Origin of the sequence: Aliivibrio sp. 1S128, from assembly GCF_001691065.1 — a bacterium.
Lineage (GTDB): Bacteria > Pseudomonadota > Gammaproteobacteria > Enterobacterales > Vibrionaceae > Aliivibrio.
In genome coordinates this window covers 173,015-230,685 of the sequence record NZ_MAJV01000058.1, presented here as the reverse complement: position 1 = coordinate 230,685, position 57,671 = coordinate 173,015, and the positions used below count along the sequence as shown (strand labels likewise).

Genomic DNA, 57,671 nt, shown 5'->3' with positions numbered 1-57,671 from the left:
CATTGCAGCAATACATGGTGGAATTTGAAGATGGGCGTATTCAATTAATTCCATTCGCGTGGGATTCAAGAGAAAAGAAAGAGGGTGGCCAACGTTGGTATCACCTTTACCCGGATATGGAAAAAACCGATGAGTTTTATTGGACTAATACAGGCCAAAATTGGAACTTTATGTGCGCCGATTGCCATTCAACCGATGTAAAGAAGAATTACGACGCAAAAACAGATACCTATAACACGAGTTGGTTTGAAATTAATGTCGGTTGTGAAGCCTGTCATGGCCCGGCAAGTGAGCATATTGCATGGAGTGAAAACCAAGAGAAAACCACCAACCTCTATTATGGTTTTGAACGTGATTTAAGCAAATCAGTAAAAGAGTGGGTGTTTAAAGAAGGGCATACAACGCTTCAACCAAAAGAGATTACACAAACCGACCAAGTCGCGGTGTGCGCGCAATGCCATAGCCGTCGAGTTCAAATTAATGAAGATCAAGCACATGTAGAAGGATCTTTATTAGACAGTTATTTACCGAGCTTAATTACTTCTGATTTATACCATAACGATGGTCAGATTTACGATGAAGATTATGTATACGGTTCTTTCATGCAATCGAAAATGGCGAAAAAAGGCGTCACTTGTACTAATTGCCATAACCCGCATTCAACCAAATTAGATATTCCAGAGCAAGCCGTGTGTAGTCAATGTCACATTGCCTCAGAATATACACCAGAAAAACACACCTTCCATGAAGCCAATACAGAAGCATCACAATGTACGACGTGTCACATGCCAGAAACAACGTACATGGGCGTAGACGCAAGGCGAGATCACAGTTGGCAAATACCAAGACCCGATTTAAGTAAAAACATAGGCACACCTAATGTGTGTACTCAATGTCATGAAGAGAAAGACGATGTGTGGGCAGATAAAAAAGTCGGTGAATGGTTCCCTGATTCAGCCTATCGAAATCAGCAACATTTTGCGGTGGCATTTTATGCCTCGGACATTAATTATCGCGGAGCAGGAGATGCACTTTCATATACCGCGCAAGATGCGAAGCAATCTGGGATTATTCGTGGTTCTGCTTTGCAACGTTTAAGCGCGTTCCCAAGTAAGAATACCTTAGTGGCATTGGGACGAGCGGTAAAAAATGATGATGAATTAATTCGATTAGGCGCTATTCAAGGATCGGCAGGGTACCCATCTCATGATCGTTGGCAAATATTATCGCCGTTATTAACAGATAGTGTGTTAGGTATTCGTGCCGAAGCGGCGGGAGCATTAGCGGCGTACTGGCCGGAATGGAATCCATTGCAACGTGAGCAGTTATCTTCAGCTTTAAATGAATACATGAATGTTCAATTGTTTAATGCAGACAGAGGTTTTGGGCGTACCAATTTAGGTAATGTTTATCGTTCTCAAGGTCAACTTGAAAAGGCAGAAGAAGCCTATTTAGGGGCGATTAATGTAGAGCCGTACTTTGTGAACAGCTACGTAAATCTTGCGGATTTGTATCGTTCACAAGGCGATGAAATGAAAGGTCTTTCGTTGATGCAACAAGGGATCAAAGCACAACCTAAGTCTGGAGCATTACGCTACAGCGCAGGATTAGCACTATTGCGTTTAGGTAAAAAAGCAGAAGCAGCTAATTACTTTAAACAAGCAACTGAAACTGAAGCTCAAAATGCACAATATTGGTATGTGTACGGCTTATCACTTGAAGGTATTAATCTTAATCAAGGTGCGACTGCATTAGCAAAAGCCTTTAGTTTAAGCGGTAATCCTCAGCATTTATTTGCACAGTGTGATCAATTGTTAAAAGCCAAATCAGCACAAGCAAAACAATGTATTACCCAATTGGAGCAATATGCTCCTAAAAATGTGATCGAAGATCTTAAAAAACGGCTTTATTAATGAGCACTATAACCAATAGTTATGATGGATTTAACTAGAATATTTTATCGATAAAAAACCAGATAAGTGGACTTAAGGAGAAAACATGAATCAAACACAACAGGCCATTACTTCGCTCATTTCTCAAGTGGAGAAATCAGTGATTGGCCAATCCCATGTGGTTCGTTCACTTGTTATTGGGTTATTAACTCAAGGACACGTTTTATTAGAGGGCTTACCGGGAACGGCCAAAACGCGCTCGGTAAAATCACTGGCAGACAATTTACATACGTCGTTTGGGCGTATTCAGTTTACGCCCGATTTACTGCCATCCGATGTAACGGGTACAGAAGTGTACCAAGAACAAAATGGCAAACCTCAATTGCATTTTCAACCGGGTCCTATTTTTAACAGCATTGTATTAGCGGATGAAATTAACCGTGCGCCAGCCAAGGTTCAAGCTGCGTTGTTAGAAGCAATGGCAGAAGGCACCATTACCGTTGGCGATCAAACCCATACATTACCAGAATTGTTCATGGTACTGGCAACCCAGAACCCAGTAGAGCAAGAAGGGACCTATCCATTGCCTGAAGCGCAAATGGACCGATTCATCATGAAGGTGTCTGTTGATTACCCAAACGATGACGCTGAATTGGATATTATTCGCCTTGTGCGGGGGGAAGAGTCCGGCAATAAAAAACATCAAGCAGAACCCTCAGAAGTAGAAGCATCAATTCAGTTAGATCCTTCAATTGTTATGCAAGCCAGATCTGAACTTTCGTCTGTCGAGGTTTCAGAGATCTGTGAGCGTTACATTGTTGCTTTAGTCATGGCAACGCGTAAGCCTGAACGTTATCCCGACTCTAGTCTTTCTCGTTGGATAGAGGTAGGTTCAAGCCCCCGAGCATCGATTTCATTGGATAAGTGTGCTCGCGCCTATGCATGGTTACAAGGTCGAGATTTCGTAGAACCGGATGATATTCGAGCAATGGCTCACGCTGTATTAGGTCATCGTGTCACTTTGAGCTATGACGCATTAGCAGATGGTGTGACTCAGCAACAGGTGATTGACGAGTTGTTGGATCACGTTGTTATTGGGTAGGGCTTTTTATGAATAAAAAAAGCACAGATACACGCATACACAGTGAGTATAGCCAGCTAGTTAAACTTCAAGCTCAAGCGAGAGCGTTCAGTTTATTGCCGAATTTAAAATCAGGTACGGCGTTGTCTGGGCGTCATTCCTCTATTTTTCGTGGTCGTGGATTAAATTTTGAAGAGTTAAGACATTATCAACTCGGAGATGATATCCGTAATTTGGACTGGAAAGTCACAATGCGAACAGGCAAGCCACACGTACGGTCATATACCGAAGAAAAAGATCGTAATTTTATCGTGTGTGTTGATCAACGTAGCAGTATGTATTTTTCTTCGGTTGATACGATGAAATCAGTCGTTGCAGCAGAGCTTGCCGCGTTAACCGCTTGGCGAATATTACAAGACAGTGATCGCGTTGGTTTTGTTATTAATGCCACAGAAAAAATGCATTGGCTTAAACCTAAGCGATCTCAAGGTGATTTACTCCACCGATTGCAATTGTTAGCCAATATAAATCAATCGTTAGATGTGAGCAGTAAAGATGAAGAGGCGGTAAGTTTTTCTCAATTTGTAACCTTACTTGGGCGATTAAAACTCAAAGAAGCGACTATTATTATCTTTAGTGATTGGCATGGTGTAAGCGAAGGTGAAATAACGCACTTAAAGCACCTACAAAAACACAATGATGTATTAGGAGTGCTTATATCTGATCCTTTTGAATCTAATTTCCCTTCTCAAAACAGTGATTGGGTGGTGGGTGATGGCTCATATCAACTAAACTTGAGCGATACAAAGAAGTTTGATTTGGCCAATAAAGGGTTAAGTGAACATCAAGCACTTAAAAAAGATCAATTGATTCAGTTAATGGCAGCGAAAGGGCTTCCTATAATTGAAGCTGATACGTCCGGTCATCATATTGAGCAATTTAAACGCGCAATAGGAGGAAGACGATGAGTATTCATGAGCCACCAAGCAGTTATATGCTTCGTAAAATCAGTGAAGTGACGGTGCCAGATCATGTCAGTTGGTTTCCTCAGACGATTGGTTGGCAGATTTTAGCGTGTATATTAATGGCCTTTATTTCCTATAAAACAGTGTTGTGGGGAAAAGAATGGTGGGCAAATCGTTATCGTCGAGAGGCTCTTTCTTTAGTACTATCGATGCAAAAATCTAGTCTTAGTGCAGAGAGTCAGAATTCGCAAATTACGCTTGATTTGTTTGAAGTAATGAAAGCGGTGGTGACCTATCTAAACCCCAAAAAAGCGAATGCTTTTGGACATGCATTTCTTATTGAATTAGATGATTTCTTACCTCAAGAACAAGCGGAATTTACTAATGAAATTGGACAGCATTGGATGCGTGCATTAGTCCAAAAACGCCATGCATTATCGACTCAAGAATTGAAGCAATTATTCGTTATGTCTGAACGTTGGTTGAGAGAGCATGATCGTATAATTAAAAAAGAAAAAGGGGACAATCATGCAGTTTAGTCAACTTGAATTGGCCAATCCGTATTGGTTATGGATATTGCCATTACCTATTATTATCTATTGGTTAATTCCAGCGTACCGAACTCGTCAATCTGCAATAAAAGTGCCTTTTTTCGACGTATTAGTGCAAGCTTTAGATGAAACGCCATCTGAGGGAGCAAGCGAACTGACTGCAAGTGTGTGGCAAAAGGCCTTTCTCGTTATTTCATGGTCTTTATTGATTTTGGCGTTAACGAAACCAACAATTCTAGGAGAACCTCAAACTCGTGAAAGGTTAGGTAGAGATGTCATGGTAGTGGTTGATCTATCAGGTTCGATGGCCGAGCCTGATTTTGTCTCAAAACATGCCTCGGGTAAAGAATCTGATGTTGGTGAAATAAAAAAAATATCCCGCTTAGAAGCCACAAAAGAAGTACTGGCTGATTTTGTCAAAACGAGAAAAGGTGACCGTTTAGGTTTGATATTATTTGGGGATGCTGCTTTTGTTCAAACGCCATTCACGGCTGACCAAAAAGTATGGTTAGAGTTATTGAATCAAACTGATGTTGCGATGGCAGGGCAAAGCACACATTTAGGTGATGCTATTGGTCTTGCTATTAAAGTTTTCGAGGACAGCTCATCAGAAAATAAGGCACCAAAAGAGCATTCTGGAGATGAAAATTCAAAGAATAAAAAACGAGAAAAAGTGGCCATTGTGCTAACCGATGGCAATGATACTGGCAGTTATGTTGAACCCATTGATGCAGCCAAAGTCGCAGCCGCGAAAGATGTGAGGATTCATATGATAGCGATGGGCGATCCAAGAACTGTTGGAGAGCAAGCGTTAGATATGGACGTCATTAACCGAGTCGCAGAAGCATCGGGTGGAAAAGCCTTTCAAGCAATAAATAGAGACGAATTAGAGCAAGCCTATGAAGCGATTGGTGAATTAGAACCTCAATTGTATGAGAGCACAACGTATCGACCAAAAGAGTCAGTACATCAATATCCTGTGATGTTAATTGTTGCAATGTATTTATTGGCATTTGGTTTTGCAACCATTAAGCGTCACCTTAAATCGTCAACAGTAAAATCAACCAAACAATCTACTAACCAATCAGGAGAGAGAAATGTTTGATTCCCTGATGTGGCAACAAATCATCGTTCAGTTTCATTTTATTCGACCATTGTGGCTATTAGTTATGGTGCCATTTGGTCTGGTTATTTATCTGCGTTGGAAACAAGACTCAAAAAATGAATGGCAGAAAGCATTACCTAAGCATTTACGGTCAGCATTGACGATTAACGATGCCGGGTGGAAAAAACAATTGCCATTAAAATTGCTTGGTGTTGCCATGTTTGTGGCGATTATTGTGTGTGCAGGACCAACTTGGGAGCGTGAAGCGTCCCCTTTTGGTGAAGACAAAGCTGCGTTGCTTATCGTGTTAGATAACAGTCCATCTATGCTACAAAAAGATCTTGCACCAAATCGACTCGAGCGTTCAAAGCAAAAGATCCGAGACTTAACCGCATTGCGAAAAGGCGGGAAAACAGGTTTAGTGGTATTTTCTGGTTCAGCACATCTTGCGATGCCATTAACCAAAGATGATTCTGTATTCGCTCCCTTTCTAGCGGCTATTCAACCCGATATTATGCCTGTTGAAGGAAAAAGTGCAGAAACGGCGCTGCCTTTGATTTCGCCACAATTAGGTAAAGAAAATGTAGGTACCGTTTTGCTCATTACTGATGGAGTGAACCCAACTACGATTACCACTTATCAAGATTATTTTGCCGACAGTCGACACCAATTATTGGTATTAGCTGCGGGTAATGGGGATAGAGCCAGTGAAAATCCGATGGATTTATCATCATTAAAAACATTGGCAAGTAAGAGTAAGGGCAGCGTGGTAGAAGTTACGATTGATGATGCTGATATAAAAAGCATAAACAGCAAAATTGAACGTCACATGCAATTGAATAACGAATCAGCAATGCCATGGCGAGACATGGGGTATTTCTTATTATTTCCAGTGGCATTATTTATGTTGTCCTGGTTTAGAAAAGGCTGGTTAGTAAAGTGGTGTTTGGTTGCTTTGGTTGTATTTCCTAGTTTTTATTCACAACCCACTTATGCTGAAACCGTGAGTTTGAAAGCAAAAACAAATGAACCACTTAAAGAGGTGACTTTATGGGAAAAAACAACTCAGTTTTGGATGAACTTATGGTTTACGCCTGATCAACAAGGTCAATGGTACTTTAATCAATCGGAATATCTTGAGGCCGCGAAAGGATATAAAGACCCGCTTAAAAAAGGCATTGCGTATTACTATGCTGGTGAATACAAATTAGCTCACAGTACTTTTTTACAAGTGAAATCAGATTTGGGTTTGTTTAACGCGGCTAATTCTCTTGCTAGGCAGCGAGAATATGTTGCAGCGCGTGATGTATACCAGTTGCTGTTAAAAAGAGAACTTGATGATGAACTGAAAAAAAAGGTCGAAATTAACTTAGCAGTAATGCAAGGCATTGTTGATGAAGTCAATCGGATGAGTGAAAGCCAGAAAGGGACAACAGATGGCCCAGAAGAGTCTTTTGAACTAGGCGACGATAAGCCCAAAACGGGCGATGGTGCTGATGAAGAAGTTGATGCTTCAATGATGAAAGAAGAAAAACTAAATGCGAATGAGATCTTAGGAAGCCAAGAGTTAGCCGATAAATGGTTACGTCGTGTAGAGGCGGATCCTAAGTATTTTTTACGCGCAAAATTTCAATTACAATTGCGAGCTCAATCTTCTACAGAACAACCTAAGAAAGAAGAGGTGAAATAATGTCTCGACACAATGATAACCGCAGAGGTATTCATCTTGTTATCTTCATGCTTGTGTTACTTATGACCGTGAGTTTCAGTTCTCGATCCGATGCAGCAGAAAAACTGACGAAAGCAGATCAAGTGACAATTAAGAGTTGGTTAAGTGATTCAAAAATCAATCAAAGTGGTGATAAAAAAACGCCAACGTATTCAATAAATCAGCAAGTTATCTTATATATAGAGGTGGTGACGCCTAGATGGTTTACCGGAGGGACTCGAATTGCTCCGATTGAAATTCCTAACGTGGTCGCAAAACAGCGTAACCAATTGGCCACTAACTTTACGGAAAGACGAAATGGAGTCACCTGGACTCATCAGCGATGGGAGGTGACATTATATCCGCAATCGGAAGGGACATTTGTTATTCCACCAACGGCAGTAAAAGTACAGGTTTCGCGTGAAGGTGTTGGTAATGTATCTGGTGTGCTTTATACCGATCCACAGAGGTTTAGTGCGATTACGCCTTCTGGGCTTTTGAGTGATGATATAGAATGGGTAGCAGGACGTAATTTCACGCTAGAGCAAGAGTGGGAAAGTTCGAACGAGGATCTAAAAGTTGGAGACGCTATCACTCGTACTGTCATTATCAAAGGTGCCGATACATTAGCAATGCTGATCCCTGAGCTAATTGAATTAAACTCAAATGATGGGTATCAAACTTACGCCCAACCGAATCAATTGAGAGATACGCAAACTCGAGGCGATTATTTATCAGAAAGAAAAGAATCGGTTGTGTACGTATTGCAAAATGGAGGAGAGGTAACGTTTCCTCCGATAACGCTTACTTGGTGGGACAACGAAACACAACAGTTGAAAAGCAGTAAATTAGAAGGAAATACTTTTGCTGTTACACATACCTTTAGTTCTTGGTTAACTCAATATTGGAAAGCATTAGTTATCGTTTTTGGGCTATGTTTTGTATTGATAGTACTGGTAGTTAACGTTGTGCGTTATTATCAAACTCATCCATTACCTGCTTGGTTTATTTATTCTAAAGCGGTGAAAAATCAACAATGGGGCAAAGTGAGAGTATTGCTTTACCGGTCATTGAGATCAAATTATCAAATAATGGAATTAAAGCAGTACAAGAAAACAACAGAATGGCAGCAGGATGTTAAAGAATTTCAGACCAATAATATAACCAAATCATTATCGACACGAGTATGGAAAGGGATGACTCAACCATTAACGCTATTTACTTTTATTTTAGCAAGGTTTAAACCAGATGATGTCTTTCCTAAATTAAAAAAGAAAAAAGAAAAATATAAGAAAAAGCAAGATAATCAACACAAAAGTAGCTAATTGTTGTTGTTTCAGGCTGTCAATTCTATACAGTAACGTTAAAAGCAATAAACCATGTTGGTGATAATGAAAAGTACAGAACTCAATTTAATTCCAATCTTTGTTGCTATTTATGAAGAAAAAAATCTGTCTAAAGCCGCGGCAAGGATGAGTATTAGTCAGCCCGCTGTAAGTAAAGCGTTAAAACGACTTCGTGAAATTTATGATGATCCACTTTTTTATCGAAATACATCAGGGGTAGAACCAACGGTGTTCTCCTCTGATATTTATCCTGCGATGTCAGCGGCGCTTAAAAACTTTACGTCAACGCTATCTGCATCGAGAGAGTTTGATCCAAAAACATCGAATCGTATTTTTTCTATTGCAGTCGTTTCTACAGTAAGTTATTCGCTTGTTCCGAAATTAGTTAAGCAAATAAGAACGGTTGCTCCTAATATTTCATTGGAAGTCCACCCTCAATTTACTGAAGATCTTGAGGCTGATTTACGCTTACAACGATACGACCTTGTGATTGATATGGCAATAAGGGGCCGTTCGCTCTTAAAATCAGAAGTCATTTATTCTGAAAAACTAAAAGTGGTGTGCGGTAAAAGTCACCCACGCATAGGTGATACGATTTCCCTTGAAGAGTTTTTAAAAGAAGAACACGTTGCGGCTTCTCGTTGGCATAGCCGTAGCAGCTTGCTTAATGCTGAAGATATAGGTGAATTGGATGCTCGTAATATTGTGATACGAGCCGCAGGGGCTTTTGAAATGATGCCAATTATCGCTTCAACGGAAATGATTGGTATTTTGCCACAATCATCGATTGATGATTTAGGGGCATATTATAACTTAAAGTCGATGGACCTTCCTTTTGGCCAGCATCAACATGATTTATGTTCTATTTGGCATCCAAGCAGAACGTCAGAAAGTGGACATCGTTGGTTACGTCAGCAGATTCAAAAGGCTGTGAAATCAGAACTTACTCTTAGTCCCTAGAATTAACTATATTTTGGGTAAAATACGAATAAAAAAGCAGCGTTAGATTTCTCTACGCTGCTTTTTTGTTGGTGCAAGTTTATACTTAATTGTCAAAAACTTCGGTTAAGATCTTTCCTGTTGCCCCACTTGGTTGAGTTATCCCTAAGATACTTGATAGGGTTGGCGCAATATCATATGGCGTTACTTCTCGACTGACTTTTTGGTCATCAATATTGTATCCTGCGAAAATGATCGGTACATAGGTATCATAACGCCATGGGGAACCATGAGTTGATGCGATAGTTAACCCATCCATATCATTGATAAAGTTACGAGGTTCATAAACCACATACACATCACCAGAGCGAAGCGGGTGGTAGTTGTTTTTCACCAATTGCATCGTGTGAGTCTTTGGAACTTGATTTTTATCTATGTCAGAACTTGTGACTGCATATGCAATCCCTTTAATTTTTAGCAGCTCTTTGGCAACGGTTTTTTGTACTTCTTCAAGGGAGGCTCCCTTTTTCTTAATTACGTCATGATTTAAGTAAATATAAGGCTGAGCGTATAAGCGTATCGCGTCTTCACCTAATCCAAACTCTGTTTTTAAACGGGTTAATAGTTGAGGAGAGATTAGTTTTTTCTGATCAAAGAGTGCAGGTTGCTGAGCGCCTAATGCATTGACTACCGCAGGTGCTTCGGGCGCACCGTGGTCGGCAGACAGTACAATCAGAGTGTTTTCTAACCCAACGTGCTCGTCGACATTTTTCAACAGCTTTGTAATGGTTTTATCCAACCTAATTAAGTTGTCTTCCGCTTCTAAACTTGTAGGGCCATACATGTGGATCACGTAATCATTTGCTGAAAAGCTGACGGCTAAATAATCAGTAAACTTTCCTTTTCCTAAGTTTTCTTTTTTAAGTAAGGTACTCGCAAAATTCTCAGTTAATTCATCACCCGCAGGGCTTAATGTCAGCATGGTACTGTAATATTTATAACTTGCAGGGCCGTATGGGTGAGGGAAAGTACGTTTAAAGCCCGCTAAATCGACTTTATAATCCGTGTTGCCTTCTTTTAAGGTGTATTTTTCAGGAGGAAGAGATAACTCCCAACGTTTCCCTGAATATTGATTAGGTAGCTTTTTTTCATTCCATGTGGTTACCCATTGAGGGTATTCGTCATAGTAGTAATTGCTGGTAACGAATTCTGATTCTGCTTTTGAAAACCAGAAGGCTTTGCCTGAATGCCCCCCAAGAGAAATAGCGCCTCTGTCTTTAACTGAAACCGAAAATATTTTTGATTCGCCGTTGCTTGAAATCGCAAGTTCATCGCTAAATGTGGTGGCTAAAATAGGATCAGGAGAGCGACCATCTTCTGTTGCAACTTTTTGTGTAGGGTCAATCTCGGTAGATTTATTTACCCCAGCCCCCGAAGTTAGCATGCTGTAATTGCCATCTTCAACGTTATATACCAAACGTTCTTTGTTTCGGTCGTACCACACGTTTCCTACCATGCCATGGACACTAGGCGGCGCTCCTGTTGCAAGTGATACGTGTCCGACAATGGTTTCCGTATTGCCATGTTGAAAATACGCATTGGTGTAATAAGTGCCATCGTCCATGAGATAGCGAAAACCACCATCCCCAAAGTTTGCTTTGTAGCGTTCGAGTAGATCGCCTCTGAGCGCATCAACCGTAATTTGTAATACGAGCTTTGGTTTGCTCTCGGCTGAGACTGAAGTCATTGGCACTATAAGCACGCCAGCTAACGTCATATAATGTAATGTTTTACTTTTCATTATTTGCTTCCTTGCTAAAGTTAAACGGGGTTATTTTATATCTTTTACTAAACGTAGGCCCATATCAGCCATAATGATGGATTGACTTGCAAAATCTCGGCGGTAATTTTCTGATTCGTTTGCATTATAAGAAAAACTACTACCACGCACCGATTTATGCGCTAAACCACTCGCTTCATTACGTGCATTGTTTGGATTGTCTTTTGGTGAATAACGATAAAAATTAGCATCATAAGCATCACTCACAAACTCACCAACATTTCCTGTCATGTCATATAAGCCTAGTTCATTGGGCTGTTTCATTCCAACGGGATGAGCTTGATTATTGGCATTTTGTGAATACCATGCGACATCATCAATGTTATTTGATCCACTGTAAGCATAACCTTTACTTTCATTCCCACCACGAGCAGCATATTCCCACTCAGCTTCAGTTGGTAAACGATACGTTTCACCTGTCATTTCATTTAGCTTTTCAATAAAGAAGTTTGCTTGTTGCCAACTTAAATTATTTACTGGGATATTTGGTGATTGGAAATAACTCATTGATGAGCCCATAACGGCTTCAAAAATTTCTTGGGTTACTTCAAATTTAGAAATGTAAAACCCATTAACCGTGACTGGGTGCGCTGGTTTTTCTGCTTTTTTAGCTTCAGGAGCATCAGACCCCATTACATATTCACCGGGGTCAACTCGCACCATATTGTTATCTATTTTTAAGGCGATGGGGTGAGGGGGTGTACTCGCGCATCCGACTAATGCGGAGCTAAGAATAATCGTGGTGAGTAATGTTTTTGTATTGCTTAAAAAAGACACTCTAAACATGATGCTCTCTACAGTAATGATTAAGTATTTATTATATAGTGAAAACACTTTCTAAAATGGAATAACGTATATAACTAATTCGTTTGTTCTTTTTGTTTATTATGAGGTTAGAACTTATCTTTGCCGCGTCTCTGGGTGGAGAAGCATTTGCTTAGTTAGTTCTTTTTTTGAATATATTTAAGTTATAGGAATCAATATGATTATTACTCAAGGTCCTCAATTTCAAGGTAAGGCATCAAAGCGATTGCATGTTATGGCAAAGCCAATTGGGGCTGTATGTAATATTGATTGCACTTATTGTTATTACTTGAGTAAAGAAGATTTACTTGAATATAAAAAAGGCTGTTCGCCGCAAATGGACGACGAAACTCTTGAAATCTATATTCGTCAATATATTGAAGGCCAGAATACACCGGAGATTATCTTTTCATGGCAAGGCGGAGAGCCGACTTTACTGGGGTTAGAATACTTTGAAAAAATTGTTCATTTTCAAAAAAAATACCAGCCTGATGGGATCGTAATTTCAAATGATTTGCAAACCAATGGTACGTTATTAACGGATAAATGGTGTGAGTTTTTAGCTGAGAATAATTTTCTCGTCGGTTTAAGTATTGATGGGCCTGAGTTATTACATAATGCATATCGTACAAATAAAGCCGGTCGCGGTACGTTTAATCAAGTAATGAAAGCGGTGGATTTATTACATAAGCATAACGTGAAATTTGCGACGTTAACCTGTGTAAATAACCTAACCAGTCGTAACCCTCTAGAAGTTTACCGATTCTTACGTGATGTAGTTAAATCGCCTCAAATGCAATTTATTCCTATCGTAGAGCAAAAAACATTCAGAACCGTTGCGCCACAAACAGAACAAATAACAGCGCAGTTACGTCAAGGCGACAAACGTTTAATTCCTGGTAATAAAGAATCCATTATGGAACCGTGGTGTGTATCAGACGAAGCGTGGGGTAATTTCTTAATTGCAGTGTTTGATGAATGGGCACAACATGATTTAGGTAAAGTGTTTGTTCAATACTTTGAAGCCAGTGTTGAAACGTGGATGGGGCGTAAAAATCCATTATGTACACTCGGTGAGATTTGTGGGAAAGGGTTAGCAATGGAACATAACGGTGATGTGTTTTCTTGTGACCATTATGTCTATCCTGAATATAAAATTGGCAACATTCATGAGCAAGAATTAGATGAACTGGCATACAGTAGAAAGCAGCAAGAATTTGGCTTTGCTAAAGCGAAAACCCTAACAACGCAATGTCAGAAGTGTGAATATAAATTTGCCTGCCATGGAGAGTGTCCTAAAAACCGTTTTATTAAAACTCGTGATGGCGAACCTGGCTTGAATTATTTATGTGCTGGTTGGTACAAATTCTTCGCTCATGCCGATAAATCCATTGCATACATTCTTAAAATGCTAGGTAACCCGGTGCAACAAGGAAAGTACAGCGATGCTAAGGTAATGGAAGCTCAGAGAGCCGCTATTTTTCCGACCAAATTTTAAAGTGTGCTCCTAAATAATGATTATTTATTACCAATCTAACAGGGCATCTAGTTAGGGTGCTTTAGCTACCTGCTTAGGTTGGTATGATTGAAAAAGTGAATGAAGAAATTGGGGGGTGTTTGTGAATAATGCAGTAAAAAAATATGCAGCAATTGGGTTAGTGAGTTTATTAGGTTTTTCGATGCCATCTTATGCAGCAGAAGGGGCTGAACCTGTTAATCAGGCGCAAAAATTAAGTCCTGAACAACAATTAGCTTATACCGCTCAAAATAAAAATGAGAGTGTAGAAAAAAGAGCCGACGCCTTACGTCAACTCGCACGTTACCCAAATCAAAATAGCCTAGTGGCTGTTGCTAGAGGCTTGAAAGAAAGCGATCCACAGTTACGTGAGGCGGCGATTATTGGGTCAGACTTATATCAGTTTGAATATCGTTGGCGCATGATTTCCCCTTTACTAACGGATTCAGACTTAACCGTTCGTATGACTGCGACGACTAATTTATTGCGCGAATACAGTGCGATGACGGCAGAGCAGCAACAGCAAATAGAACAACCTTACAATGAAGTGGTTGTTTATCTTTCTGAACAACTGGAAGAGCCGAAAAATACAGATTCTCAATTGTTATTAGCCGACGTTTACCGTTGGCATAAAGAATGGAAAAAAGCAGATTCTTTATATCAGCCTTTAGTTAAAAATTCGCCTAACAATAGTCAAGCATGGTTAAATTTATCGGATAATTACCGTGCGCAGAATAAAGATATAGAGGCGTTAGAGGTATTAAATAAAGGCATCGCTCAATTACCCAAAGAGGCAAGTTTATATTACTCAAAGGCCTTGACTCAGGTTCGTCTAAACCAAAAAGAAAGTGCGGCTAACGCGATAAAAATAGCAGCAACATTGGCTGAAAACAATAGCTACTATTGGTATTTAACCGGTGTGTTACAAGAAAATATTGATATAGATTTTGCGACGGAGTCACTAGAGAAAGCATACCTGATTTCGGGTTCTCCAGAGCAATTATACGCCGTGTGTGATATTTATGTTCGTCATGGTAATGAAAAAGCAGACGCTTGCTTGGTAGAACTGGCGAAGATAGCTCCAGAATATGTCATTACACAATTGAAAGAAAAGCAAACACAATCAAAATAGTCCATGGCATAAAAAGTTATGTTATAAAAAAAGCCCAAGACCTAATGCCTTGGGCTTTTTAATTTATAGCGTTTTTGAATTAATGCATAATTTGCAGTTCATCAACTTCCATATTAATGTGTGTTGGATTTTTATGTAACCAGCGTAAGCGTATACTTAATAGTACGGCTGATGTAGTTAACCCACCAATAAAGCCAAACCAGAAACCGTAAACGCCCATTGGTTCAACAATCCAATCTGTCATGCCTAGAATATAACCCGCAGGCAAACCCACAATCCAATAAGAGACAAAGGTACGCTTAAAGATCGCATTCATGTCTTTATAACCACGAAGTGCGCCAGCAGCAACGACTTGTACAGCATCTGTACATTGGTAAATCGCAGCAAGTAGCATCAAGCTAACAGCAAGTTCGACAACTTCTTTGTTATCTGAATATAAGTACGCAATTTGCTCACGGAATATCAGCGTTAAAACGGCCGTGCAGCATGCCATTAATAAACCAAAGGCAAGACCACAGAAACTAGCAATTCTTGCGCCTTCAAGATTGTTTTCACCTAATTGGTGGCCAACACGGATACTAACCGCAATGGCGATGCTCATTGGTACCATAAAGATCAATGAAGAGAAATTAATGGCGACTTGGTGAGCAGCAACAACGATAGAACCTAATGGTGAAACCAATAGGGCAACGGCCGCAAATAGGGTGACTTCAAAGAAGATAGAAAGAGCAACAGGTAAACCTAGTTTGAACAAACGGTAGATCTCTTTAGTTTGTGGTTTGCTCCAGTTTTCATATAAGTTTACGCGGCGTAATTTTGGTGCGATAAACGTATAAATAACCATTGTGATGAACATTAGCCAGTACACAATCGCAGTTGCTACACCACAACCTACGCCACCAAGAGCAGGAGCTCCCATTTCGCCATAGACAAACATCCAGTTTAATGGAATATTTGCAGCAAGACCGATAAAACCAATGATCATCGCTGGCGTTGTTAGAGATAACCCTTCACAGAAGCTACGTAATGCTTGGAAGAGTAAAAAGGCAGGAGCCGCCCATAAAACAGCGTGTAAGTACCCTTGTGTTTTTGCAAAAAGTTCAGGCTCTACATCCATGGCTGCAATGATAAACCCTGCATTGTAAAGGATAAGCATAATAGGGATAGAAACTATTAGGGCTAAATAAATACCTTGATGGATCTCAAAAGGAACTTTTTTTGATTTTCCTGAGCCATTTAATTGCGCAACAACGGGAACAAGTGCCATTAATAAGCCAACACCAAATAATACTGATGGAAGCCAAACACTTGCAGCAATAGCTACGGCAGCCATGTCGGTTGCACTTACGCCACCAGCCATAACTGTGTCCACAAAACCCATGCCTGTTTGAGCAACACTAGCAATAAGGACTGGAGTGGATAATTTTATTAATCGAACGATTTCTTTCTGGTATCTGTGCACTACGTCACCGTATAAATATATATGTAAATAAGGATTATAACTGTCGATTCATTATTACGATGGTCGTCGTAATAAGAATAAAAAAGGTCTGATTGAGTGCTTTAAACAGAGAAACTGTTAAAGGTAAGCAGTAAGTCGACAGTATATAGAAGTCATGGCACTTCACAAAAGGAAATATTAGACGTATGGTGGATATTTTTTAAGAAGTAAGTAATATTACTCTTGAATTATTTGCATTACACTTATTGGAGACGCGGATGTTTACTGGGATTGTAGCTACTACGGCAAAAGTTATTGAGATCATTAAAAAAGAGAGTTTTCAAACTCATGTCATTGAGATCCCAACACCTTACCAGCAAAACTTAGAGATTGGTGCATCTGTTGCTCATAATGGTTGCTGTCTGACGGTGACTAAAGTGGATGGTAACCATGTTTGGTTTGATTTAATTGAAGAAACATTGCGTTTAACTAATCTTGGCTTACTTGACGCTGGACAACTGATCAATATAGAACGTGCCGCTCGTTTTGGTGATGAGATTGGGGGGCATTCAATGTCTGGTCATATCGTCGGTGTAATGACGGTACGTCAAATTAATAAAACAGAAGAAAACTGCCAAATTTGGTTTGATGTACCGAATGAGTGGTCTAAGTACATTTTACATAAAGGTTATGTTGGTGTTGATGGGATCAGTTTAACCGTTGGTGATGTTGATGAATGCGGTTTTAATGTGAACCTAATTCCTGAAACCTTAGAAAGAACAAATTTAAGTCAACGCAGTATTGGCGATAAAATTAATTTAGAAATAGATCCGCAAACACAAGCAATTGTAGATACTGTGGAACGTGTGCTAGCGAATCAAAATAAAGCATAAATGTTAAAACAACCCGTCTTCAACGCTATCAAAAGTTAAGTTAACTGATTGATTTGACGGGTTAACGACCATTTTCATTTCAATGGCACGATGACAAGATGGACAGTCATCATAGATTTGTTGACTCGACTGATTTTCAGCGATAACTAACCCAATTGTGTATTGGCAGTTGGGGCATTTAATATCCTTCTTTATGTAATTCATCACAATAACTCCTTATTTATATCGGGTGAATACTATTCACTTTAAATTGTAGTTAATTCAAAGTGAGTCACTTTGTCTAAAATGTAGAATTTAAAAGAGACAACGATGTAATACGTAAATAATAAGAAAAAGAGTTCGTTTTTGAAGTGAATTAAGTGAAAAAGTAGATCAATGGTTAATTTATGAAATTGTTACAATGATAAGGTAGACATTCATCTACCTTATCAACCTGCTTTATTTTTGATTTAGATTTAATTTATCAATAAGTTGTTCGGCGTGAAACATATACTCTCCACCAAACATAGTGCAATGATTAAGTATATGGTAGAGGCTATATAGGTGTTGACGGGTTTCAAATCCTTCAGAAATAGGGGAGATAGATTCATAACCTTCAAAAAAGCTGTCTTGAAATCCCCCAAATAATTCTGCCATCGCAAGATCGCATTCAGGATCACCCCAATAAGATGCGGGATCGTAACTGATTGGGCCTTTTACGCTTAATGCAATATTTCCATGCCAAAAATCACCATGCAATAATGCAGGTTTTGGTTGGTGATTGTGTAAAATACGTTTTGTATTTTGAACGAGTGTTTTTATATCACCCAATTCCATGCCTTTTTCATGCAATAATTGCAATTGCCATCCGATACGTTGCTCTGCAAAAAAACAATCCCATCTTCTATGCCATGTATTTACTTGTAATACATTACCTAAATAGTTATCGCAATCAAATCCGTATTCTAGTTGGTCTCCCCATAAATGATGGTTTGCCAAGCTGACACCAAGGTCAAACGAAGTGGGTGGACTCATCGGTTTAGTTGGTAGAAAGTTCAGTACTAAAAAAGAGTGGTCTTTTGTGGTTCCGACATGAAGAGGAGATGGCACAAACATATGGTCTGATTGGTCAAGTTGATTCAGGCTTTCTACCTCCGTTTCAAAAATAGGAAGTTCTGCCCGTTCATTCACTTTAACGAAGTAACGTTGGTTTCCATCACTGATCATATAGCAATCATTAATCTCACCACCATTGACCGTTTCACGTTCAGAAATGATAAAAGGGCGCCCAGTTACATCAGAGATTTGTTTTGCGATAGCTTGCCACATAATTACCTCTCTTTAATTATCTGAAAAATTACTTAATTAAGAATAGTGTATTCTTAATAAATATCTGTGAACTAAGGCTAAAAATTACGCGGATTTTTAAGGAATCAGGTAAATGATTGAGTTTAAAGGTCTGAAAGCGTTAGATTTAGGTTGTCAATATAAATGGAAAGTATTTGAGAGTTATTCTCTATTTTGATAAATTAACGTTAAGAGCTTATATAAAATAAGCATTTATCATTATTATGAACCATTACAGAACGGACAGATTATGATTGTCAATACAGAGGGTTACCATGCACTTATTGAATATCTTACCGAACATTTAGTTATTTTTGCTAATCAGCAAGGTGATACGGGAGATGAAACGGTAGAAGATATCGTAAATGATTTAGTTGCTTCTAACTTAATGGTCGTATTTCAGCAAAATCCTGAGTTGGATGCCGATGTTAGATTTACGTTATTGCGTGAAGCTGATGCTGTAGTGGATGATTTAGGGGAAGTACTTGCTGGTGCTTGGGTTCAAAAAGCAACCAATGAACAAGTTATGTTTTTAGATGATTATATTGGTCTTATTAAAAACTTATTCGATAGTGCATTTAAATAACGTAAAGCTATTGTACTTGTAAAGCCAAGTAAAATAAGAGACACATCGCTATTATTTTACTTGGTTAATTTTCCTTCCTATAACACTCGTCTTACTTGCCAAAATGCTTTTTTCCAATAAGGGTTATCTAAACTGGAAATGATTACCCCTTTTGAGGTTGATGCGTGCATAAATTCTCGATGACCAATATACACACCAACATGCCTTACTTTTACGCTGGTTTTAAAGAAAACAAGATCCCCTTTTTTTGCGTCAGCTAATGGGATTTTGATGCCTTTCGACGCTTGATATTCAGTGGTTCTAGGTAATGATAGCTGATGAAGACTGACAAGTGCATCTTGAGTAAAGGCGGAGCAATCAACGCCGGTCTTAGTCGACCCACCGTATTTATAAGGGACGCCTTGCCACTCTTGATAATAGCTTTGATAGTCATCTGATTGTGATAATTGTGGGTGTTTAGCTTTAATCTCTTGTTTAGTTAATTGTGACGATGGGGGTGAAGAGGCACAGCCAAATAAACTGAGTAGTACAAAAATATAGACAGACTGGCGAATCATAATCAACCCTAGATGATAAAAACAATATGACTATTTTTACCGATTATAGATAGAGAAAGCAATATCAATGCTAACTTGATGAAATAATCATTCATATTGTAATTAATTATCGGGATATCTTGATTTAAAGTGTTAGTTTTAAATATATTTCTGGCTATAAAATCTACAAGAGAAACATTTTGTGACATTTTGAACTATTAATGAATTTTACAATCATGTAACCTTTGCGTGAATTTTGGATGTACTTACTTTTAACTCATGTGCTCATTATTTAACTATTTGTTCGATAATAGTGTGTGGGATTATAAAAAAGGTAAGACAAAAACAAGGAGTTACAGATGAGTTCGTCTGCATCGCAACAACAGAACCAACAACAGCCAAAAAGGCCGTTGTTCACACGTTTTCTTGATTCAGTAGAATATTTAGGAAACCTATTACCACACCCAATTACTCTGTTTGCAATCTTTTGTGTGGCAATTTTAGTTTCATCAGGCATTGCTGGCTACTTTGAACTATCAGTAATGGACCCTCGCCCAGAAGGGGCAAAAGGCCGAGCCGCTGATGGTATGATCCACGTGGTTAGCCTTTTCAATGCTGAAGGTTTACAGCTTATCGTTACTAACCTAGTGAAAAACTTTGTCGGTTTTGCACCATTAGGTACGGTTCTTGTTGCAATGCTTGGTGTTGCAATCGCTGAGCATTCAGGCATGTTATCTGCTGCAATGCGCGGCATGGTAATGGGCGCGTCTAAGCGTATGGTTACAGTAACGGTTGTATTTGCAGGTATTATTTCAAATACAGCATCTGAGCTTGGTTACGTAGTACTTATTCCATTAGCTGCAATGCTTTTCCACTCACTAGGTCGTCACCCGTTAGCAGGTCTTGCGGCGGCGTTTGCTGGTGTATCAGGTGGTTATTCTGCAAACCTTCTAATCGGTACGGTTGATCCACTGCTTTCTGGTATTACAGAAACAGCAGCACAAATGATTGACCCAACTTATACAGTAGGCCCTGAAGCAAACTGGTACTTCATGTTTGTTTCTACATTCTTTATCGCAATCACTGGTGCTTTTGTAACAGAGAAAATTGTTGAGCCAAAACTTGGTAAATATAATGATGAAGAAGCGTCAGAAGATTTATCAAACGATAAGATGGGTAAGCTGACTGCACTTGAGAAGAAAGGTCTTAAATTTGCAGGTCTTGCTGTTCTTGTTGTGAGTGCATTACTTGCATGGACGATTGTTCCTGAAGATGGCGTATTACGTTCAGCGACAGGTACGGTTGCAGGCTCTCCATTCTTGAAAAGTATTGTGGCATTCATCTTTGTATTCTTCGCGGTTCCTGGCTTTGTTTACGGTAAAATTACTGGTTCAATGAAGAATGATCGTGATGTAATCAATGCAATGGCAACATCAATGTCTTCAATGGGCATGTATATTGTTCTTGTGTTCTTTGCTGCACAGTTTGTTGCTTTCTTTAAGTGGACTAACTTTGGTCAAGTGATAGCAGTAGGTGGGGCGAGTTTCCTACAAGATATCGGCCTTACTGGCCCTATGTTGTTTTTCGCATTTATCTTAATGTGTGGCTTCATTAACTTAATGATCGGCTCTGCATCTGCACAGTGGGCAGTAACCGCACCAATCTTTGTTCCAATGTTAATGCTAGTAGGTTACGCACCAGAGACAATTCAAGCAGCTTACCGTATTGGTGATTCAACAACGAACATCATCACTCCAATGATGAGCTACTTCGGTCTTATCCTTGCGGTAGCGACACGTTACATGAAGAACCTAGGTATCGGTACACTGATTGCAACCATGCTTCCATACTCAATGGTGTTCATGTTTGGTTGGAGTATCTTGTTCTACCTATGGGTATTCGTATTCGGCTTACCAGTAGGTCCAGGTGCGGCAACATTCTACACGCCATAGTAGGCAATAGAATAAGTACTTAGTCCTGAATATATAATTAGCTCTAAGCATATAAATAAAAAGGCGATCTTCGGGTCGCCTTTTTTGATCGTTCGTTTTTGTAATGCGATTGCTTATTTGAATAGAGCAAGGATAATGACGTTATGATGAGTGGTAATGTGTGGTCCTATGCGTCTTGATAAGTTTATTTGTAAAAGTACAGAACTAACGAAAACCCAAGCGGTTGAGTTGATTGTTGAGGGAAGGGTAAAAGTAAATAGTGACACTGTCACATTAGAGTCAACTCAAGTTCATGAGAATAATGACATTACTCTTGATGGAAAAGAGTTAGTCGCTCGACCTTTCCGTTATCTGTTAATGAATAAGCCAGCCGATACTATTTGCTCGAATATTGATGAAGTTTATCCCTCTTTGTTTAATTACATCAATGAAGGGAATAATGCAGAGCTTCATATTGCAGGGCGCTTAGATGCAGATACGACAGGGTTAGTGTTAATTACCGATGATGGCCGTTGGTCTTACAATATTATTACTCCAGCGAAGAAGTGTGAAAAAGTGTATCGAGTAGGTTTACGTAAACCCATAATAGAGACTGAGAGTGTGATTGAGCAATTTGCACTAGGTCTTCAGTTACAAGGTGAGGTAGAGCTTACTCGTCCTGCGCAATTAGACATAGTTGCACCACAGGAAGCACTGCTGACAATTACCGAAGGAAAGTTTCATCAAGTAAAGCGCATGTTTTCAGCCATTGGTAATAAAGTAATTTCTTTGCATCGAGAAAAAATTGGAGAAATAAGCTTAGATGTTGGCGTTGGTGAATGGCGTTATTTAAGTGAGGATGAAGTGAAGTCATTCATAAAGTAAAATAATGAGGTGTTATAAACACCTCATTATAAAGTCTATTTCTTTCTAAATGGTTGAGTAAGCATTTTATCTAATCGTTGCTCTTTCTCACTTCTAAATCGACCCAATCCAATTTTCATTTCTTCATGGCCATCTCGTGGCTTTACTAAATATGTTTTACCGAAGTGATCCCAAATCGATAAAAAGAACCCATAATTATTATGCATTTCAGAAATATGAACGGAATGATGAACTCGATGAAAATCAGGTGTAACCACCAATACTCGCACATAGCGATCTAACCACTTTGGAATAAAGAGATTACTGTGATTAAACATCGCGCTTACGTTTAAAATAATTTCAAATAAAATGACCGCTTCAACAGGAATACCTAACAATCCAATGGCTGCAATTTTAATTAACATAGAGAAAATGATTTCAATAGGATGAAAGCGTGTGCCTGTAGTGACATCAATATCCTGATCGGAATGGTGCATTCGATGTAAGCGCCATAACAAAGGAACACGATGAAATGCACGATGTTGCCAGTAGATCAGCCAATCCAATAACAAAATGGATAAGAGTCCTGTTAGGAAAGGAGGGGGCGGTAAGTAGTTAAATAATCCCCATTGTTCTTGCTCTGCGATCAACGCGGCATCAACCGCCAGTAAGGGCAGTGTAAGACGAAGAATTAAGCTGTTAAAAAAGACCAATCCAATATTACTGAACCACCGTGTGGATTTTTGTTGAGTTAAGGATTTTCGTGGCCATTTGTATTCGGCTAAGGCAAAAATAGTGAATGCAATGATAAAAAAGCCAAGGCGGATCGTATCACTTTGTTCAATCCAGTTATTTTCCATAAGGAATTCTCTTGTAGAACTTGTTATTACCGACACTGTAAGTAAAATGCGTTTTTTTTTCCATATAAAAAACTTGGTTATTGTAAATGCGTATTCATTCTGTTCATCAATTATACAAAGAAAGATTAGCTCGCTCCACAAAACCCTTTAATGCGCGTGGTGGCAATGTGGACCGTTGTGAATTTTGCCAGGTACGTAAAGATTATTGTATTTGTGAATATCAACCTAACACCACATCAACAGCGGCTTTTTTATTGATTATGTTTGATACTGAAGTGTTAAAACCAAGTAATACAGGAAAATTAATTGCCGATATAGTTCCTGATACTCATGCCTACCTATGGTCTCGTACTGAACCAAATTCAGAGATGCTAGCGCTACTGCAAGATGAATCATACCAACCGTTTGTTATTTTCCCTGAAGAGCTGATTGAGAATAAAGACCTAGTCACTAATGATATAGTGGTTGGAGAGGGTAAAACACCGTTGTTTATTCTTCTTGATGGCAGTTGGCGTGAAGCGGGACGTATGTATCGTAAAAGTCCATATTTACATCACTTACCTGTATTGTCATTTAATCGTGAACATCTTTCTAATTACATCATGCGTAAAGCAACAAAAGACCATCAATTAGCAACTGCGGAAGTCGCCAGTTTAGTGTTGGATTTATTCGGTGAAAAAGAGAATGCTCAGCATCTTGAGTGTTGGTTTAATTTATTTCGAGAGCATTACCTTTACAGTAAACGTCCAGTAAAAGGTGAAGAAAGAGGAATGGGCTTAAAACGCTTGATTGAATTTCGTACAGATCTGAAATAAAGCAACGAAATCTAGTATCACTTTGAGGTTAATCTCACACTAAAAACCAATGAATATCGTTTAGGTCACAGTCTGTATTTATAAAAATTAGGTAAAATAACACCATAAAAATTTAAATAGATTAGGACAAGGATACCTTATGTACTACGGTTTTGATGTGGGTGGCACAAAGATTGAATTTGGTGCGTTTAATGAAAAGCTTGAGCGTGTTGCTACTGAACGCATTCCAACGCAAACAGAAGATTACGCCTTATTGGTTGATGACATCGCGGGTTTAATTGCGAAATACGATGCTGAGTTTGGTGTTGAAGGTAAAGTCGGTTTGGGTATTCCAGGAATGGAAGATGCCGAGACAGGTGCTTTATTAACAAGTAATGTTCCTGCTGCTAAAGGTCAATTTTTACGTAAAGACTTAGAAGCAAAAATTGGTCGTTCAGTAAAAATTGATAACGACGCGAACTGTTTTGCATTATCAGAAGCCTGGGATGAAGAGTTAAAAGATTCTCCATCAGTGATGGGCCTAATTCTAGGTACTGGCTTTGGTGGCGGTTTAATTTTTGATGGTAAAGCATTCTCTGGTTATAGCCATGTAGCTGGTGAGTTAGGTCATTCGCGTTTACCAATTGATGCATGGTTCCATTTAGGTGAGAACGCACCTCTATTAGGCTGTGGTTGTGGTAATAAAGGCTGTTTAGATAGCTACCTTTCTGGTCGTGGTTTTGAGCTACTTTATACTCATTATTACGGTGAAGAGAAAAAAGCAATTGATATCATTAAAGCAAATGAAGCTGGGGAAGCGAATGCTGTAGAGCATGTTGAACGCTTCATGGAGCTATTAGCTATTTGTTTTGCTAATCTATTTACTTGTTTTGACCCACATGTGGTTGCACTAGGTGGTGGTTTATCAAACTTTGAATTGATTTATGAAGAACTACCAAAGCGTCTACCAAAACACTTACTGTCGGTTGCTCGTGTCCCTCGTATTATTAAAGCGAAGCATGGTGATTCTGGCGGTGTTCGTGGTGCGGCGTTCTTAAATATTAAAGACTAATTTCGACTCGATATTTAGAATAGAAAATGCAGATATAAAAAGAGCCTCATGCTATTTGTTATTAACAACAGATAAGCAGAGGCTCTTTTTTTTCAGTACAATTAGTTACATTGTTAACTAACGATTAAGCACAACATTTTTTGTATTTTTTACCACTACCACAAGGACATGCTTCATTGCGGTTAGGTGTTTTTTCAAAGCGAGTTGTTTTAGGCTTGTTTAATACACCATCAAGCTCAAGAATATTTTCTTCTTTTTCAGCATTAATTTCGATGTTTGCGAATAAGTTGTGCTCAGTAATCTGCGCTTCAATTTCAACTTTACGTTCTTCTGTTTGAACAACTAAAGTTAGTGGTGCTTCTTCAGTACCTAACTTAACGTCACGCTTAGTGTTAAAACCAGATTTAACGTGGTTTTGACGAGTTTCGATACGACCTTTGAAGAACATTTTAGACATCTTGGAGCCTTATAATTTTTGAACACAGTATTTTAGCCACTTTATACCATCAAAGTGGCTAGCAATAAACTAGAATACGACGCTATATGCGATTAAGCAGCGGAATAATTGTTACCTTCTGACCAATATCTACCGACTCTACTTCAGGCTGCACTTCAATTAAGCAGTTTGCTTCGCTCATGGAACGTAAAATACCTGAGCCTTGCTTCCCTGTGGTTACCACTTCCATTTGACCATTTTGGTTAATCGAGTAAATGCCACGGCTGTATTCAGTTCGGCCAGTGCGAGAACGAATAAACTCTTTAGCAATTGCCGTAAAAGTCTCCGGTTTCCAGTCATCTTCACCTTGAAGTTTACGTAATGCAGGCTCAACAAACTGTAAGAACGCCACCATTACTGCTACAGGGTTACCCGGTAAACCAAAGAAAGGGGTATCACCAATATGACCAAACGCAAGAGGGCGACCCGGACGCATATTTATACGCCAGAAGTTAATGTTGCCTAGCTTATCTAAAATTGTTTTGATGTAATCGGCATCACCAACCGAGACTCCACCAGAAGATAAAATCATATCCGCTTGTTGCGAGGCTTGAGAAAGCGTTGATTCTAAAGCATTTTCACTGTCTTCAATGATGCCAAAATCAATCACTTCACAACCGATCTTCTGTAATAACGCCGTCAACGTGAAGCGGTTAGAATCATAAATTGAATTGGCTTTTTGTGCTTCACCCGGTGCTTGAACTTCATCACCAGTAGAAAAAATAGCGACTTTTGTTTTTGAAATAACAGGAATAGAAGCAATACCTAAAGAAGCAAGCATACCGACTTCAGGCGCTGTAATGCGTGAACCTTTAGCAACACAGATTTGATCGATAGCGAGATCTTCACCCGCAAGACGAACGTTTTGGCCTTTACGAATGCTAGATTTTCCTGCATCAAAGCGGACTTGATCGCCTTCTTGAATCGCTTGTTCTCGCATGATCACAGTATTGCCATTTTCAGGGACTGGTGCCCCCGTCATGATCTTGGCGGCTTGGCCGTGTTGAAGAGAGAGATCATAACTGTGACCAGCCATAATTTCGGCAACCACAGTGTAACTTTCACGCTCTACATCATCACCACAAATAACATAACCATCCATTGCCGAATTATTATGCTGAGGAACATTGATTGGCGATAAAATATCTTGGGCCGCTAATGCATTAATGGAGTCGATTAAAGAAACATTACTTTGTGAATTTAGCGGTTTTATTGCTTCTAAAATCTTAGCTCTGCCTTGACTAACAGATAAAAAAGCAGGTGATAATTCATCACAGTTAGCCGATAGGTCACTTTGTTGTTTATGTTGATGCTGTTTTACGTATTCCACAATGAATTGTGTAATGGTATCAGTATCGTTGATGTCCATTTGAGGCAATTCAGATGCTGCTTTTGAGTCTGCTGCAATCGCAATGATGTTATCATCTTCTGGGAAGATCCACGGCTTACCCACGTCATCACGGTGCAATTCAATCTTGGTGTATGGCAGTTGCTTAAAGCCTTCAATAAGAATCAAATCAAGTTCAGTTTGATCTAATTTATTGATTAATTGCTGACAGGTTGTTTCTTCATCAGGGGTTTCAGTAATTAAGGCATTACGAAAACGAGAGCTGATTAGCATTTGGCTCGCACCCGCTTTACGTAAGCGGTAGCTGTCTTTGCCTTCTTGGTCGATATCAAAGTTATGGTGAGCGTGTTTGATGACTGCGACTTTTAGTCCCATTTCATTCAGTTTTGGTAATAACTTTTCCAATAATGTCGTTTTACCTGTGCCGCTATAAGCAGCAAAACCCAATAAAGGGATAGACGCAGTCGTTAAACTCATAATAAAGATCCAAATTGTTCAAGTTCTTGTGGGCTATTCAAATTGATAAAAGCATTTGAGTAAGCAGAGAAATCAGCAAAAACGGTATTACACTCTTTGTATAATAGGATGATTTTTCTGTCACCGCGCGCTAAGAAGGCATCAATTTTAGGAATAATACGTTTGTGCATTAGCGTGACAACCGGTTGCATGTATTCGCCGTCGTGTGCGACAACGATATCTGTGTCTTCTTTTACTGCATCACATAATAAAGAGATAAGATTGCTTGGTAGGTTAGGCGAATCACAAGGAATGAAACCAACCCAATCTGAATCCATATTAACTAAGCCAGAATGCATGCCAGCCAATGGACCAGGATAATCAATAAATAGGTCAGAGAACGTAGTGGCATAATCTGAATATTGCTCAATGCTACGATTAGCATTAATGGCGATTTGATCAGTTTGAGGTGTTAAAATTCCTATGGCGTGTTCGATAAGTGGTTTGTTTTGAAATACAACAAAACCTTTATCTTGACCACCCATACGACGGGCTTGTCCACCCGCTAAAATTACCCAACTAGTTTGCTTTGGCTGGAGCATACTTATCCTTGCTAACAATCACTTTCAATGGGGTTGATTCTATCAGCTTTGCGTCAGAAATAGTCCATTGACGGTGACAAATTTCAGTTAAGGCGTTGGTTTGGTGGCTGGTCACGACAATGCTAGAGCCTCGTTCGAGAAGATCTTTTGCCATAATCACTAATAATTGAATCGATTCTTGATCGACACTGGCACTCGGTTCATCCATTAATAGAATGGAAGGGGTCAATATCCAAGCTCGAGCCATCGCAACGCGTTGTTTCTCACCACCAGAAAGAACAGAAATATGTTCATCCGCTAAGGTTTCTAACCCAACCATGCGTAATGCATTGATCACCATATTGCGTTTTTTAAGCTTATTCATGGTGGTGTATTTCATGCCATAAATAACATTGTCATACACTGTACCATCAAATAAAAATGGATTTTGGTGAAGATAAACGATTTGGTTATTGCCTGAACGCCCAAATAAACGAGCAGACCAATGAGGTTGGTTAAGGTTAAGTTTACCTGTTGTTGCTGTTTGCAAACCGGATAAAATTTTAAGTAATGTTGTTTTACCGACTCCATTAGTACCACGTAAATAAACGGAATCTTTTGGCCCAAGCGATAAATGAGGAATGTGAAAAAGCACACGGTCATTGAATCGCATCGATAAATTATCGGCAGTAATTCTTATTGTCATGCTATGCCTACTAAGTACGTAAGTACCCTTTACCACGAGTGAATGAAAGGAAGAAGTTTAAAACTAATGCCAAAATAAGCAATACCATGCCAAGGGCGACGCCTTGAGCAAAGGCACCTTTTTGGCTTTCCATTGCAATGGCGGTTGGAATGTTACGTGTTGCATTAAATATGTTGCCGCCTACCATCATAGAGCAGCCAACTTCGGTGATTATACGTGAAAATCCTGCGATGATAGCAGCAAGAATAGGAAAGCGAGTTTCCCAAATTAAACTGCCAAAAGCACGGGGAAGGGAAGCGCCTAAAGTAAACGCTGTTTCCCATACTCTTCTATCACTGTGTTGAAATGCACCATGCATCATCGCGACCATAATAGGGAAGCAAATCAGCATTTGACCAACAATCATTGCTTCTTGAGTGAACAGAAGTTGCCAATCGCCTAAAGGCCCTGCACGTGAAAGCATCATATATAATAAGAGCCCGATCACGACAGTTGGAACCGATTGTAATGTATTGATAAGAGAGAGCAGTAGCCACCGCCCAGGGAACGATCCATACGCAAGAGCAAACGCCAGTAATAACGCTGGCAGCATAACAACCGCCATTGCGAAAAGCGAAACCGAAAAAGAAACACCAACAATGCTCCATAATGCAGTATCACCGCTGAACAATAGTTGAATTGCTTCATGAGAAGTGGCTAATATAGTCATGGATTATTTAGCGTCCGCTGTGAACAGCTGTTTACCACTCAGTTGGAAACTATTAATCAATGCTTGACCTTTGTCGCTGACTAACCAATCACTAAATGCACGTGCACCTTTCGTGTTTAGGTTGTTGTAACGCTCAGGATTAATTAGGATCACTTGGTACGGATTAAACAGACGTTTATCGCCTTCAACCATAATGTCTAAATCCAATTTATTTTGGTAAGCTAACCAAGTGCCGCGGTCTGTCAATGTATAAGCTTGCAGTTCAGACGTCATGTTCAGTGTTGGTCCCATGCCTTGGCCAACGGCTTTGTAACCACCAAAGTTTGGTTCAATATTCGCTTGAGACCATAGGATCAATTCTTTCTTATTTGTGCCTGAATCATCACCACGAGAAACGAAGGTTGCATCAGCTTTTGCCATTTTTTTGAAGGCAGCCGTTACGTCTTTCATACCATAGATATGAGCGGGATCAGCTTTAGGACCAACAAGCACGAAATCATTGTACATTAGTGCTTTTGGTTCAATACCGTAGCCTTTTTCCACAAAATCTGCTTCTGCTTTAGGGGCGTGAGTCATCACTAAATCAACGTCGCCATTTTCACCCATTTTTAATGCTTTGCCTGTACCAGCAGCAAGTACTTGAACTTCATAACCCGAATCTTTTTTAAACACAGGTAAAATATAATCGAGTAGACCCGAGTGGTAGGTGCTTGTTGTTGTCGCTAAACGCACAACGCTTGCGTCGTCCGCATATACATTCGTTGCCGAAAAAGAACCCAGAGCCACAACAGCCATTGCTGAAAACGTACTGATTTTATTATTCATGTTATATCCATGTAATGAAGTTAAATATCACTGCAAGTGCAATGAGTGAATAGACTTATTGGCTATAAAGCAATCCTTATGCCAAGAATTCTGCTGATATTTTTATCTATAAGGTAATGATAAATAAGCCATTGAGCGGCATTTTGACATAAAAACCTTACAAAAAATGTGACTAGGACAAAATGTCTCATTAGAAAGGATACATTTTGTTGAATACAGGTTAGAATAATTAGGACATTTTGACCCACAAATATCCACTTGTTCTCTCTAATTAGGAAATACTATGGTCGCGAAATCAGATTGGCACGCATTTTCAGTTCTTGTTGTTGATGATGAAATAGGTATGCAAACTATCCTAAAGAAAGCATTAAGCAAACAATTTGGTCAAGTCCACACTGTTGGCACGATTGAAGATGCAGAAGTTATCCGTCAATCTCATCATCTCGATCTTATAATCTTAGATATTAACTTACCAGGCCAAACAGGATTAGAGTGGCAAGAAAGTATTGCCAGTGATTCTCGTAATTATGACGTTATATTTATGACGGGCTATGCCGAGTTAGATACCGCGATTCAAGCGCTGCGTTTAGGTGCGGCTGATTTCATTTTAAAGCCATTTAATCTTGAAAATATGCTACAAGCGATCAGACGTTGTATGGATCGCCGACTGGTTGAAAGGACTAATTTTGCGTTACAAAGAGAAATAGAAAAGAGTAATCCAATTGAAATTATTGGTAATGCAGATAAAACCTTACAGTTAAAACAAATGGTGGCTCAATTAGCGCCCTCTAATGCTGCCGTGTTAATTGAAGGGGAGTCAGGGACAGGCAAAGAGCTTGTTGCTCGTGGTTTACATCAGTTAAGTCATCGTAAAGGACCGTTTGTGCCTTTGAATTGCGGTGCTATTGCCCCAGATCTTTTAGAAAGTGAATTATTCGGTCACACATCTGGCGCATTTACTGGCGCGAAAAAAAGCAGAGAAGGGTTATTTAGAGTCGCTAATGGTGGGACATTATTCCTTGATGAAATTGGTGAAATGCCAATTGGAATGCAATCATCATTGCTTCGTGCTCTTGAACAAAAAGCGATTCGACCGGTGGGTTCTGAAAAAGAGATACCAGTTGATGTTCGTATTGTAGCGGCGACCAACCGAAATTTGCTTGAAGAAGTAGAAAAAGGGAATTTTAGAAAAGATCTCTTCTATCGCTTAAATGTCCTTACTGTCTCATTGCCAACCTTGCGTGAACGTAAAGCCGATTTGGCCTGTTTGACTGAGCATTTTTCACACATGATCGCGAAAGAAATGGGATTGAAACCAATTCATTGGGCGCATGAAGATATCGTGGCGATGGCACATTACGATTGGCCTGGTAATATTCGTGAACTTAAAAATATGATCGAGCGTTGTATTTTATTAGGAAAACCACCAGTTGAACATTGGTCAGGGTTACAAGGTAATACACCTCTGCATCAAGATTCTGTATTTGATGCTGCAATAGAGCAAAAAGAAACAGAGTGTAGCTGTATGCCTGAAATGGATGTTTACCCTGAGCAATGGACACTAAAAGAAGTAGAAAAAAAACACATTATTGCCGTTGTTGATTTACATGATGGCAATAAATCAGCAGCAGCAAGACAACTTGGTGTCGCCCGAAAAACATTAGAAAGAAAGTTTAAAGAGTGGAGTGAAGAGATCGCATGATGTTATCTCCTCTTTTATGGAAACGTAGAATTAAAACCATGGTGAGATACCGCTTGCTGTGGTTGAACTCTGTCCCTTTATTCTTAACCTTACTTGCTCTAGTGATTATTACTGCGTTTTGGTCTGTTCATTATACGTGGCAAAATGCGCTTAATGACGTAGGAAGTAAATTGTCTGTTGCAGATAACAGCATTAATTTTTTACAGCAAGAGCAAAGTGCTGAACTTCGTGGTTTTGTTGAGTCTTATCAATTTCAAACACGATTAAAAAACAACGATAAAAACCTTCAACGATGGTCGGTACAACAAGCAGATAAGTACAATTCTGATTTTATTGTCGTGCATCCCATTAGTTATATTAATCATTTACCGGACTCATCAATAAAAGCCTTATCATTAGGTATATCTCGTACGTTTTTTCAAGTAATGAATAAAGACGAATTGAGCAATATTAACCCTCAATTAAGTACTCAGGTTAGTATTGTAAATAAAGAAGATGGCAGCATAGAAAGTCGAAGCTTAATTATTAGAACGTTAATTCCTATTTTTGATGATCACGGGAATTTAGTTTGGATCGTTGATAGCGGGATCATTCTTAATAACAGTACATTTTTGGTCGACCGTATCCGAGATCTCATTTATCCAGAAGGCGATCTTGATTCTGATAGCTATGGAACGGTTACTCTATTTTTAGATGACTTACGTATTAGTACCAATGTGCCATTACATAATGATTTTGCGAATAAATCGCTAAACCAAGGTCGGGCGATAGGAACCAAAGTGTCGCTTGAAGTTAAAAAAAGAGTGATTGAAAACGGAGAACGTTGGGTAAACCGAGCTTATGTTTATAACGATTGGTATATCTCAGCTTATCAACCAATTAAAGACATGAACGATAACATTATTGGTATGCTGTATACCGGTTATTTAGAGTGGCCTTTATTAAAACAATATTTACAAAATTTGGTAGAAGCGGGCGTGACTATTCTAATTACGTTGTTGTTATCAACCATCTTTGTCCACCGTGGGGCAAGAGATCTCTTTCAACCGATTGAAAAAATACATTATGTAGTAAAATCAGTTCAAATGGGTAAAGAAGTTCGTATTGGTGATTTAGGGTTAGATAATGGACACGAACTGGCTAGCCTTGCACAGCAATTCGACAATATGTTGGATCAATTGCAACAACGAAATATGGAGATCCAGCATGCATCTAAAGAACTTGAATCAAAAGTAGAATCTCGTACTGCCAGCTTGCACGAAAAAACCATTGAGCTTGAGCAATATATTAAGTTATTAAAACAAGCGCAAGATAAGCTCATTATGAGTGAAAAATTAGCCTCTCTGGGTGAATTGACCGCAGGCATTGCTCATGAAATTAATAATCCTACCGCTGTGATTTTAGGAAATGCTGAATTAATTAAATATGAGTTAGGTGAGGGAGCGGATGTTATTTCAGAAGAGTTAGAAGCTATCATGGAGCAGATCGACCGTATCCGTAATATCACTCGTAGTTTGCTGCAGTACAGCCGCCAAGGTGGTATTCAAGATGAAGTAACATGGCAATATATCAATCCAATTATCGAAGAGAGTGTCACTCTTGTTCGTACTGGGTCTAATAAGCGTGATATTGAAGTGGAATTTGATTTCCAGCAAGCCCCTAGAGTTGAAGTGAATCGACATCATTTATTGCAAGTCCTCGTTAATTTACAAATGAATGGAATTCATGCAATGAACAGTAAAGGAAAACTGATCATTCGCAGCCGAACGTGGTCAGAAGAGGGGATTGAACTTGGGGCGATAATTGAAATCGAAGATTTTGGTACAGGAATGAATTTAGAACAATTAAACCGAATATTTGATCCATTCTATACCACTAAGCGGGATGGAACAGGACTTGGTTTGTCAGTGTCTCAAAGTTTATTAAGTCAAACTGGTGGAGAAATAAAAGCGCGATCTGAACTTGGCGTTGGCTCTACTTTTATTATCTATTTACCGACAAAATCAGAACATCATCAATATGATAATTTGGTTGGTTAGATATTGAAGTGTATGAATTTAAAAAAAGAGGGGGGCGGAAGTGTTACCCCCCTCACAAAAATGTGGAATAGCCTCATTTTTGTTTCTTTTTTCGCCACAATGTTATCAAAAAATGTTGAAATTTAGTCAGTGTTATTAGATAGTTAGCACGTCCGGTTATGACCCCGAACAGTACTAAATTAAGCCACATTCTGAGACGTGTGGCTTTCCTTCCTCTCTCTTTATGTTTTCTTTTATTTACACTTTCCTAAAAACAGTATCTACCTTTACTTGAACAACTTACTCAATAATTATGATGTTATCAGTTTGATCTGTATGTAATTGAGCTTTGTTTTGTTCGATAAGCTGAGCTGCGTAAGAAGGCGTTACTGCATGAAGCTGACCTTTTAAGCGTACGCTTGAAGCTTCCCAAGGATGATCCTTATAAACACCAGTTTGAATGTATTGAATGAGCACTTTCATTTACTTTCTCCTTAGTTACAAATGACTGAATGTCTTTCTAACCATAAGTCTTACTTTTATTATGTGCTACAGATAAAAATGTAATATTAGATTTATAAAATAGATTCGGTTTCGTTTGTGTAATTTAACGAGGGATAAAGTACCAGGTAGCTTATTTTTATAAAGATAAATGACCTGTGCATGAACGCAAAATGAATAATTTCCTCATGAATCATTAAGGTATGGTTAGGTATTCTTACTCCTAAGTTAAACCAGTTAGGTTTACATCGACTAGGGTAAAGAATATGAAACCATTAAGCATTGTCGTTATCACATTAAATGAAGAAAAAAGAATCGGCCGTTTATTAGAAGGGCTAAGTAAACAAACACATCAAGATTTTGAAGTTATTGTTATCGACTCAAATAGTGAGGATGCAACGTGTGAGGTTGCACAAGCATATCAAGCTTCTATTCCTGAATTAACGGTTCATAAAATGGAAAAACGCGGAGTGAGCCTAGGACGAAACACTGGCGCTTCTCTTGCTAAACATGAACGTTTACTTTTTTTGGATGCAGATGTGTGTTTGAAACCTGATTTTCTAGCTACGGCAATGACTCAATTGAGTGCTAAAAAACTAGAAGTCGCTGGTGTGTATATGGGGTCTAAAGGGTTGCCAATGGCTCATAGACTTGGCTATGGTATGTTTAATATTGGATTGTTCCTTACTCAATATACTTTCCCTACAGCTGTCGGTGCTTGTATTTTTTCAACGAAGCGTGCTCATGAAGAACTGCAAGGATTTGATGAACATATTACGCTTTGTGAAGATTGTGATTATGTAAAACGAGCTAGCCAAACGTGGCGTTTCCGTTTTCTACCAATAACATTTGAATTTGATCCACGTCGTTTAGATCAAGATGGATTATTTAAAATGGGCGCTACGTATTTAAAAGCGAATATACGTCGATTTTTCTTTGGTGAGATGCGAAATAACGAAATGGAATACAAGTTTGGGCATTATTCTGAACAATAATAATTAGAATAACGAGAATTGGCTATGTACGCTTCGATGACATTATTTATAGGCGCATTATTAGATGCGCTTATTGGACCTAATTTATTTGTACCGGGAGAGCCATTTTTAATTGCAGCTGGCTATCAACTTCATCAGGGCCTTTGGTATGGAGTCATTGCGGTATTATGTGGTGGTTTAATTGGAGACCAATTAAGTTACTTGATAGGGTATCATTATGGACGAAAAGCACAGAAGAAACTAATTCAATGGCAGCCTAAAATTCGTCGTCCCATTGCTCGTTGTCGATTGTTATTAAAAAGAAAAGGGAACTTCGTCCTTGTTTTTTCGCGCCTATTAGGACCTGTTGCTTGGATTGTCCCTTTTATCGCAGGGGTTAATCACATCGAATGGCGTCGTTTCTCTTTATTTGCAACGGTTGGATTACTTTTAGGTGTTGGCCAATTTGTACTTTGGGGATATTTGTTATCATATGGTTTAGAGGCTTTTCCTTGGTTTAATAACGTTAAGATTTTTGTAATAGAGCATAAGCAATTTATTATTACCTTATTCACAGTTATTATTATTTTAGCCATTGCATACAAATGCCAATGGAAAAATAGTCGTCAAAAATTAGTGATGATGATCCTTAGCGCTGTTATTTATCTTAATTACAGCCACTTCTTTTGGGTCGCTGATGATGTTACCGAAAACCCAATTGCGGCCCCTTTGTATTTCGATGAGCAGCAAGCATCATTTAAAGTATTTCCTGGTGTGTCATCTATTTTTGATGCTCAAGCCATTAATATCGCACTGATTGGTTATCATCCTAAAAGTGTAATGACTCAATTATGTTGGATAGAAAACAAAACATTTTCTCGAGATGATATTGAATTTTTAGATTACCTTGCGTTATTAAAGAATAAAACACCACCAGTCTCGGATTTGTTTTGGAATGGGCGAATACAGACATGGCATTTCAATTTTATTAATGGCAAAGAACTAGGGCTATTCATTTGCCCTAGTTCTTTATGAGAAGTAGAAAAACTAATTTTGTACTAGAGGGAAGGTCAGTGTTGCTTTTAAACCACCCATTGGGCTTTTATCTAATGCTAATGAACCTCGATAACTGTGTGCCATTTCATTAACTATGTGTAAGCCAAGCCCTGTTCCTGGTGTCGATTCATCTAAACGAAAACCCCGCTTTAAAACATGCTCGAATTTTTCTATTGGAATTCCGCAGCCATCATCTTCAATAATAATACTTATTTGGTTGTTAACCGGTATAGAGGCATGAACACGGATCATCGAATGTGCCCATTTGTAGCTATTTTCAAGTAAGTTACCTAACATTTCATCGAGATCGGTTTTATCGACCGTTATTTTTGAATCGGTATCAAGCTCATTAATTAATAAAATCTCACGCTCTGCATAGACTTTATCGAATGCCATTGATATTGCATCGATTCGTTCCGAAGGGGACGTAGCAACAGAAAGAATGTTCATTGCTCCAGCCATTCGAGCGCGACCAAGATGATAATCAATGTGTTCTTGCAATTGATCTATTGGAATTGAAAGGCGGGCTTTTTCTTCTTCTGTTAAATAAGACAACTCGTTCTTTAATACCGATAAAGGCGTTTTGAGGGAATGAGATAAATTGCCAGCATGATGACGGGCACGCTCTAGTAACTCTTGGTAATGAAATAATAGCGCGTTGAGATCAGAAACCAGCGGTGCGATTTCTTGAGGATAATGTTGGCTTAATGCCTGTTGCTCACCTTTACGCAACATGACTAACTCAGATTGCATTTTAGCTAAAGGACGAAGTGACCAACTGACTTGAATACCGATAAGAAATAATACCCCGCTGAACAATAAGCCAAGAATGACCCAGAGTTGGCCCGTAAGTTGATGTAAGGTTTTTTCTAGTGGGTCTTCATCAAGACCAATAGTGATGGTTATTGGCTGTTTAATTTCAGGAAGGTAAATATTTTTTTGTACATAAATAAGTTCCTCGTTATTAGCGCCTTTAACTTTTGTGTTAATTGATAAGCTATCTTCTTCGAATGTGAGCTTTTTATCCCATAATGAACGCGAACGGAGCTCATTTCCTTTGGTTTTTATTGTCCAGTAAATACCGCTATAAGGTTGATTAAAGCGAGGATCAGATAAGCGTGAAGGCATAATAAGTTTCCCTTCACTGTCTACTTCTATGTTAGCGGTGATTTCATCCATAGAGAGAGATAACTGATCTTTTGTATCTTGAACTAGATAATCACTTACCAATTTTGGGATCCCAACCCCAGCAGCTAAGATCATGGCAGATAGCCAAAAAGCCGCAGCAAGAAGCAAGCGGCTTTTTAGGCTTAGTTTTTTAAATGTATCTTTAAGGTGTCTTGGTGCTTTTTTCACTGCGAACCTTTAGTATTTTAAGGATTTAATTGGTAACCAAGCCCACGGACTGTTTTGATAATATTAGGCGCAATTTTTTTACGAATACGTCCAATAAATACTTCGACAGTGTTTGAGTCACGATCAAAGTCTTGTTTATAAATATGCTCAACTAAGGTAGTTCTTGAAATTACTTTTTCTGGATTGTGCATAAAGTAGGCTATAACTTTATATTCTAGCGCGGTAAGACTAACTGCTTGCTCTTGCCATAACACTTTTGAGCTTCTGGTATCTAAACTTAAGTCACCAATTTTGAGAATAGGAGATGCGTTTCCTGATGCTCGACGTAACTGAGCACGAATACGGGCAATTAACTCGACCATTTCAAATGGTTTAGTTAAATAATCATCGGCTCCGGCATTTAAGCCTTCGACGCGTTGAGATAGTGTGTCACGCGCACTTAAAATAATAACAGGCGTATTAATGTTTTCGTCACGGATGCTTTTTAAAACCGTTAAGCCATTTAATTTTGGTAAACCAAGATCAAGAACAATTGCATCCCATTCCTCTGTCGTTGCTCGATATAAGGCATCGATACCGTCTTGGGATAATTCAGGAACCCAATCAGCACCTTCTAAGGTTTCAATGATTTGTTCACCTAAACGCGGCTCATCTTCTACGACTAAAATTTTCATTAATATTCTCTTAGTAATTATCTTTTTTGTTGTTATTTAAGAGCTGCGCGAATATCGCGGCCTTTGATCTCTGTGATTGCTAAGGTTGCTGCATCATATTCAACTTTGATTATATTGCTCTCATGAACCAGTTTTAATTCGTAGGTCCACTCATTATCGTCTTCATCGAGCTCTACTTTGATAATTCGGCCATGAAAGTCTTTTTCAACCATAGCGTAAAGATCAGAAAATGGCTTTACTAAACCGGCTTGAACTGCGTCATAAACTTCATCTTGATCTTCATCTATATCTATTTTAGCGCCATTGTGCTGAACATCTTGAATGAGCTGATGCCCATCAGGGTGATCATTAGCAAAAGCACTTTGCGATAATGGAATAAAAGTGAATAGGGCAGCAAGGTATATAGCTGGTTTTTTTAGCATAATGCTTCCTAATTAAGTCAATTATAGGAGAAGTATAAAACAGCCAAGATGAATAGAACATGAATTTTCATTTTACATGACCTACAAATAATGAGTTATTTTGATAAAAGTGTAAATTTATTTGAGTTATTGTGCTATTTAATGACTATTTTTATAAGTGTCTGATTTTACGGCTTAATTGTTAAATAATGTGATTAGAATCATAATTATTTGACTGTTTTTTTGCCTTTTTTAAAAATATTTCACTGGTTTTACGTTTTTCAAGCTGCTAGAGTCCCATCCCTCACGCATCAAGTGGGATACCCATGTTTAAAAATAGCAATGAAAATAGCGATAAACTAGTTCCAACACTTACTATAGGATTTATCCTTTTATTTCTTCTCTTTGCTCTTGTTGATCTCTCAACATTTACTGCAACGATTCAAACCATGTTTATGTCGGCATCGACAATGTTTGGTTTGTGGTGGCAGTGGTTAATGATCATCACGTTTGTTTTAGCTCTTATCATTGCGATGAGCAGTTACGGCAAAATCAAAATGGGTGGTGAAGAAAAACCAACGTTTGGTACGTTCAAATGGGTCGCAATGATCATGTGTACCTTACTTGCAGGCGGAGGCGTTTTCTGGTCAGCCGCTGAACCAATCTTTCACTTCATTACACCTTCTCCAACTTTTTCTGATGTTAAAACAGGCACTCTTGCAGCAGTAACACCTGCATTAAGCCAAAGCTTTTTACATTGGGGTTTCCTTGCATGGGCAGTATTGGGCACATTAAGTACGATTGTACTAATGTACGCACATTATAATTGCGGTGTTAAATTACGACCTCGTGCGCTGCTATACCCAATCTTAGGGAACAAACTTGAAAACCATTGGTTAGGCTCATTGATTGATGCTTGTTCAATCATTGCGGTTGCTGCAGGTACGATTGGCCCAATTGGTTTCTTAGCTACGCAACTTAGTTATAGTTTAACTGTGCTAACAGGCCTTGAAAGCTCGCTGATTAGTCAAATCGGCCTTTTATCTATGATTGTGGCAATTTATTCAGTTTCAGCCTTCTCAGGGATGGACAAGGGCTTACAGTGGTTAAGCCGAATGAATGTTATTGGCGCTGTTACTCTATTAATTGCAATTTTGGTGCTAGGTCCAACAAGCTTTATCTTTACTGAGTTTGGTCTTGCATTTGGTAACTATATTCAACACCTTCCGGAAATGAGCTTAAGCACAGCAGATCCTGCATGGAACTCGTGGTGGACATGGTTCTTCTGGGGTTGGTTTATTGGTTTCGCTCCAATGATGGCTATCTTTATTGCGCGTATTTCAAAAGGTCGCAGTATTCGTGAACTTGTGATTACAGTCGCAATTATTGCTCCTATCGCAACAAACTTCTGGTTCTCTGCATTGGGTGGTACAGGTATTTTCCTTGAGTTACAAACTCCGGGCAGTATTTCTGGACCATTACAAGAAGCGGGCTTACCTGCGGTATTACTGGCGTCATTAGAACAACTGCCATTAAGTTGGTTGCTGATTCCAGCATTCTTAGTGCTGACGACGACATTTGTTGCTACAACGGGTGATTCAATGGCGTATTCAATTGCAATGGCAGTTGAGGGTACAGATACACCATCACGTTACCAACGTCTGTTTTGGGCAATAATGATGGGTGTGGTTGCTGGCGTACTATTGATTGCAGGGGATGGTGGATTAAACGCTCTACAATCTTTCATTGTGATCACGGCGGTTCCAGTTTCAATCTTACTTGGCTTTACGTTTATTTCAGCACCTATTGCTGTATTACGAATGAAAAAAGTTGAGCAAGAAAATAACCAATCTGAATCGGTTAGCCAAAAAACAGCGACTGCATAACAGATAAAGAACAGTACTGAATCAAAGGCTTATCGCAGGATCTGTGGTAAGCCTTTTTTAATATCTGCTATTTGAGTGAAAAACGAATAGTAGAACGATAAATGAACTATGATTTTAGTGTTGATACAATAAGACATTCGTCCAGAGCACACCGCGCAAGATGTTGCTAATGATATGATGGGGTAAGAATGAAAAATAAAGCCGCTATTTTACAACAATTATTTCTTAGAGAGACACTGGGAAGCCCAATAGCAGAGCGAGGAAGTCAATCACTAACGGAAATGCAATTAGAGCAATATGATCAGTGGTTGTCTGAGAAACGTGATTTTTCAGTTGAAGAGGTATGTGCATCCCATTGGATTAAGTCATGTACAGCGGGTTACATTACCGAGGTTATTTTCAAGGCGAGTGGCAGCTTAATTGAATTTACGTTGTTTGATAGATTAAAAACGGTCGGGCAGTGGGAGTTAGATGATGGTTTATTGTATGTATCAATATTTAAAGGTGAAAACCAATACGATTTTGCGATTGTGGCAAACTCTAGCGTTAACATTCACTCTGCGATTGAATACAAAAATGATGAACTTCATTCCTATCTTAAATTAGCTCAGACTAGAATGTGAATGGGAAATAGGCCGCTACTAATAGCGACCTATGATTCTTTCTTAAGTGTTTTTAAACTCTTTTCCAAACTCCCCATTCGCCAGAGGTCTCAGGGTTATTACCTTGAGTCCACCACTGAGCTTGATAAGTTACGCCGTTAACGGTCACTTGGTCACCGGTATTATAAGTTGCGGTTGTATCCCACGTTGAATTAGGGTCAACAGGTACTGTTGGCGGTGTTGGCTCTACAGGTGGTGTTGGTTCTACAGGTGTTGGCGGTGTCGGTTCAACAGGTGGTATTGTTGGTGTTCCGCTGATCGCTTCCCAAACACCAGTTGTGCTTGTTACTGGGTTATCACCTTGGTTCCACCATTTAGCTTGGTAAGTTACTCCACTTACAACAACTTGATCGCCAGTATTGTATACTTTATCAATATCCCAAGAATTTGTTGGATCAGTCGGGTCGGTTGGCTCTGATGGATCGGTAGGTAGCGTTTCAACAACACGAGTCACAGGCCAGTTAGCGTGGGATTCATAGAAGTTAGTCACACATTTTTCATAGTCGCCAGGGACAAGCGCTGAATACGCGGTTTGGAAACCGACCAACTCACACTCAAATGAAGCGCCTTCTGGACGATCAGAATAGTATTTCCAGTTACCATCCCAGTTAGTGTATAAAACATCAGTAGCGCCATTTAAGTTCAAGCTACCATAAGGTGTTTGCTGCCAACAAGTATTTGTTTCATCCGCTTCAACAGGGATTTGGTAATGTGAAGATAATCCTTCCCAATAACGAATACGGTTAACAGGTTGGCCCTTGTCTTTGTTTTGCTCACCGCATTCGATTCCACCATTAATGACATTAATCGTAGTACCAAATCCATAACCGATCCCCGCATCCGTTTCTCGTTGTGAAGGGGTCCAAGTGCGATCGATAACATGAAGCATGGCAGGTTTAGGTGCTTGCGGTGTTAAGAAAAACCAAATTGCAGAAGCAAGATTTAACCAAGAATCGGCAACAAGTGCAGGGTTATTAAGCAATACGGTTGCATCGCCATCGTACATTACTTCAGAGAAAGCACCGTAGTTAAAGTGGTAAGACAGTTGTTTTGCACCACGCCCGAAGTAACCTTGGCCCGCAGCACATGGCCAACGTTTATTTTGCCAATCATTTTGACCACACCCTGTTGTGTAGCCTTCTTGGCCTTCAGACCAACCCATTTCACGAACATGGACTAATGCTTGTTGCCATTCTTCAAGCCCCAGTGGATTATCCCATGTATTATCTATTGCGATATGGCCGCCAGTTTCCTGAGAAAAGTGTGCAAATGCGGTAACGATTGATTTCTTACAGATAGCATCAGAATCACGGCCATCAGTATAGTCACCACAGAAAGCAGGGAACTTACCAATTGCCTGTAAAAAACGAGTATAAGAATATTCAGGGGCTGCCATCTGAGTTAAAAAGAACCATTCAGATGCAGGAAAAACACGTTCAACACGTTTTACGTTGGCAGGGTTTGTTGCTAAGCCTGTATCGATAGCGTCAACAACAGAGTTAGGTTGAGTTGCTAAAGCTTTTGCCCAAACATCATACATAGGATCTGCTGTCTTTGCGGCTTCAGCAGCATCAATTTCAGCTTGAGTAACAATATAGCCTGTCGGGTTTTCAGGATCCGGTTGGGGATTCATGGTAAAACTATTAGCTGCAAAACTGCATGCAAGCAATGTTGGCAGAACGGCCAGTTTAAACATGGGTAACGCTCCTTGTAGTTAATTACAAAATAAAAATAAGTTGGAATAACTATAGAAGTTTTTATACAGTTTAGTTATCTAGATGTGTGAACCTGTTTTAACTATGCGAGTCGCATCAAAGAGTATAAATTATAAGAAAAATTACAGTCACAGTGTGATTTTTTGTCAGGTAAATAAGAGGCATTAATGGTAAGTATTGTTCAAGCGACTAAAGCAGATCTAAAGTGTATTTACAATGTAGAAACGGAAGCTTTCGGTTCTCATGGTTATCCAGCTTTCTTTATACGACAAGCATTTGATTGTTGGGCTAATGGATTATTAGTTGCCAAAAATGAAGACCAAATATTTGGTTACGTACTTCAAGTGCCATCAAGCAATCATCAAGGTGATGCATGGGTATTATCCTTAGCTGTTTCTAAACAAGCGCAGGGAAAAGGGTTAGGTAAGAAATTACTAGAGACAGCAATAAAGAATGCAAAAGGATATAAACGATTATTATTAACGGTTTGTCCTAAAAATACAGGAGCGTATGCTTTGTACCAATCATATGGCTTTTACTTAGTTGAAGAAGAACAAGACTATTTTGATATTGGTGAGCACCGTCTCGTTCTGGCGCTAGATATTGCAGAGTAACTTGTTATTGTACTTGTAGTAAGAAGACAAAACGATTTGAATTCGAGGTGAAGAGAGCATGGAAATCGATTATAAAGTTAATGAACCTATTACTGCTGAGCAGTTTATTACCTTATTAAAGAAAACATCTTTAGGGGAGCGTCGCCCAATCGACGATGTTGAAAGAATACAGGCGATATTAGATAACTCAAATCTAATAGTCACTGCGTGGGGAGATGGAGAGTTAATCGGTGTCGCTCGTTCGGTGACTGATTTTAATTTCTGTTGTTATCTATCTGATTTAGCTGTTGATAAAAGTGTTCAATCAATGGGGGTCGGTAAATACCTTATTTTGGTTACTAAAGAAGAGGTGACACCTGATTGTAAATTGATTTTGTTAGCGGCTCCACAAGCAGAAGGCTATTACCCTAAGATCGGTTTTGAAGCGCACAACAGCGCCTGGGTTTTGTCGGATGAAAGCCAATTGAAACTCTTTTAAGGATAAATAATGACATCAATTAGTGTATTAGGTTGTGGTTGGTTAGGCTTTCCGTTAGCAAAGCACCTGGTAAGTAATGGCTTTACCGTTAAAGGCTCTGTTCGTAGCAAAGAAAAAACAGGGCTATTGGAAAATGCTACGGTGACTTCGTTTTTGTTGGATATCGACGGTGAAGTAACCGGGCAATCATGGAAACAATTTTTAGATTCAGATATATTAATTATTGCTATCCCTTCTAAGAACCAAGCAGGCTTTGCTTCTCTGATCTCTACTTTAGAATTGTCATCTATTAAACATGTTATTTTTGTTAGCTCAACTTCTGTATATACAGATAACAATGCCGTGGTTACTGAAGAGGTAGCTGCATCTGAGTCTTCTGCATTATTTCAAATTGAATCTCTATTTTTTCAATCGTCTGCATTCACAACAACAGTGATCCGTTTTAGTGGTTTAGTTGGTTATCAACGAAATCCTGGGCGATTTTTTCAGAAAAGTGGCCGTTCGGTCAGCAATCCGGATGCGCCTGTAAATATGATCCATCAGGATGATTGTGTTGAATTAATTACGCAGATTATAAAACAAGAAAAGTGGGATGAAGTATTTAATGCGTGTGCTGATAACCATCCAAGTAAACGTGAATTTTATACTCAAGCGACCCAACAAATTGGGGTCAACACTCCTGAATTTATCGAATCAGAAACCCAAACCTTTAAAATTATTAGTAATGAAAAAATTAAAAGGGCATTGGGTTATGCGTTCATTTACCCTGATGTAATGCAAATTTCTTATGACATCTAAACGCCATTAATTAAGGATAGAATAATGAGTAATCCAATAGTAGCTAATCCATTAGTAACCACAGCATGGTTAGCTGAACATCTTGATGACGATAACCTTGTCATTGTTGATGCCTATATGGCGAATGTCGTAGGTAAAGAACCGTTAGTTTATGATGAATTTTCTTGTTTACCGACGGCGCGTAAATTGGATATCGAAGCTGATTTTTGTGACCATTCTTCTTCTCAGAGCCATGCATTACCTACTGAGTCGCAATTCACTCAAGCAGCTCAAGCATTAGGAATTAATAGCGATAGCACCGTTGTTATTTATGATAACCAAGGCATTTATTCATCACCGAGAGCGTGGTGGACGTTTAAGGTGATGGGATTTGAACATGTTTATGTTTTAGATGGTGGATTACCTCAATGGATAAAAGAAGGCAGAGAAACGGCTTCTGAATATGCAACAAATAAGCGGGTCGGCAACGCGATAGGAAAAGAAGTCGCAGGATTAGCTTGTGGTTCAGATGAAGTACTTAAGGCTATAAACACCACTACTGCTATTTTAGATGCTCGAGCTGAAATGCGATTTTTAGGTAAAGCTCCAGAACCAAGAGAAGGGGTTCGTAGTGGGCATATTCCAGGGGCAAGAAACCTCCCGTTTTCTATATTGTTAGATGAATATTCCTACCAAGATAAAGAGACATTACGAGCTATTTTTGAAGAAAGAGTGCCATCAGTAGATACAGTAACCTATTTCAGTTGTGGGTCAGGTATCACAGCATGTATCTTAATGTTAGCCGCAGTATCTATTGGTTATAAAGAGGTCACTTTATACGATGGTTCATGGGCTGATTGGGGAACTAATCACGCATTACCTATCGAATAACGAAAGTAAGGATTGTGAATGCGTGACAGTTTACGGAAGAAGATCATCGAAGTATGTGATAAGAAAGTAGCGCAGAAAGGAGACAATGTCGGGTTGTCTTTTTATGCTTTTTTTGCCAATAAAAATGATGATCCAGAATTGCTTATGGAAGCCGCTACGTGGTGGATATCTACCCATAAATTAGACCATTTTGAAAAGGCGATTAAGGTTAAAAATATGGTAGTTAATAAGCTATGAATATACATATACGCCAAGGCACAATTGAAGATGTGGTTCGTGTAGATGGTCAAATCCCAGAGTTTGATAATCGTAATACTAAAGAAAAAATCGCCTTACGCTTGGATGGTTTAGCTCATTTAATCCTTATTGCATTTGAGAATGACTTGCCTGTTGCATATAAAATGGGTTATCAACTTTCAGCAACAGAATTTTACAGCTGGCTTGGCGGTGTTATTCCAAGAGCCCGTAAAAAAGGCATTGCCACTCAGCTTCGACTACTTCAGGAGCAATGGGCAAAAGAAAAAGGCTATCAAAGCATTAGCGTTAAATCGATGAACCGTTATCCTGCAATGTTACAACTCCTTATTTCAAGTGGTTATCATATTTCAGGTTATGAAGATGAAGGGACGCCGGATAGTAGCAAGATTAAGTTTCAAAAGAATATGATTGAATAACAATAGGCTTATTTTTTCAAAGCAATATGAAGTTATGGTCTACAATTGAAGTAGACCCAACCTAGATATGATTGGTGGGATTTTTAAATAGAAAGTACAGGGATAATCGATGGATAGAATCACCTTTCAAAAAGTGACAGCGTGTGAATATCCATCACTTTTCTCTATCTACAAAAAATACCTCTATTCTACGATTGAAGATACTTTTGGTTGGGATGAGGTTTTCCAAACTCAACATTTTGCTGATTCCTATCGAAAAGAATGGTTTGAATGGATCATGTTCAATGGAGAGAGACTTGGATTTATTTGTGTTAAACAAGAACAAACTAGTGTGCATTTTCATTTGTTACTTATTTTTGAAAAATATCAAAATAAAGGGGTAGGGTCTGCGGTGATGAAATATTATCAACGATACTACAGTGACAGGGTCACTAAAGTCAGCTTGTCTGCGTTTAAATGCAATCAAAAGGTGATCGATTTTTATTCAGCGCTTGGCTACCAGATCACAGGTGAGAATAAATATTTTTACGATATGGAACGTTCGCTTTGTTTTAATGGGTATTTAGGAACGGACAGCTATATATAGTACTGGTTATTCTATTTAAGTGTAACGTATTATTCCTCTATACATATGGGGTTTATTTGTATTTTAATAATATCCCCACCAGTATAAACCGCCATAAGTAACATAAAAAGGGAAGGATGCTTATTCATTGTAGACCTCACAATTCAAAAAATGAAAAAGAATAGCGAGACAATCGATGATGTTGTCTCACTACTTTTTAGGGGTTATTGTATTTTTTGAGACAGTCCTATGTTTTTAGGCGGAAACTTTTTAAACGTTGCTGCGTGCATTTTTGCTTCTTCTCCCATTGATGCTAACCAAGGGTTAAGTCTATGTCCTACTGGCATTTCTTCTTTAGGATCAATGTATAAATTGAATAGCCATGGTGCTAACCCAACATTTTGCTTCACAGAGTAGTCAATTCCCATGAAATTACTTTGTTCATTAGTGACTTTTACGTGCATTTTATATTCACGCATACGCAGAGCCATGAAATCTTCACCCGCCCAAATATAAACATGTTCACGTTTACTTTTTCCGTCGTCCGTAATTAAGAATGACGTTTGATCAATACCATCAAAGTACTTATCACTTGGCAGTTCTTTTTTGTATCCAGCAAGGTGCAATGAGGTATTAAATAAATCCATCATATCGAAAAGTTCCGCACTTTCTCGTGGTTGGATAACACCTTTCCAGTAAGCAATACCGGGAACCCGAACGCCACCTTCCCATGCCGAAGCCTTACCTCCTCTAAATGGAGTAAAACCACTGTCTGGCCAACTGTCACGTTGAGGGCCATTATCTGAGGTGAAGAAGATAAAGGTATTTTCTTCAATGCCTTCGTCTCTAATAGTTTGTATGATTCGGCCTACAAGGGCATCTACTTCGACGACATTATCTTTATAAGGGTATTTACTTGCACTTGCACCTTTAAATTCTTTACTTGGGTGATTATCGGCGTGAACGCGCATGAAATTGTGTGAGATAAAGAAGGGTTTATCTGTTTTTGTTAGTTCTTTAATTTTAGTCATCGTAAAGTCAGCTAAGATATGGTCTGCTTCGGCAAACTGTTCAATTCCAGTTGTTGGTACAATAACTTTTTCGTCTTGTCCTTTTACTGCATGATACATATCGATCTTTCCACCAACGGCTTTAAATCGTTGCGCTTTTTCTTTATCAAGGACGAGATCCGGATAACGGCGTTCATCAAATTGTTGGGTTAATTCTTTTTGAGACGCGTAATAGCCTTGAAACTCATCAAATCCAACATCTACCGGACGCATACCTTCATCTTCACCTGTATGCCATTTCCCTGTTAATACAGTGTAATAACCAACACTTGATAGTGCTTTGCCAATACTCATTTCATCAACCCATGGATTTGAGGTGACTTTATCTCCAGCTAGAATAGGGCGAATTAATCCGGTTCTTATCGGTAAGCGTCCCGTCATCATTGCTGAGCGCGTCGGAGTACAAGTAGGTTGAGAATATACTGAGGTTAGGGCGAGTCCATTTCTAGCTAGCTCATCTATATTGGGTGTTGCAGCTCCTATATGCGCACCGCCTCCCCAGGGGCCACCAATATCCCCAAAACCTAAATCATCAACAACCAACCAGACAATGTTGGGTTTTTTATTGGTAGATTTCAGTTTTGATGCTAATTCAGAATTAGCGGCTTTATCTTGTTCTGGTCTTGGTATGTTTGGCTGCATATTATTTTCATTAGAAACCGCGCGCGATAATGCACTCGCAGAAGTCAATGATGGTGCAGATAATACAATACCTGCGAGTAAGCATGTTGCGAGTTTTCTGGTTGATTTCATAACACTCTCCTTAGCGATTAAGATAAAGAATAGTAGACAAGATCCGTTTCGCAATCTGGATGGCTCTTATTTATATCCAATAAGTAATTTATTTGAAGAAAAGAGAAATAAAAGAGTTTTTTTACTGATTCAATTCATTTATTTCGGTTATGTACTATATTTTTATTATTGTTCTTAATAGTAAATGGATTTCTATTTATGAAAATAAGAGTTATTCCGTCAGCGTTGATAAGCACACTATTGATGTCTTTTTTTACCTCTTTATACAGTATTCACGTATTTTCTGAAGAAGGAGGGAGTGGTCATTATATGCCCGGTTCGATGTCTTCTTTTGTGGATGGTATTCCTGATTCTCCTTCCTTTATCGCCCGCCTAAATGTGTTAACTTACGAAGGGAAATACGATAAAAATCTTCCTATTGCAGGCTTGAATACCGCAGATATAGACGTTAAATCACAAGCCTTAGGACTAACGATGGTTTATCGTCCGAATTTTGAGATCGGTGATAATTGGAGTTATGCATTTGGTGGAACGATTCCATTTGTTGATATAGAAGTAACGGCTAGTGTTGAAACAAGCGGCCAATATGGCGTAAAAGTGACAGAAACTGACTCTGGTTTGGGCGATATCATGCTAATGCCTGTCATGCTGAATCAAATCATTAATCCTGATTTAAATGTGAATTATCGTGTCAGTGTTTACGCACCAACGGGTGATTATCAAGTGGGACGATTGGCGAACACAGGTAAAAACTTTTGGACGATAGAACCGACGATTGCGGCTATTTATGTAGGAAAAGAGAATGGTATTGAGGCTAGTATTTTTGCTGGAATGGATTTTAATACCGAGAATAAAGACACGAATTATAAATCAGGAATACAAGCGCATATTGAGACAACAATTGCTCAACACTTCCCCTTATTTGGTGGGTTAGCTGGCGTAGGAGCAACGGGTTTTTATTATACCCAGTTAACGGGGGATAGCGGATCTGGTGCAACATACGGTGATTTTAAAGCCAAATCGGTTGGCGCAGGACCTACGATTTCTTTTGTTCATTCCGTAGGGAAGACCGACATTTTAACTGAACTTAAATGGCTTCATGAGTTTGAAACCAAAAGACGCGTACAGGGCGATACCATTTTTTTAAAAGCGATGGCTAAATTTTAGTAACGCATTATCAAACGGTGTGCATCACTACATATGGAAGGAAATAATAAAAATGAATAAATTTAGAGCATTTCCCCAAGCCTTATTGGTATTAGCGGTATCACTTCAATTAGTGGGGTGTGAAAATGAGTCTCCACCAGCGTCTGACGTTAAGCCTATCAGTGATGCATCTGTGGACAAACAGAAATCAGATAGTGATATTGCCCTTAATCCAGAAAGAGATGTTTATTTTGGTGAAACTCACATGCATACCGCTTTTTCTTTAGATGCTTATATTGGTGGTAATCGAATGAGCCACGAAGATGCGTATCGTTATGCGAAAGGCGAAGGTGTGATGGTTGATGGACGTGAATTGAAACGTCATCGACCACTTGATTTTGTCGCTATTTCTGACCATGCAGAATACATCGGTGAAATGTATTCCACAATGACAGAAGGTGCTCCGGGTTATGATCAAGATCTATTAAAGCAATTGCGAACCATGACGGACATTAAAGAAAGGGAAGAATGGTTTTTGAAATATGTTGTTTCTGCCAATCGAGGTGCTAATCCTCAACATCCGCCATTTTTCTCAGGGCAAGATACCGTGAAAAGTGCGTGGAAAGTCATGACAGAAACGGCGGACAGATACAATAAACCGGGCGAGTTTACGGCGCTAAAAGCATTTGAATGGAGTGGTGCGCCACAAGGTGGGAACTTGCACCGTAATGTTATATTTCGTGATGGAAATGTGCCAGATGCTCCTGTGAGCTACATTGATATAAATAGAGAAGATGGGTTATGGGAATGGATGGCAACGCTTGAATCTAAAGGCATGAAATTACTAGCCATACCGCACAACTCTAATGCGAGTAAGGGAATGATGTTTCCAAGCGTAAAGGCGGATGGTCAACCGATTGATTTGGAATACGCGCAAACGAGGCAGCATTTTGAACCATTAATGGAAACGATGCAGATTAAAGGGAATTCAGAAGTACATAGAAAATTCTGGCCTGAAGATGAATTTGCCGATTTTGAAAATGCCGATTCCATACAAAAATCAAGTGGACGAACGTTTCACAAAGGGGACTTTGTTCGTGAAGGGTTAAAAATGGGGCTGGTGTATGAGAAAGAGCTAGGTAGTAATCCGTTTAAATACGGAACAATAGGTGGCACGGATAATCATAATGGCTTGCCATCCGCAGTGGCAGAAGATTCCTTTATTGGTGGTCATGGGCCTGAAGATGGGACGGTTGAACGCCGTAGAACCGCCGGCGTTGCTGGGTGGATTGATGGCAAAGATCTGAGTATCGGTACCTTATCTGGTGTATGGGCGACTCAAAATACGCGCACCGGACTTTGGGATGCAATGAAGCGCCGTGAAACGTATTCAACGACAGGGCCTCGAATTAAAGTGCGCTTTTTTGCCGGCGTTGAGTTACCTGCTAATCCAACATCAGCGAAAGAGTTGGTACGTCAGGGGTATGAATTAGGGGTTCCAATGGGGAGTGATTTACCCTCTATTGGTAGCGCTCCAACCTTTACGGTTCACGCACTAAAAGACCCTGATGGTGCGAATCTTGATCGTGTTCAAATAATTAAAGGCTGGGTAGATAAGCAAGGTAAAACTCATGAGAAAATCATTGATGTTGTGTGGTCAGATAAACGTGAATTAACCGCAGAAGGTAAGTTACCTCCAGTGGGTAATACCGTTAATTTGAAAACTGCAGAATACGATAACAGTATAGGGGACACGGCATTGATGGGAAGTTGGGTCGATGCTGACTTTGACGCGGCACAAAATGCGTTCTATTACGCTCGTGTTATTGAGATCCCAACTCCTCGCTGGAGTACGTACGACGCGGTAAGAAATAATTTACCGTTACTCGAAGACGTTCAATCATCAATACAAGAACGGGCTTGGACATCACCAATTTGGTATAACCCTGCGAATTAAAAATGGAAAATCAATGAGCGGCAGTCAGCTGAGAGAGGTCGCTTAATTTTCACACTAAATAATGGATTATGTTGTGATAAAACTAATAAAAGACCCGTTTTTACATTTTATGGTGATAGGTGCAGGCTTGTTTGTCGCTTATGGACTTACTGTTGATGTAAATGCAGAGGATGAGAATCAAATTACAATTTCACAATTGGATGTAAACAATACCATAAAGCGTTGGGAGCAACGTTGGCAGCGATTACCATCGGATAAAGAGCTTGAAATTGTGATTGAAAAAAAAGTACGACAAGAAGTTTTTTATCGAGAAGCGTTAGCATTGGATTTAGGCAAAGATGATCCGGTTATTCGTCGACGTTTAGCCGAAAAAATGATGTTCATTGCGAATGATTTATTGGTGCCTGAGCAGGCATCTGACGCTCAATTATTGGCATTCATGAAAGCCTCACCCGCGCAATTCTCTAAACCGATCACCACGTCATTTCAACACGTTTATTTTAATCCTGATCTGCATTCAATGGGGACGAACTCTTTTAACGTTGAAGTACAAAAATACAAAGGAGAGCTGAATGAAACTGACGCAACGATGGTTGCTTATCAAAGTATGGGTGATGATTTTTATGATGAAAAAAATTATCAAAACTTACCTAGCCATCAAGCTGCGCGCCTCTTTGGTCAAGAGTTTACTCAAGGTTTAACGCAAGCGCCAATCGGTGAATGGTATGGTCCTATTCGCTCAGGGTATGGACAACATTTAGTTAAAATAGATCAACGATCTAAGCCATCATTACTTCCTTTGGATGAGATCAGAGAAGGCGTATTAATTCAATGGAAAGCCGAGCAACAACAACAAAGTAATGATTCTTTATATGAAGAATTGAAAAGTACTTATCACATCGTGATTGAATTGCCGAAAATAACAGAAAAGGGCAATGAATTATGAAAATCTTACCCGCTTATGCTTTTTTTCTGCCCTTGTTTTTGTTTTTCTCTACGGTTTCAATCGCTGATGAAATTCGTCCTGCCTATTTAGAAATCATGAATGACAGTGGGGATCATTATAATGTCACTCTCAAACTACCGAAAAAGAACGACAGAGTCTTAAATTTGACGCCTATCTTTCCGGAACGTTGTCAGTCTCAAGAGTTAATACGAATCAGTCATACTGACAACTCTCAAGTGAGTCGTTGGAGGATGGATTGTGAAGGCGGTTTACTTGGCGAGCAGATAGAAATAGAAGGGTTAGAACAAAGTTCAACGGATATATTAGTCCGTTTGCAACAAGATAAACAAACTCAAGTCGAACGATTATACGCAGGGAATAATCAATTTAGTGTCGCGTCCCATCCATCGAGTCTAGAGGTTATCAAGGTTTATACAATCATAGGTATTGAACATATATTATTAGGGTTTGATCATCTTCTTTTTGTATTCGCGTTATTGTTAATCATAAAAGGAAAACGGAAGTTAGTTGGTGCAATCACTGCGTTTACTGTAGCTCACAGTATTACATTAACGTTAGCGTCTTTAAATATGGTTACGATAGCACTGCCACCCGTCGAGGCGGTGATAGCCCTTAGTATTTTGTTTTTAGCGGTAGAAATCATTCATGATATCAAAGGAAAACAAGGTATTGCGGCACAATATCCATGGATTGTTGCGTTCTCGTTTGGGTTGTTACATGGCTTTGGTTTTGCAGGGGCATTGGCAGAAATAGGGTTACCACAAAATGAAGTTCCGCTTGCGTTGATCTGTTTTAATGTTGGAGTCGAGTTAGGCCAACTTGCGTTTGTTTGTATAGTTTTGCTTATTGGTCGAATATTGGTCCCCCGATTAACGGCACCATACGTAAAAAAAGGGACCGTCGTTATTGCCTACAGTATTGGTAGTTTAGCGAGTTTTTGGGTTTATGAACGCACCTTTAGTTTTTTATGGTAAAGCGGAATGTAGGTTATTAACGTTGTTTTTTACGAGAAGGAATGCCACCAAATAAAATAGGCTCATTACCACTTTTCCATTTTGGGTAGATCTGCATTACTTTTGCAAAAAGTGGGTCATTATAATGATTAATTAGCCATGCACGTAAATAAGGTAAGGGCGCTTGAGCGTACCATTTCTTATCTACTCGCGAAAATTGACGAATAAACGGCAAGATGGCGTAATCAATTAAACTGGGTGTTTCTCCCATGATGTAAGCGTGCTGACACAATGACTGCTCGATAGTCATCAACCAATCACAACATACATTACGCCATTCAATTTCATTATCATCATGGTAACGAGACGCGGCTCGGTACTTCTGTAAAGCATTCACAAATTCAGTGTCACTGCGGTTCATTAACTCAAGCATCACAGGCAATAGAGCTTTATCGTGTGAATACAGTAGATTATTAGGATCTGATTGGTTGAGAGTCCATACCATCACATCAAGACTTTCATCTATTACAGAGCCATCACTCAGTAGCAATACAGGAACCGTGCCTTTTGGTGAAATCGACAACATTTCTTCAGGCTTATTGTTCATATCAATATCGCGTAATTCTACGACTTTCTGAGCATGCAGAATTCCAAGGCGAGCACGCATGGCATAAGGACACTGTCTTAACGAATAAAGAATCGGCGTTGTCATTGGATAAGTACCTAAAATTCGAGGGCTTATGAACATCTTATCGGATAGAAGAAAGAGATTCACGGAAAATTCGTCATGATCTAGATCAATAAAAGCTTAAGTGAGTGGTAATAAAAGCGAGAGGCGAGTAGAATGCCCCCTCAAAAAAATTATTACATAAAAACCGAAGCGAGCAATTTCATAATGAGTAGAAAACTTGAATTATTGGCACCTGGTGGTGATGTTGAAGCGATTAAAGCGGCCATAGTTGCAGGAGCAAATGCGGTTTACTGTGGTCTAGATATGTTCAACGCCCGTAACCGAGCGTCCAATCTTTCATTTGATGAGCTAAATGGCGTATTGCGACTAGCTCACGAATACGGTTGTGAAGTATTTCTGACATTAAACGTTGTTATTCTTGAGCATGAAATTAAATCAGTAGCGAAGCTGCTTAATCAATTAGTTAATACGACTATTGATGGCATCATCGTTCAAGATTTAGGTATGTTTAACTTAGTTAAAAAATACTTCCCAACATTAGACGTTCACGCATCTACTCAGCTAACGACGCACAATGAAGGTCAAATTCACTTCCTTTCAAAAGTCGGCGCTTCACGTGTTAACTTGTCCCGTGAACTGAATATAGACGAAATCAAAGAAATGACAGCCGTTGCTCATGAACACGATATCCTAACGGAAGTGTTTGTGCATGGTTCGTTATGTATTGCTTTCTCTGGCCAATGTTACTCAAGTTCGGTGAGCGTTGGTAACTCAGGCAACCGTGGCCGTTGTAGCCAAGCGTGTCGTGATGAATATGAAATTACCGCAGCGGGTAACAAATTCCCACTAAATCTAAAAGATAACTCAGCGTACTTTGATTTACCGGAACTTGTGGACGCGAAAGTGGATTCACTGAAAATTGAAGGCCGTATTAAAGGCGCTCATTACGTTTATACCGTGGTTGAAAACTGGCGTAAAAACATCAATAAATTTGTTGAGACAGGTGAGCTATATGAAGATGACTCAAATCTTCATAAAGTATTCAACCGTGGCTTAACCAACAAATTCTTGAAAGGTAATTTGACTAAAGACATGTTCATCGATAACCCTCGTGATAACAGCGTAAATTACGCCGTAGCTCAGAGTAACTCGATTGATGTAGTGCAAATTCAAGAAGTAAAACAAGATCTTTACAGTGCTAAGAATGCACTGGGTGCGACACTAGAAGAAAAAGTAAAATCTCTAAGTATTGATAAAATTGCGATTACGATTGCGTTTAAAGCGGTATTGGGTGAGCCACTAACAGTCGTGATCACACCAAGTAAAGACGATCAAGATACGTTTGAAGTGAAGTCTACGTCACTACTGAGTGAAGCGGGTCAAAAAGCGATCACGGAAAAAGAACTAGAAAAACGCTTTAAAGGGGTTATTACGCCTGATTATCTTCTTGAAGGTTACGATTTCTCAGAGCTTGGTGAAAATCTAGCCATTCCATTTAGAGAGCTTTCTGAGCTTAAAGAGAAAGTCGCGTTTTTATTGAATGGTTCTAAAGAAGTAATTAAGTACACTGATGTTGAAGCATTAGTTCAACAGCCAAAAGTCGAAGAAAAACCGACTCTATCTATGTTGATCTCTGATGTTGCTGATTTGAATATATGTGATGTAACTGACGCAGATATCTACTTCAAATTACCAGAAAGCTTTAAAAAGCGTGATAAAAAATACATTAATATCTTCTTAGAAAACCCTCGTTTAATTCCATGGTTCCCAGCGGTTCTGATTGGTAAAGATTACGACGAAGCAGTAAAAGTCTTAGAAGAAGTAAAACCGACTCGTATCGTAACCAATAATACGGGTATTGCGTATAAAGCATTTGAAATGGGGATAGAGTGGATTGCAGGTCCATTACTAAACACGACCAACTCTCATGCGTTAATTACGATGAAAGAAGCGTTGAATTGTGCAGGTGCGTTTATTTCAAATGAGATTAATAAGGGTCAGATAAAACACATTCGTCGCCCTGAAAATTTCAAATTGGTATACAGCATTTATCACCCGATCCTGATGATGACAAGTCGTCAATGTTTCTTCCAACAAACCGTGGGTTGTAATAAGCCATCGATTGAAGCGGCTTGTATGTTGAAGTGTGAAAAAGCGACCACAATTACCAATGTGAAGGGTATTTCATTTGCGGTAGATAAGCAGAAAGGCGGCTATCCAAGCATCTACAATCACGAGCAATTCTTAAACATGGATATCGTGACTGATTTGTCAGATTTGTTTGATGAGTTCTTCATCGATTTGACCAATATTGGTGGTGGTTCTAAAGAGCAAGCGGACAAAGTTGAATTAGTTAAACATTTTGAGAAACTAATCAATGGTGATGTAAGCGTGCAAGAAGATCTATTCACTATGGTGCCAATCAATACCAATGATCAATATCAACAAGGTCTTTAAGATTTACACCTTGTAGGTTAGAAGAGAAAAAGATAAAGCCGCGATATATTATCGCGGCTTTTTTTGTCTATAATTCAAATAATACTATTATATAAATAGACGAAATTAAAAACATTAGAGGAATTGATTATGGTGACATTGCAACTACTCAAAACAGAAGATGAAGAGGCGTTATTAGCATTTGAACTCATTAATAAGGAATGGTTTGAGTCTTTCGTTGAAGCTCGTGATGAAGATTTTTTTAGTGAAGAAGGAATAAAAGATCATATTGATTTCTACCTTTCTGAACATAAAGCGGGTCGAATTTATCCAATGTTATTAAAGAATGAACAAGGGGTAATTTGTGGGCGAGCAAATCTTTATAATATTAATAGAGAAAAAGAGTTGGGTTTTATTGGATATCGAATTGGTGAAGATTTTATCTCACAAG

At 39.1% G+C, this 57,671-nt stretch carries 55 protein-coding genes (2 of these 55 running past the window's edge); 35 read left to right on the top strand and 20 right to left on the bottom strand.

Annotated elements, in window-relative coordinates; translation table 11 throughout:
- From A6E03_RS08815 to A6E03_RS08780, 8 genes are all read left to right on the top strand, one after another.
- Nucleotides 1-1,913: the 3' portion of a multiheme c-type cytochrome gene (locus tag A6E03_RS08815; RefSeq protein WP_255310615.1), read on the top strand. It extends 283 nt beyond the left edge of the window; only the last 1,913 of its 2,196 coding nucleotides appear in the window; its start codon lies beyond the left edge, outside the window; its stop codon occupies nt 1,911-1,913.
- 85 nt (nt 1,914-1,998) lie between these two features.
- The gene (locus tag A6E03_RS08810; protein WP_065600653.1) at nt 1,999-2,994 is read left to right on the top strand and encodes a MoxR family ATPase; all 996 of its coding nucleotides are present in this window, start codon (nt 1,999-2,001) and stop codon (nt 2,992-2,994) included.
- 8 nt (nt 2,995-3,002) lie between these two features.
- A complete protein-coding gene (locus tag A6E03_RS08805; RefSeq protein WP_065600652.1) occupies nt 3,003-3,941 on the top strand; it encodes a DUF58 domain-containing protein in 939 nt (312 codons plus the stop codon).
- A complete protein-coding gene (locus tag A6E03_RS08800; protein ID WP_065600651.1) occupies nt 3,938-4,477 on the top strand; it encodes a DUF4381 domain-containing protein in 540 nt (179 codons plus the stop codon). The genes A6E03_RS08805 and A6E03_RS08800 overlap by 4 nt, the downstream gene beginning before the upstream one ends.
- Nucleotides 4,467-5,594, top strand: coding sequence for a VWA domain-containing protein (locus A6E03_RS08795; RefSeq protein WP_065591244.1), 1,128 nt, complete (start codon nt 4,467-4,469; stop codon nt 5,592-5,594). Before A6E03_RS08800 ends, A6E03_RS08795 begins: the two co-directional genes overlap by 11 nt.
- Complete coding sequence (locus A6E03_RS08790; RefSeq protein WP_065591243.1) at nt 5,587-7,284, top strand: VWA domain-containing protein; 1,698 nt, start codon at nt 5,587-5,589, stop codon at nt 7,282-7,284. Before A6E03_RS08795 ends, A6E03_RS08790 begins: the two co-directional genes overlap by 8 nt.
- Nucleotides 7,284-8,627, top strand: a complete 1,344-nt coding sequence (locus A6E03_RS08785) for a BatD family protein (RefSeq protein WP_065600650.1) — start codon at nt 7,284-7,286, stop codon at nt 8,625-8,627. The genes A6E03_RS08790 and A6E03_RS08785 overlap by 1 nt, the downstream gene beginning before the upstream one ends.
- Before the next feature lie 66 nt (nt 8,628-8,693).
- On the top strand, nt 8,694-9,608 hold the full coding sequence (locus tag A6E03_RS08780) for a LysR family transcriptional regulator (RefSeq protein WP_083190338.1): 915 nt from the start codon (nt 8,694-8,696) through the stop codon (nt 9,606-9,608).
- 85 nt (nt 9,609-9,693) lie between these two features.
- Here the strand turns inward: A6E03_RS08780 and A6E03_RS08775 are convergent, their stop codons facing one another.
- The gene (locus A6E03_RS08775) at nt 9,694-11,388 is read right to left on the bottom strand and encodes an alkaline phosphatase family protein (RefSeq protein ID WP_065591241.1); all 1,695 of its coding nucleotides are present in this window, start codon (nt 11,386-11,388) and stop codon (nt 9,694-9,696) included.
- Nucleotides 11,389-11,418: 30 nt separating this feature from the next.
- Nucleotides 11,419-12,204, bottom strand: a complete 786-nt coding sequence (locus tag A6E03_RS08770; RefSeq protein WP_255310619.1) for an SUMF1/EgtB/PvdO family nonheme iron enzyme — start codon at nt 12,202-12,204, stop codon at nt 11,419-11,421.
- 205 nt (nt 12,205-12,409) lie between these two features.
- Here A6E03_RS08770 and A6E03_RS08765 point away from each other — a divergent pair, with 205 nt between their 5' ends.
- Both A6E03_RS08765 and A6E03_RS08760 read left to right on the top strand, forming a co-directional pair.
- Nucleotides 12,410-13,729 (top strand): anaerobic sulfatase maturase, encoded by a 1,320-nt coding sequence (locus A6E03_RS08765; protein ID WP_065591239.1) that lies wholly within the window; start codon nt 12,410-12,412, stop codon nt 13,727-13,729.
- Between the two features lie 121 nt (nt 13,730-13,850).
- Nucleotides 13,851-14,879: a lipopolysaccharide assembly protein LapB gene (locus A6E03_RS08760; RefSeq protein WP_255310614.1), complete on the top strand. Its 1,029-nt coding sequence runs from the start codon at nt 13,851-13,853 to the stop codon at nt 14,877-14,879.
- A 79-nt stretch (nt 14,880-14,958) separates the two neighbouring features.
- Here the strand turns inward: A6E03_RS08760 and A6E03_RS08755 are convergent, their stop codons facing one another.
- Nucleotides 14,959-16,341, bottom strand: a complete 1,383-nt coding sequence (locus A6E03_RS08755) for an MATE family efflux transporter (RefSeq protein ID WP_065591238.1) — start codon at nt 16,339-16,341, stop codon at nt 14,959-14,961.
- 257 nt (nt 16,342-16,598) lie between these two features.
- Between A6E03_RS08755 and A6E03_RS08750 the strand changes: the two genes are divergently transcribed.
- A complete protein-coding gene (locus tag A6E03_RS08750) occupies nt 16,599-17,213 on the top strand; it encodes a riboflavin synthase (protein WP_065591237.1) in 615 nt (204 codons plus the stop codon).
- Nucleotides 17,214-17,216: 3 nt separating this feature from the next.
- Here the strand turns inward: A6E03_RS08750 and A6E03_RS08745 are convergent, their stop codons facing one another.
- Nucleotides 17,217-17,417, bottom strand: coding sequence for a CPXCG motif-containing cysteine-rich protein (locus A6E03_RS08745; RefSeq protein ID WP_255310618.1), 201 nt, complete (start codon nt 17,415-17,417; stop codon nt 17,217-17,219).
- 234 nt (nt 17,418-17,651) lie between these two features.
- A complete protein-coding gene (locus tag A6E03_RS08740) occupies nt 17,652-18,521 on the bottom strand; it encodes a fructosamine kinase family protein (protein WP_065600649.1) in 870 nt (289 codons plus the stop codon).
- A gap of 268 nt (nt 18,522-18,789) precedes the next feature.
- Between A6E03_RS08740 and A6E03_RS08735 the strand changes: the two genes are divergently transcribed.
- Entirely contained in the window at nt 18,790-19,125 is a 336-nt protein-coding gene (locus tag A6E03_RS08735; protein WP_065591234.1) for a DUF3802 family protein, read from the top strand.
- 77 nt (nt 19,126-19,202) lie between these two features.
- Here A6E03_RS08735 and A6E03_RS08730 read toward each other — a convergent pair whose 3' ends face one another.
- A complete protein-coding gene (locus tag A6E03_RS08730) occupies nt 19,203-19,682 on the bottom strand; it encodes a C40 family peptidase (protein WP_065591233.1) in 480 nt (159 codons plus the stop codon).
- A gap of 338 nt (nt 19,683-20,020) precedes the next feature.
- Here A6E03_RS08730 and A6E03_RS08725 point away from each other — a divergent pair, with 338 nt between their 5' ends.
- Together A6E03_RS08725 and A6E03_RS08720 are read left to right on the top strand one after the other, a co-directional pair.
- Nucleotides 20,021-21,613: an AbgT family transporter gene (locus A6E03_RS08725; protein ID WP_065600648.1), complete on the top strand. Its 1,593-nt coding sequence runs from the start codon at nt 20,021-20,023 to the stop codon at nt 21,611-21,613.
- A gap of 168 nt (nt 21,614-21,781) precedes the next feature.
- A complete protein-coding gene (locus A6E03_RS08720) occupies nt 21,782-22,477 on the top strand; it encodes a pseudouridine synthase (protein ID WP_065600697.1) in 696 nt (231 codons plus the stop codon).
- 35 nt (nt 22,478-22,512) lie between these two features.
- Here A6E03_RS08720 and A6E03_RS08715 read toward each other — a convergent pair whose 3' ends face one another.
- Nucleotides 22,513-23,316: a sterol desaturase family protein gene (locus A6E03_RS08715; protein ID WP_065591231.1), complete on the bottom strand. Its 804-nt coding sequence runs from the start codon at nt 23,314-23,316 to the stop codon at nt 22,513-22,515.
- 86 nt (nt 23,317-23,402) lie between these two features.
- Here A6E03_RS08715 and A6E03_RS08710 point away from each other — a divergent pair, with 86 nt between their 5' ends.
- Both A6E03_RS08710 and nagK read left to right on the top strand, forming a co-directional pair.
- Complete coding sequence (locus A6E03_RS08710; protein WP_065600647.1) at nt 23,403-24,131, top strand: tRNA-uridine aminocarboxypropyltransferase; 729 nt, start codon at nt 23,403-23,405, stop codon at nt 24,129-24,131.
- 139 nt (nt 24,132-24,270) lie between these two features.
- Nucleotides 24,271-25,182: an N-acetylglucosamine kinase gene (gene nagK / locus A6E03_RS08705; RefSeq protein WP_065600646.1), complete on the top strand. Its 912-nt coding sequence runs from the start codon at nt 24,271-24,273 to the stop codon at nt 25,180-25,182.
- Nucleotides 25,183-25,306: 124 nt separating this feature from the next.
- Here nagK and A6E03_RS08700 read toward each other — a convergent pair whose 3' ends face one another.
- The 6 genes from A6E03_RS08700 to A6E03_RS08675 all read right to left on the bottom strand — a co-directional run bounded on the left by A6E03_RS08700 (nt 25,307) and on the right by A6E03_RS08675 (nt 30,303).
- Nucleotides 25,307-25,639 (bottom strand): PBPRA1643 family SWIM/SEC-C metal-binding motif protein, encoded by a 333-nt coding sequence (locus A6E03_RS08700; protein WP_065600645.1) that lies wholly within the window; start codon nt 25,637-25,639, stop codon nt 25,307-25,309.
- A gap of 82 nt (nt 25,640-25,721) precedes the next feature.
- Nucleotides 25,722-27,503 carry a bifunctional molybdopterin-guanine dinucleotide biosynthesis adaptor protein MobB/molybdopterin molybdotransferase MoeA gene (locus tag A6E03_RS08695; protein ID WP_065600644.1) on the bottom strand — a complete coding sequence of 594 codons (1,782 nt, stop codon included), beginning with the start codon at nt 27,501-27,503 and terminating at the stop codon, nt 25,722-25,724.
- The gene (gene mobA / locus A6E03_RS08690) at nt 27,500-28,084 is read right to left on the bottom strand and encodes a molybdenum cofactor guanylyltransferase MobA (RefSeq protein WP_065591226.1); all 585 of its coding nucleotides are present in this window, start codon (nt 28,082-28,084) and stop codon (nt 27,500-27,502) included. Before mobA ends, A6E03_RS08695 begins: the two co-directional genes overlap by 4 nt.
- Nucleotides 28,062-28,769 carry an energy-coupling factor ABC transporter ATP-binding protein gene (locus tag A6E03_RS08685; protein ID WP_065600643.1) on the bottom strand — a complete coding sequence of 236 codons (708 nt, stop codon included), beginning with the start codon at nt 28,767-28,769 and terminating at the stop codon, nt 28,062-28,064. Before A6E03_RS08685 ends, mobA begins: the two co-directional genes overlap by 23 nt.
- Nucleotides 28,770-28,779: 10 nt before the next feature.
- Nucleotides 28,780-29,478 (bottom strand): ABC transporter permease, encoded by a 699-nt coding sequence (locus A6E03_RS08680; protein ID WP_065600642.1) that lies wholly within the window; start codon nt 29,476-29,478, stop codon nt 28,780-28,782.
- A gap of 3 nt (nt 29,479-29,481) precedes the next feature.
- Nucleotides 29,482-30,303: a substrate-binding domain-containing protein gene (locus A6E03_RS08675; protein WP_065591223.1), complete on the bottom strand. Its 822-nt coding sequence runs from the start codon at nt 30,301-30,303 to the stop codon at nt 29,482-29,484.
- A 283-nt stretch (nt 30,304-30,586) separates the two neighbouring features.
- Between A6E03_RS08675 and A6E03_RS08670 the strand changes: the two genes are divergently transcribed.
- A complete protein-coding gene (locus tag A6E03_RS08670) occupies nt 30,587-32,005 on the top strand; it encodes a sigma-54 dependent transcriptional regulator (RefSeq protein ID WP_065591222.1) in 1,419 nt (472 codons plus the stop codon).
- A complete protein-coding gene (locus A6E03_RS08665; protein ID WP_065591221.1) occupies nt 32,002-34,044 on the top strand; it encodes a HAMP domain-containing sensor histidine kinase in 2,043 nt (680 codons plus the stop codon). The genes A6E03_RS08670 and A6E03_RS08665 overlap by 4 nt, the downstream gene beginning before the upstream one ends.
- Before the next feature lie 279 nt (nt 34,045-34,323).
- Here A6E03_RS08665 and A6E03_RS08660 read toward each other — a convergent pair whose 3' ends face one another.
- Entirely contained in the window at nt 34,324-34,506 is a 183-nt protein-coding gene (locus A6E03_RS08660) for a hypothetical protein (RefSeq protein ID WP_065591220.1), read from the bottom strand.
- 284 nt (nt 34,507-34,790) lie between these two features.
- On the opposite strand from A6E03_RS08660, the gene A6E03_RS08655 reads away from it, so the two are divergent.
- Both A6E03_RS08655 and A6E03_RS08650 read left to right on the top strand, forming a co-directional pair.
- Nucleotides 34,791-35,519, top strand: coding sequence for a glycosyltransferase (locus tag A6E03_RS08655; RefSeq protein WP_065600641.1), 729 nt, complete (start codon nt 34,791-34,793; stop codon nt 35,517-35,519).
- A gap of 36 nt (nt 35,520-35,555) precedes the next feature.
- The gene (locus A6E03_RS08650) at nt 35,556-36,533 is read left to right on the top strand and encodes a VTT domain-containing protein (RefSeq protein ID WP_255310613.1); all 978 of its coding nucleotides are present in this window, start codon (nt 35,556-35,558) and stop codon (nt 36,531-36,533) included.
- A gap of 12 nt (nt 36,534-36,545) precedes the next feature.
- Here A6E03_RS08650 and A6E03_RS08645 read toward each other — a convergent pair whose 3' ends face one another.
- Genes A6E03_RS08645 through A6E03_RS08635 form a run of 3 tightly spaced genes read right to left on the bottom strand, consistent with a single transcriptional unit; the run spans nt 36,546 to nt 39,006 of the window.
- A complete protein-coding gene (locus A6E03_RS08645) occupies nt 36,546-37,910 on the bottom strand; it encodes an ATP-binding protein (RefSeq protein WP_065591217.1) in 1,365 nt (454 codons plus the stop codon).
- Nucleotides 37,911-37,927: 17 nt separating this feature from the next.
- Nucleotides 37,928-38,584: a response regulator transcription factor gene (locus tag A6E03_RS08640; RefSeq protein ID WP_065591216.1), complete on the bottom strand. Its 657-nt coding sequence runs from the start codon at nt 38,582-38,584 to the stop codon at nt 37,928-37,930.
- Nucleotides 38,585-38,616: 32 nt separating this feature from the next.
- Complete coding sequence (locus tag A6E03_RS08635) at nt 38,617-39,006, bottom strand: PepSY domain-containing protein (protein ID WP_065591215.1); 390 nt, start codon at nt 39,004-39,006, stop codon at nt 38,617-38,619.
- 305 nt (nt 39,007-39,311) lie between these two features.
- Here A6E03_RS08635 and A6E03_RS08630 point away from each other — a divergent pair, with 305 nt between their 5' ends.
- Nucleotides 39,312-40,871 carry a BCCT family transporter gene (locus tag A6E03_RS08630; protein ID WP_065600639.1) on the top strand — a complete coding sequence of 520 codons (1,560 nt, stop codon included), beginning with the start codon at nt 39,312-39,314 and terminating at the stop codon, nt 40,869-40,871.
- 188 nt (nt 40,872-41,059) lie between these two features.
- Complete coding sequence (locus tag A6E03_RS08625) at nt 41,060-41,494, top strand: hypothetical protein (protein ID WP_065591213.1); 435 nt, start codon at nt 41,060-41,062, stop codon at nt 41,492-41,494.
- Between the two features lie 52 nt (nt 41,495-41,546).
- On the opposite strand, the gene A6E03_RS08620 is transcribed toward A6E03_RS08625, so the two are convergent.
- A complete protein-coding gene (locus A6E03_RS08620; protein ID WP_065591212.1) occupies nt 41,547-43,229 on the bottom strand; it encodes a chitinase in 1,683 nt (560 codons plus the stop codon).
- Nucleotides 43,230-43,415: 186 nt separating this feature from the next.
- Between A6E03_RS08620 and A6E03_RS08615 the strand changes: the two genes are divergently transcribed.
- The 7 genes from A6E03_RS08615 to A6E03_RS08585 all read left to right on the top strand — a co-directional run bounded on the left by A6E03_RS08615 (nt 43,416) and on the right by A6E03_RS08585 (nt 47,268).
- A complete protein-coding gene (locus A6E03_RS08615; RefSeq protein WP_065591211.1) occupies nt 43,416-43,862 on the top strand; it encodes a GNAT family N-acetyltransferase in 447 nt (148 codons plus the stop codon).
- A 58-nt stretch (nt 43,863-43,920) separates the two neighbouring features.
- Complete coding sequence (locus A6E03_RS08610) at nt 43,921-44,340, top strand: GNAT family N-acetyltransferase (RefSeq protein WP_065591210.1); 420 nt, start codon at nt 43,921-43,923, stop codon at nt 44,338-44,340.
- A 9-nt stretch (nt 44,341-44,349) separates the two neighbouring features.
- Nucleotides 44,350-45,138: an SDR family oxidoreductase gene (locus tag A6E03_RS08605; RefSeq protein WP_065600638.1), complete on the top strand. Its 789-nt coding sequence runs from the start codon at nt 44,350-44,352 to the stop codon at nt 45,136-45,138.
- A gap of 24 nt (nt 45,139-45,162) precedes the next feature.
- On the top strand, nt 45,163-46,008 hold the full coding sequence (locus tag A6E03_RS08600; RefSeq protein WP_065600637.1) for a sulfurtransferase: 846 nt from the start codon (nt 45,163-45,165) through the stop codon (nt 46,006-46,008).
- A gap of 18 nt (nt 46,009-46,026) precedes the next feature.
- Complete coding sequence (locus tag A6E03_RS08595; RefSeq protein ID WP_065591207.1) at nt 46,027-46,245, top strand: DUF6500 family protein; 219 nt, start codon at nt 46,027-46,029, stop codon at nt 46,243-46,245.
- A complete protein-coding gene (locus tag A6E03_RS08590) occupies nt 46,242-46,682 on the top strand; it encodes a GNAT family N-acetyltransferase (protein WP_065600636.1) in 441 nt (146 codons plus the stop codon). The genes A6E03_RS08595 and A6E03_RS08590 overlap by 4 nt, the downstream gene beginning before the upstream one ends.
- 109 nt (nt 46,683-46,791) lie before the next feature.
- Nucleotides 46,792-47,268, top strand: coding sequence for an N-acetyltransferase (locus tag A6E03_RS08585; RefSeq protein WP_065591205.1), 477 nt, complete (start codon nt 46,792-46,794; stop codon nt 47,266-47,268).
- A 203-nt stretch (nt 47,269-47,471) separates the two neighbouring features.
- On the opposite strand, the gene A6E03_RS08580 is transcribed toward A6E03_RS08585, so the two are convergent.
- The gene (locus A6E03_RS08580; protein WP_065591204.1) at nt 47,472-49,070 is read right to left on the bottom strand and encodes a sulfatase-like hydrolase/transferase; all 1,599 of its coding nucleotides are present in this window, start codon (nt 49,068-49,070) and stop codon (nt 47,472-47,474) included.
- Nucleotides 49,071-49,268: 198 nt separating this feature from the next.
- Between A6E03_RS08580 and A6E03_RS08575 the strand changes: the two genes are divergently transcribed.
- From A6E03_RS08575 to A6E03_RS08560, 4 genes are all read left to right on the top strand, one after another.
- The gene (locus tag A6E03_RS08575; protein ID WP_065591203.1) at nt 49,269-50,237 is read left to right on the top strand and encodes a transporter; all 969 of its coding nucleotides are present in this window, start codon (nt 49,269-49,271) and stop codon (nt 50,235-50,237) included.
- Nucleotides 50,238-50,289: 52 nt separating this feature from the next.
- Nucleotides 50,290-52,173: a DUF3604 domain-containing protein gene (locus tag A6E03_RS08570; protein WP_065600635.1), complete on the top strand. Its 1,884-nt coding sequence runs from the start codon at nt 50,290-50,292 to the stop codon at nt 52,171-52,173.
- 73 nt (nt 52,174-52,246) lie between these two features.
- Nucleotides 52,247-53,119 (top strand): peptidyl-prolyl cis-trans isomerase, encoded by an 873-nt coding sequence (locus A6E03_RS08565; RefSeq protein ID WP_176703463.1) that lies wholly within the window; start codon nt 52,247-52,249, stop codon nt 53,117-53,119.
- Nucleotides 53,116-54,114: a HupE/UreJ family protein gene (locus A6E03_RS08560; RefSeq protein ID WP_083190339.1), complete on the top strand. Its 999-nt coding sequence runs from the start codon at nt 53,116-53,118 to the stop codon at nt 54,112-54,114. Before A6E03_RS08565 ends, A6E03_RS08560 begins: the two co-directional genes overlap by 4 nt.
- A 16-nt stretch (nt 54,115-54,130) precedes the next feature.
- Here A6E03_RS08560 and A6E03_RS08555 read toward each other — a convergent pair whose 3' ends face one another.
- A complete protein-coding gene (locus A6E03_RS08555; RefSeq protein ID WP_065591199.1) occupies nt 54,131-54,805 on the bottom strand; it encodes a glutathione S-transferase in 675 nt (224 codons plus the stop codon).
- A gap of 183 nt (nt 54,806-54,988) precedes the next feature.
- Here A6E03_RS08555 and A6E03_RS08550 point away from each other — a divergent pair, with 183 nt between their 5' ends.
- Entirely contained in the window at nt 54,989-57,241 is a 2,253-nt protein-coding gene (locus A6E03_RS08550; protein ID WP_065600696.1) for a peptidase U32 family protein, read from the top strand.
- A gap of 129 nt (nt 57,242-57,370) precedes the next feature.
- A protein-coding gene (locus A6E03_RS08545; RefSeq protein WP_065591198.1) for a GNAT family N-acetyltransferase crosses the window boundary here: on the top strand, nt 57,371-57,671 show its 5' portion. The gene runs 230 nt beyond the window's last position; the window shows 301 of its 531 coding nt (coding positions 1-301); it begins with the start codon at nt 57,371-57,373; its stop codon lies beyond the right edge, outside the window.

Bases quoted from the DNA above. Each gene is read 5' to 3' on its own strand.
- A6E03_RS08570 (WP_065600635.1), top strand. From the start codon at position 50,290: ATGAATAAATTTAGAGCATTTCCCCAAGCCTTATTGGTATTAGCGGTA.
- A6E03_RS08585 (WP_065591205.1), top strand. From the start codon at position 46,792: ATGGATAGAATCACCTTTCAAAAAGTGACAGCGTGTGAATATCCATCA.
- A6E03_RS08600 (WP_065600637.1), top strand. From the start codon at position 45,163: ATGAGTAATCCAATAGTAGCTAATCCATTAGTAACCACAGCATGGTTA.
- A6E03_RS08785 (WP_065600650.1), top strand. From the start codon at position 7,284: ATGTCTCGACACAATGATAACCGCAGAGGTATTCATCTTGTTATCTTC.
- nagK (WP_065600646.1), top strand. From the start codon at position 24,271: ATGTACTACGGTTTTGATGTGGGTGGCACAAAGATTGAATTTGGTGCG.
- A6E03_RS08750 (WP_065591237.1), top strand. From the start codon at position 16,599: ATGTTTACTGGGATTGTAGCTACTACGGCAAAAGTTATTGAGATCATT.
- A6E03_RS08625 (WP_065591213.1), top strand. From the start codon at position 41,060: ATGAAAAATAAAGCCGCTATTTTACAACAATTATTTCTTAGAGAGACA.
- A6E03_RS08810 (WP_065600653.1), top strand. From the start codon at position 1,999: ATGAATCAAACACAACAGGCCATTACTTCGCTCATTTCTCAAGTGGAG.
- A6E03_RS08745 (WP_255310618.1), bottom strand. From the start codon at position 17,417: ATGAATTACATAAAGAAGGATATTAAATGCCCCAACTGCCAATACACA.
- A6E03_RS08775 (WP_065591241.1), bottom strand. From the start codon at position 11,388: ATGAAAAGTAAAACATTACATTATATGACGTTAGCTGGCGTGCTTATA.
- A6E03_RS08595 (WP_065591207.1), top strand. From the start codon at position 46,027: ATGCGTGACAGTTTACGGAAGAAGATCATCGAAGTATGTGATAAGAAA.
- A6E03_RS08695 (WP_065600644.1), bottom strand. From the start codon at position 27,503: ATGAGTTTAACGACTGCGTCTATCCCTTTATTGGGTTTTGCTGCTTAT.
- A6E03_RS08615 (WP_065591211.1), top strand. From the start codon at position 43,416: ATGGTAAGTATTGTTCAAGCGACTAAAGCAGATCTAAAGTGTATTTAC.
- A6E03_RS08630 (WP_065600639.1), top strand. From the start codon at position 39,312: ATGTTTAAAAATAGCAATGAAAATAGCGATAAACTAGTTCCAACACTT.
- A6E03_RS08560 (WP_083190339.1), top strand. From the start codon at position 53,116: ATGAAAATCTTACCCGCTTATGCTTTTTTTCTGCCCTTGTTTTTGTTT.
- A6E03_RS08805 (WP_065600652.1), top strand. From the start codon at position 3,003: ATGAATAAAAAAAGCACAGATACACGCATACACAGTGAGTATAGCCAG.
- A6E03_RS08620 (WP_065591212.1), bottom strand. From the start codon at position 43,229: ATGTTTAAACTGGCCGTTCTGCCAACATTGCTTGCATGCAGTTTTGCA.
- A6E03_RS08655 (WP_065600641.1), top strand. From the start codon at position 34,791: ATGAAACCATTAAGCATTGTCGTTATCACATTAAATGAAGAAAAAAGA.
- A6E03_RS08555 (WP_065591199.1), bottom strand. From the start codon at position 54,805: ATGACAACGCCGATTCTTTATTCGTTAAGACAGTGTCCTTATGCCATG.
- A6E03_RS08795 (WP_065591244.1), top strand. From the start codon at position 4,467: ATGCAGTTTAGTCAACTTGAATTGGCCAATCCGTATTGGTTATGGATA.
- A6E03_RS08670 (WP_065591222.1), top strand. From the start codon at position 30,587: ATGGTCGCGAAATCAGATTGGCACGCATTTTCAGTTCTTGTTGTTGAT.
- A6E03_RS08790 (WP_065591243.1), top strand. From the start codon at position 5,587: ATGTTTGATTCCCTGATGTGGCAACAAATCATCGTTCAGTTTCATTTT.
- A6E03_RS08650 (WP_255310613.1), top strand. From the start codon at position 35,556: ATGACATTATTTATAGGCGCATTATTAGATGCGCTTATTGGACCTAAT.
- A6E03_RS08700 (WP_065600645.1), bottom strand. From the start codon at position 25,639: ATGTCTAAAATGTTCTTCAAAGGTCGTATCGAAACTCGTCAAAACCAC.
- A6E03_RS08635 (WP_065591215.1), bottom strand. From the start codon at position 39,006: ATGCTAAAAAAACCAGCTATATACCTTGCTGCCCTATTCACTTTTATT.
- A6E03_RS08605 (WP_065600638.1), top strand. From the start codon at position 44,350: ATGACATCAATTAGTGTATTAGGTTGTGGTTGGTTAGGCTTTCCGTTA.
- A6E03_RS08765 (WP_065591239.1), top strand. From the start codon at position 12,410: ATGATTATTACTCAAGGTCCTCAATTTCAAGGTAAGGCATCAAAGCGA.
- A6E03_RS08735 (WP_065591234.1), top strand. From the start codon at position 18,790: ATGATTGTCAATACAGAGGGTTACCATGCACTTATTGAATATCTTACC.
- A6E03_RS08550 (WP_065600696.1), top strand. From the start codon at position 54,989: ATGAGTAGAAAACTTGAATTATTGGCACCTGGTGGTGATGTTGAAGCG.
- A6E03_RS08590 (WP_065600636.1), top strand. From the start codon at position 46,242: ATGAATATACATATACGCCAAGGCACAATTGAAGATGTGGTTCGTGTA.
- A6E03_RS08575 (WP_065591203.1), top strand. From the start codon at position 49,269: ATGAAAATAAGAGTTATTCCGTCAGCGTTGATAAGCACACTATTGATG.
- A6E03_RS08715 (WP_065591231.1), bottom strand. From the start codon at position 23,316: ATGGAAAATAACTGGATTGAACAAAGTGATACGATCCGCCTTGGCTTT.
- A6E03_RS08665 (WP_065591221.1), top strand. From the start codon at position 32,002: ATGATGTTATCTCCTCTTTTATGGAAACGTAGAATTAAAACCATGGTG.
- A6E03_RS08730 (WP_065591233.1), bottom strand. From the start codon at position 19,682: ATGATTCGCCAGTCTGTCTATATTTTTGTACTACTCAGTTTATTTGGC.
- A6E03_RS08640 (WP_065591216.1), bottom strand. From the start codon at position 38,584: ATGAAAATTTTAGTCGTAGAAGATGAGCCGCGTTTAGGTGAACAAATC.
- A6E03_RS08800 (WP_065600651.1), top strand. From the start codon at position 3,938: ATGAGTATTCATGAGCCACCAAGCAGTTATATGCTTCGTAAAATCAGT.
- A6E03_RS08740 (WP_065600649.1), bottom strand. From the start codon at position 18,521: ATGTGGCAAGCTATCGCAAAACAAATCTCTGATGTAACTGGGCGCCCT.
- A6E03_RS08780 (WP_083190338.1), top strand. From the start codon at position 8,694: ATGAAAAGTACAGAACTCAATTTAATTCCAATCTTTGTTGCTATTTAT.
- A6E03_RS08680 (WP_065600642.1), bottom strand. From the start codon at position 29,478: ATGACTATATTAGCCACTTCTCATGAAGCAATTCAACTATTGTTCAGC.
- A6E03_RS08720 (WP_065600697.1), top strand. From the start codon at position 21,782: ATGCGTCTTGATAAGTTTATTTGTAAAAGTACAGAACTAACGAAAACC.
- mobA (WP_065591226.1), bottom strand. From the start codon at position 28,084: ATGCTCCAGCCAAAGCAAACTAGTTGGGTAATTTTAGCGGGTGGACAA.
- A6E03_RS08610 (WP_065591210.1), top strand. From the start codon at position 43,921: ATGGAAATCGATTATAAAGTTAATGAACCTATTACTGCTGAGCAGTTT.
- A6E03_RS08710 (WP_065600647.1), top strand. From the start codon at position 23,403: ATGCGTATTCATTCTGTTCATCAATTATACAAAGAAAGATTAGCTCGC.
- A6E03_RS08685 (WP_065600643.1), bottom strand. From the start codon at position 28,769: ATGACAATAAGAATTACTGCCGATAATTTATCGATGCGATTCAATGAC.
- A6E03_RS08725 (WP_065600648.1), top strand. From the start codon at position 20,021: ATGAGTTCGTCTGCATCGCAACAACAGAACCAACAACAGCCAAAAAGG.
- A6E03_RS08580 (WP_065591204.1), bottom strand. From the start codon at position 49,070: ATGAAATCAACCAGAAAACTCGCAACATGCTTACTCGCAGGTATTGTA.
- A6E03_RS08675 (WP_065591223.1), bottom strand. From the start codon at position 30,303: ATGAATAATAAAATCAGTACGTTTTCAGCAATGGCTGTTGTGGCTCTG.
- A6E03_RS08660 (WP_065591220.1), bottom strand. From the start codon at position 34,506: ATGAAAGTGCTCATTCAATACATTCAAACTGGTGTTTATAAGGATCAT.